This window comes from Nocardioides agariphilus, assembly GCF_015352445.1.
Taxonomy (GTDB): domain Bacteria; phylum Actinomycetota; class Actinomycetes; order Propionibacteriales; family Nocardioidaceae; genus Nocardioides; species Nocardioides agariphilus.
Genome location: NZ_JADKPO010000006.1, coordinates 55827 through 112433, shown reverse-complemented (window position 1 = coordinate 112433; position 56607 = coordinate 55827). Strand labels below are relative to the sequence as shown.

Sequence of the window (56607 nt, the reverse complement as noted above, 5' to 3'; positions counted from 1 at the left end):
ACGCAGGTCCATGGCGGTCTTCTGGATCCATCGGAACGCGTCCGGCTCGCTCAGCCCCAGGTCACGCTGCAGCACGGCCTTGGCCCGCTCGACGGCCTTGCGGGTCTCGAGGCGCTCGTTGAGGTCGGCCACCTCGGACTCCAGCGCGGCGATCTCCGCGAAGCGACTGACCGCCATCTCGATCGCGGGGGTCAGGTCGGACTGCGAGAAGGGCTTGACCAGGTAGGCCATCGCGCCCGCGTCCCGGGCTCGCTCCACCAGGTCGCGCTGGGAGAACGCGGTCAGCATCACCACCGGGGCGATCCGCTGACCGGCGATCCGCTCAGCCGCTGCGATCCCGTCGAGCACCGGCATCTTCACGTCCAGGATCACCAGGTCGGGACGCAGCAGCTCGGCGAGCTCGACCGCCTGCTGGCCGTCGCCGGCCTGCCCGACCACGTCGTAGCCCTCGTCGGCCAGCATCTCGGCGAGGTCCATCCGGATCAGCGCCTCGTCCTCGGCGATCACGACCCTGCGCGGGGACTGGCCGGGCTGCTGGCTCACCCCGTCAGGCTATCGGGGCGGCGAGGTGAGGGTGACTCAGGCCGAGACCCGTGGACGCCGCGCCCGACGACGGTCCAAGACGTCCGCGACGTACAGCTCGACCTCGATGCGCTCGACCAGAGCCCGGCTACAGGCGACCGCGGCGACGCGGGCGTTCTCCACGGCGGTGAGGTTGCTGCTGCGCCCCCACCCAGCGGCCCAGCTCCACGGTGTCCACATGCGAAAACGGTAGTAAGTTACTCAACAATTGCCAAGACCGGAGTTGGGTGCGTCCTCCGCTAACGTTGGCGCGGTTCTGCCCCGGTATCCCAACCGGTAGAGGAAGCGGTCTCAAACACCGTCCAGTGTGGGTTCGAATCCCACCCGGGGCACCATCCGAGCCTCCCGGGCACCACTGCCGTCGGGGACGTCATACGTTCTGGTCGCCATAGCAGCCACTTCGTATGACGTCCGCGCGTCAGCTGCGCTTGTACGCCGGGGCGACCTCGTTGATCGCGTCGCCCATCTGGTGGATGCGCAGGGCGTTGGTGGAGCCGGGGATGCCAGGTGGGCTGCCGGCGATGATGACCACGGTGTCGCCCTCGACGACGCGACCGGTCTGTAGGAGCTGGTCGTCGACCTGGCGCACCATCTCGTCGGTGTGCTCGACCCCGACGGTCTTGAAGGTCTCGATCCCCCACGACATCGCCAGCTGGGACCGCGTGGCGTCGAGCGGGGTGAAGGCGATCACGGGGATGGGCTGGCGCATCAGGGCCAGCCGGCGCGCGGAGTCGCCGCTATGGGTGAACGCCACGATGAACCTGGCCCCGGAGCGGGTCGCCACGTCGACGGCGGCCTTGGCGATGATGCCGCCGCGGGTCTCGGGGCTCCAGTCGACGGCGGCCATGTGGGCCAGGCCGTGGTCCTCGGTCGACTCGATGATGCGGGCCATCGTCTCGACGGCCTCGATCGGGTAGGCACCCACGCTCGTCTCGCCCGACAGCATCACCGCGTCGGCGCCGTCGAGCACCGCGTTGGCGACGTCGGAGGCCTCGGCGCGGGTGGGGGCGGGGTTCTCGATCATCGACTCGAGCATCTGGGTGGCCACGATGACCGGCTTGGCGCGCCGCCGGGCCTTGTCGATGATCAGCTTCTGGTGGACGGGGACGTCCTCGAGGGGGCACTCGACGCCCAGGTCGCCGCGGGCGACCATGATGCCGTCGAAGGACTCGACGATCCCGTCGATGGCCTCCAGCGCCTGCGGCTTCTCGATCTTGGCGATGACCGGGATCCGGCGGCCCTCCTCGTCCATCACCTTGTGCACGTCGTCGACATCGTCAGCGCTGCGCACGAAGCTCAGCGCGATGAAGTCGACGCCGATCCGTAGCGCCCAACGCAGGTCCTCGATGTCCTTCTCGGACAGCGCCGGCACGGACACCGCCACCCCTGGCAGGTTGATGCCCTTGTGGTCGCTGACCTTGCCCCCTACGACCACGGTGGTGTGCACGTCGTCGCCGTCGACGGAGTCGACGATCAACCTCACCTTGCCGTCGTCGATGAGGATCGGGTCCCCCTCGGCGACGTCGCCGGGCAGCCCCTTGTACGTCGTCCCGCACTCGGTGTCGTCACCCGGCACGTCGCGCGTGGTGATGGTCCACTGCTGGCCCTTCTTGAGCTTCACCGGCCCCTCGGCGAAGCCCTCGAGGCGGATCTTGGGGCCTTGCAGGTCCGCGAAGATGCCGACGCCGTGACCACTCTCGTCGGAGGCCTGGCGCACCATGCGGTAGTTGCGCTCGTGGTCCTCGTAGCTGCCGTGGCTCATGTTCATCCGGGCGACGTCCATGCCGGCGTCGACCAGCTCACGGATCTTCTCGAGGGTGCCGACCGCGGGGCCGAGGGTGCAGACGATCTTGGCTCTACGCACAGTCCCTCACCCTACCGAACCTTGGATCGATCCAAGTCGGTGATCTCGACGAGCCTGGCCAGGATGCGCCGCAGGTCGGCGAAGTCCGCGTCGCCGAGGTGCTCGCGCCAGGTCTCCACGACCTCGGCCAGCACGGGCGCGGCCGACTCGATCGCGGCCCTCCCCCGGTCCGCAACGGCGACCAGTCGCGCCCGGGCGTCGTCCGGATCAGGGACCCGGCGCACGTAGCCGGCCAGCTCCAGCTGGTCGACGATCGAGCCGACGGTCTGCTTGGGCACCTGGGCGGCTTCCGCAAGCTCCGAGAGTCGCGAGCCCTCGGCGTCGATGCGCTGGAAGACCCGCGCCTGGCTGATCGACATCTCGTACCCGGCTCCGCGGGCGGCGGCGAGCACGGACTCCTCGAGGTGCCGGTACGGGATGAAGAGCAGGAGGCCGAAATTCGGCTCGGGGTCGGCCACGGCGACAGTCTTGCAGACGTCCGAAATTCGGACTATCTTCCGTCCGATCTTCGTATCACCCGGAGGTGCCGTGAACGCCGTTACTCAGGTCGCCGCCCTCGTCGGAGCGCTTGCCTACCTGGGCGCCGCCCCGGTCGAGATGTTCTTCTTCGACCGCCCGTGGGCGCGCAGGTTCCTGCACGTCGAGCTGGCTCGCCCCGAGAGCCTCGATGACGTGCGGATGTGGTCGTTCTGCATCGGCGCGCGCAACGCGATCGCCGGGGCGGGCACCATCGCCGGTCTCCTGCTGTACTGGAACGGGCGGCAGACCGTGGGCGAGGCTGTGGTGCTCACCAGCTGCGTGTACCTGCTGCTCGCCAGCCTGGCGATGGGCGTCGCCGACGCACGTGGCCTGTGGCGGCCCCGAGGCGGCAGTGCGATGGGCACGGTGGCCTCCAGCGTGCCGCCGCTGGTTGCCCTGGCGGCAGCGGTCCTCTGACCTCAGACCGCCAGCGGTCGCGCCGTCGGCGGGATCGGCGCGGGCAGCGCCGTCGAGCCCGTCAGGTACGCATCCACGCCAGCAGCCGCCGCCCGTCCCTCGGCGATCGCCCACACGATCAGGGACTGACCGCGCCCACAGTCTCCGGCCACGAAGACACCGTCGACCGAGGAGGCGTACGTCGAGTCGCGGCGTACGTTGCCACGCTCGTCGAGCTCGCACCCGAGCTGCTCGACGAGGCCGGTGGTCTGCGGGCCGGTGAAGCCCATTGCCAGCAACACGAGGTCGGCCGGGATCTCGCGCTCGGTGCCCGGCACCTCGACGGGGCGGCCCCCTTCGAAGACCACGTCGACCAACCGCAGGGCCCGCACCTGGCCGTCCTCGTTGCCGAGGAACTCCTGGGTGGACACGGCGTACACCCGCTCCCCCGCCTCCTCATGAGCCGAGGAGACCCGGAAGATCATCGGGTACGTGGGCCACGGCTGGCCCGCGGGCCGCTCACCCGGGGGCTCGGGCATGATCTCCAGTTGCGTGATCGAGGCCGCGCCCTGGCGGGTGGCGGTGCCGAGGCAGTCGGCGCCGGTGTCACCGCCTCCGATGATCACCACGTGCTTGCCGGTGGCGATGATCTGGTCCTCGACGTCCGCACCGAGCGAAGCCCTGTTGGACTGCGGGAGGTACTCCATCGCCTGGTGGATGCCATCGAGCTCGCGACCGGTCGCCCCCAGGTCACGCGGCAGCGTGGCCCCGACAGCGAGCACGATCGCGTCGTAGCGGTCCTGGAGCTGCTCAGCGGTGAGGTCCTCCCCCACGTTGATCCCGGCACGAAACACCGTGCCCTCCCGGCGCATCTGGTCGAGCCGCTTGTCGAGGACGGCCTTCTCCATCTTGAACTCGGGGATGCCGTAGCGCAGGAGTCCCCCGATCTTGTCCGCGCGCTCGTAGACCGCAACGGTGTGGCCGGCCCGCGTCAGCTGCTGGGCTGCGGCGAGTCCCGCGGGTCCGGAGCCGATCACCGCCACGGTCTTGCCCGAGAGCCACTCGGGCGGCTGGGGCCGCACGTACCCGGACTCCCAGGCGCGGTCGACGATGGCGACCTCGACGTTCTTGATCGTGACGGGTCCACCGTAAGTGTCTCCAGGGATGCCGAGCACGCACGCGGTCTCGCAGGGCGCTGGGCACAGCCGCCCGGTGAACTCCGGGAAGTTGTTGGTGGCGTGCAGCCGGTCCATCGCGCCGTCCCAGTCGCCGCGCCAGACCAGGTCGTTCCACTCGGGGATGATGTTGCCGAGCGGGCAGCCCTGATGGCAGAAGGGGATGCCGCAGTCCATGCAGCGTCCGGCCTGTGTCTTGATGATCGGCAGCAGCGCACGCCCGGGACCGCCCGGGTAGACCTCGTGCCAGTCCTGCACCCGCTCCTCGACCGGACGTCGCTCGGCGACCTCGCGGCCGTGGTTCAAGAAGCCCTTGGGGTCAGCCATTGGTAGACAGAGCCTCCTCCGTGATGCGCCTGACGGCGACGTCTCGACTGCGGTCGGCAAGCCGCGAGCGCTCATCCATGCAGCACCTCCATGATGCGGGCCTCGGCCTCGTGGTCGTCGAGTCCGTCCTCGATCGCCTCGGCCTTCGCCTCCAGCACTCGCTTGTAGTCGCTCGGCATCACCTCGGTGAACCTGGCCAGCGCTGCCGGCCAGTCGGCCAGCAGCGCCTCGGCGACCGCAGAGTCCGTCTCCTCGTGGTGACGACGCACGAGGTCGTGCAACTCCTCGGCGGCCCGGCCGGAGACAGCACCCAGCTCGACGAGCTCGGGGTTGACCCGTCCGGGGTCGAGGTCCAGCACGAACGCGTAGCCACCGGACATGCCTGCCGCGAAGTTGCGGCCCGTGGGACCCAGGACGACGGCGCGACCGCCCGTCATGTACTCGCAACCGTGGTCGCCCACGCCCTCCACGACCGCGGTCACGCCCGAGTTGCGGACGCAGAACCTCTCCCCCACGCCGCCGCGGATGAAGATCTCGCCGGCCGTGGCGCCGTACGCGATCACGTTCCCCGCGATGATCTGCTCTTCGGCCTTGAACGTGGCCGCGCGGTCGGGCCGCAGGGTGATGCGACCGCCCGAGAGCCCCTTGCCGAGGTAGTCGTTGGCGTCGCCCTCGAGCCGCAGGGTGATGCCACGCGGCACGAAGGCACCGAACGACTGGCCCGCCGAGCCGGTCATCGTGAGGTCGATGGTGTCGTCGGGCAGGCCCGCGCCGGAGTAGCGCTTGGTCACCTCGTGGCCGAGCATGGTGCCGACCGTGCGGTTGACGTTGCGCACCGCCAGCCTGGCCCGGACGGGCTCGCCGCGTTGCAGTGCGTCGTCGGCGAGCGCGATCAGCTCGTTGTCGAGAGCCTTCTCGAGGCCGTGGTCCTGCGGCTTGGTGCACCGCGGGGACTGGTCGGGGAAGACCTCTTCGTACGCCGGGCGGTGCAGGATCGCGGTCAGGTCCAGGCCCGCGGCCTTCCAGTGGTCGACCGCCTCGGCGACGTCGAGCGCGTCGACCCGACCGATCGCCTCCTCCAGCGTCCTGAAGCCCAGCTGGGCGAGCAGCTCGCGGACCTCCTGGGCGATGTAGTGGAAGAACGTCACCACGAACTCCGGCTTGCCGCTGAAGCGCTCGCGGAGCACGGGGTTCTGCGTGGCCACGCCGACCGGACAGGTGTCGAGGTGGCACACGCGCATCATGATGCAACCGCTCACCACCAGCGGGGCGGTCGCGAAGCCGAACTCCTCGGCCCCCAGCAGCGCCGCGATCACCACGTCGCGGCCGGTCTTGAGCTGGCCGTCGGTCTGCACGACGATGCGGTCGCGCAGGCCGTTGAGGAGCAGCGTCTGCTGGGTCTCGGCGAGTCCGAGCTCCCAGGGGCCACCCGCGTGCTTGAGCGAGGTCAGCGGCGAGGCTCCGGTGCCGCCGTCGTGACCAGAGATCAGCACCACGTCGGCATGGGCCTTCGAGACGCCTGCCGCGACGGTGCCGACCCCGACCTCGGCGACCAGCTTCACGTGCACACGCGCGGCCGGGTTGGCGTTCTTGAGGTCGTGGATGAGCTGCTTGAGGTCCTCGATCGAGTAGATGTCGTGGTGCGGCGGTGGGCTGATGAGCCCGACGCCGGGGGTCGAGTACCGAGTGCGGGCCACCCACGGGTAGACCTTGTGACCGGGCAGCTGGCCGCCCTCGCCGGGCTTGGCGCCCTGGGCCATCTTGATCTGGAGGTCGTCGGCGTTGGTGAGGTACTCGGAGGTGACCCCGAACCGGCCTGAGGCGACCTGCTTGATCGAGCTGCGGCGAGCCGGGTCGTGCAGACGGTCGGCGTCCTCGCCGCCCTCGCCCGTGTTGGACTTGGCGCCGATGGAGTTCATCGCGATCGCCAGCGTCTCGTGGGCCTCCTGGCTGATCGAGCCGTAGGACATCGCCCCGGTCGAGAAGCGCTTCACGATCGACTCGACGGGCTCCACTTCGTCGATGTCGATCGGCTGCCTCTCCCGGAACCGGAACAGCCCGCGCAGCGTCATCAGACGCTCCGACTGCTCGTCGACGCGGGAGGTGTACTGCTTGAAGATGTCGTAGCGCCCGGTCCGCGTGGCGTGCTGCAGACGGAAGACCGTCTCGGGGTCGAACAGGTGCGGCTCGCCCTCGCGGCGCCATTGGTACTCGCCGCCGATCTCGAGCTCGCGGTGACCTGACGCGTGCGCAGCGGTGATGCCACCACGCGGATAGGCCACCGCGTGGCGCAGCGCGACCTCCTGGGCGATCACGTCGAGCCCGATGCCACCCAGCTTGGAGGTGGTGCCGGTGAAGTAGCGGGCCACCACTTCCTGCGAAAGCCCGACCGCCTCGAAGATCTGGGCACCCGTGTAGGACGCGACCGTCGAGACGCCCATCTTGGACATCACCTTCAACACGCCCTTGCCGAGCGCCTTGATCAGGTGCTTGACGGCGACCTCGGGCTCGACCTTGACGTAGAAGCCGTCGCGGGCCAGGTCCTCGACCGACTCCATGGCGAGGTACGGGTTGACTGCGGCGGCGCCGTAGCCGATGAGCAGCGCGACGTGGTGTACCTCGCGCACGTCACCGGCCTCGACGAGCAGTCCGACCTGGGTGCGGGACTTCTCGCGCACCAGGTGGTGGTGGACGGCACCGGTGAGCAGCAGCGACGGGATCGGCGCCAGCTCAGCGGTGGAGTGCCGGTCGGAGAGCACGATGATCCGGGCGCCGGCAGCGATGGCCGCCGAGATCTCGGCGCAGATCTCCTCGAGCCGCTGGGCCATCGCGGCGCCACCGCCCTCGACGGGGTAGAGCCCGCGCGAGACGTGGGTGGCGAAGCCGGGCATGTCGCCGTCGCGGTTGATGTGACGGATCTTGGCCAGGTCGTCGTTGGAGAACACCGGGAAGGGCAGCACCACCTGGCGGCACGACGCAGGTGTCGGGTCGAGCAGGTTGGCCTCCGGACCGATGCTGCCCGAGAGCGAGGTGACCAGCTCTTCGCGGATCGCGTCGAGGGGCGGGTTGGTGACCTGCGCGAACAGCTGGCTGAAGTAGTCGAACAGCAGCCGCGGCTTGGCGCTCAGGGCCGCGATGGGCGAGTCCGTGCCCATCGAGCCCAGCGCCTCGGCACCGGTGTTGGCCATCGGAGTCAGGAGGATGCGCAGCTCCTCCTCGGTGTACCCGAAGATCTGCTGGCGGCGGGTGACCGATGCGTGGGTGTGCACGATGTGCTCGCGCTCGGGCACGTCGGCCAGGTTGATCAAGCCGGCGTGCAGCCACTCGTCGTAGGGGTGCTCGGCCGCCAGTTCGGCCTTGATCTCCTCGTCCTCGATGATCCGGTGCTCGTCGGTGTCGACCAGGAACATCCGGCCCGGTTGGAGACGGCCCTTGCGCACGATCGTGGCCGGGTCCAGGTCGAGCACGCCGACCTCGGAGGCCAGCACGACCAGGCCGTCGTCGGTGACCCAGTAGCGCGACGGACGCAGACCGTTGCGGTCGAGGACGGCACCGATCTGGGTGCCATCGCTGAAGACCACGCAAGCCGGGCCGTCCCACGGCTCCATCAGCGTCGAGTGGAACCGGTAGAAGGCGCGGCGCTTGGCGTCCATCTCGGCGTGGTTCTCCCACGCCTCCGGGATCATCATGAGCACCGCGTGGGGCAACGACCGGCCGCCGATGTGCAACAGCTCGAGAACCTCGTCGAACGATGCGGAGTCGGACGCCCCCGGAGTACAGATCGGGTAGAGCCGCTCGAGGTCGCCGGGGATGAGGTCGGAGGACAGCAGGGCCTCGCGGGCTCGCATCCAGTTGCGGTTGCCCATCACGGTGTTGATCTCGCCGTTGTGGGCGATGAACCGGAACGGGTGGGCCAGTGGCCAGCTCGGGAAGGTGTTGGTCGAGAAGCGCGAGTGCACCACGACCAGGGCGGAGGCCAGCCGCTCGTCGGTCAGGTCGGGGAAGAACTGGTCGAGCTGGTCGGTGGTCAGCATCCCCTTGTAGACCAGGGTCCGCGCGGACAGCGACGGGAAGTAGACATCGGCTTCCTTCTCCGCGCGCTTGCGCAGGCAGAACGCCTGCCGTTCCAGCGCCATGCCGGAGATGCGCGCGCCGGCGCCCGCCACGAACACCTGCACGAACGTCGGCATCGCGCTGCGCGCCGTCGACCCCAGCACGTCCGTCTGCACAGGGACCTCGCGCCAGCCGAGGACTGCCAGGCCCTCCTCGGCCGCGATCTCCTCGAGCCGGTGCTGGGACTTGGAGATGTCGTCGGCGTCACCGGTGAAGAAGCCGGTGCCGACGGCGTAGGAGTGCTGGGCCGGCAGGTCGAAGTCGACCACAGCACGCAAGAAGGCGTCGGGGACCTGGAACAGCATGCCCGCACCGTCGCCGGAGTTGGCCTCGGCGCCAGCGGCGCCGCGGTGGTCGAGGTTGCGAAGCGCCGTGAGGCCCTGGTCAACGATGGCGCGGCTGGGCACGCCGGTCAGGGTCGCCACGAACGCGACGCCGCAGGCGTCGTGCTCGAACCTCGGGTCGTAGAGGCCCTGGGCTGGCCACGACATGTTCTGGGTCGCGGGGATGCGCATGGCGGGAAGCTCCCGTCGTCGTCGCTGGTCACGGGGGGCACGTGAGTGTGACGGGGACGACGTTGGCCCCGAGGGAGCTCCAACCTAGCAACTCATCTCAGGTCGTGGATTCCACGCGCCCACGTGGCGGACAGCCCGAACGTGCTTGCCGCTGTCGGTCAACCGGCGTCACGCTGGGACGTCTGATCCGACGTGGAAGCACTGGGCCACCAGCTCGAGGTGGGCATCGTGGACGAACCTGAGCGTCTCGGGCCGACCTACGCGTTGTCGGACCTGTTCGTGGCCCACCACCGTCGACTGGTGGGACTGGCCAGCCTGCTCGTCGACGACCGCGAGACGGCTGAGGACGTCGTGCAGGAGGCCTTCGTCGGCCTCCACCGCAAGTGGCGGCTGCTGCGCGATCCTGGCGCGGCGGTCGCCTACCTCAACCGCACCGTGGTCAACGCCGGACGTGACCGCCTCCGTCACAAGCGCCGGGGCGTGACCAACCTCCCCCGGATGGTGCCGGTGCCCGAAGCGCGGTCCTCGGCCGAGCAGGACGCCGTGCGGCATGACGAGGCCGACCGTCTCTGGCGGGCGATCAAGGCGCTGCCCACCCGGCAGCGACAGGTGCTGGTCCTGCGCTACTACCTCCAGCAGAGCGAGGCCGAGATCGCCGACACCCTGGAGGTCTCGCGCGGCTCGGTGAAGGTGCACGCGAGCCGCGGGCTGGCCGCTCTCGCCAGGAGTCTGGAGGAGACGCCGTGAACACCGGAGAACTGGAACGCCGGCTCGGCGATGTTCTGCGACAGCGTGCGGAGGACGCGATGAACAGCACCGACACCCAGACGCGGCTCGAGACCCTTGAGCGTGACCTGCCACGCAACAGGCCCCGCGTCACGATCGGCCGGGTCGTTGCAGCGGTGGCCGTGGCAGCGACTGTCGCCGCACTCGTCCTGGTCAACGCCAGGGGGGACGACCGGACGGACACTCCTGCAGCCTCCGTGGACACCCAGGCGGCCATCGAGGTGGCATCGGAGTTCGTGGCTGCCGTCGCTGCCTACGATGCGGGCCGCGCAGCGTCGTACCTCGCGTTCGGGGCCGAGATCCGGCTCCGGACCGCCACCGAGGGGGCCGACTCGATGGCCGCCCAGCTGCGTTGGAACCGCGCGGTCGGTTGGCTCCTCCTCCCGGAGCGTTGTGAGCACGCGACGGTCTCAGCCCCCGCCCCGGCCGTGACCGTCGCCTGCACGTATGCCGTCCACGGGCTCGGGTCGCAACGACTGGGCAGGGGGCCGTTCAGGGGCAATGTCCTCCAGCTGACCGTCGTGGACGGCAAGATCGTGAGCGGGGTGGAGCACGCGGTCCCCGGGTTCGAGGCCACCATGTGGGAGCCGTTCACCGCGTGGTTGCTGACCAAGCATGCGGACCAAGCGGCCTTCATGTACACCGACTGGCCGGGCGCCACGCGGCCCGCGTTGACCCGACGCTCCGCAAGGCTGTGGGAGCAGAACGTCGACGCCTACGTCGCGGCGGTCAGGCGCGGGGACGCCTCCTAGCAGGCCACGCGCCTCCGATCCGTCAGCGATCAGCTCGCTGCGACCACCCGTCAGACCGCCGACGAATCGGAGGTCTCGCCGGCGTCGTCAGCGAGCGGGGGCTTGTGGTATACCGACTCCTCGCGGCCGAGCCCCTTGCGCCCGGCCCAGAAGAAGTACGCCGAGGCCAGCGCGAACAGCACGATCGAGGTCCACACGTTCAGGCGCAGGCCCAGCACGTCGTTCAGTTGCACGTTGTCGATGCGCAAGGTCTCGATCCAGCCGCGGCCGAGCGTGTAGGCCATCACGTAGAGCGCCAGCACCCGGCCGTGTCCGAGGCGGAGGCGGCGGTCGATCCAGATCACCACGAAGAAGGCCAGCACGCACCAGAGGAACTCGTAGAGGAACGTGGGATGGAACGTCGCGTAGTCCTCATAGCCGTCGGGCCGGTACTGAGGGTCGATCTTCAGTGCCCACGGCAGGTCGGTCGGCTTGCCGAACAGCTCCTGGTTGAACCAGTTGCCCCAGCGGCCCAGAGCGTGGGCGATCAGCACGCCGGGCGCACACGCGTCGAGCATCGGCAACAGCTTGATGCCGCGCAGCCGCGAGCCGATGATCATGCCCACCGCGCCCAGGGCGATGGCACCCCAGATGCCGAGGCCGCCACGCCAGATGTACAACGCCTCGATCGGGTGTCCGTTGGCGCCGAAGTACAGGTGGTTGTCGGTGATCACGTGATAGATCCGCCCGCCGACCACGCCGAACGGCACCGCCCAGACCGCCACGTCGGACACCTCACCGGACTTGCCGCCACGGGCGACCCAGCGCCGCTCACCGATCCAGATCGCGGCGATGATCCCGGCGATGATGCAGAGCGCGTAGCCGCGTATCGGGAGGGGTCCCAGGTGCCAGACCCCCTGTGAGGGGCTGGGGATGAACTGGACGAGCAGATCCGGTGTCACGGGCACGAGCATCTCCCAGGCGGTCAAGTCAGTGGTCCAGCAGGTGGTGCACATCGGAGGCGAACTGGGTCGCGCTGGTGCCCTGCGTCCACACGATCGAGACCTTGTCGTCGCTGTCGATGCCGAGGACTGCGGTGCCGTGCGCGACGTCGTAGCCGCCGCTCGGCAGCCTCTCACCCTGCTCGATGGCGACGGCGAGGGGCTTCCCGACGTCGATGATCGTCGGCAGCGGACCGGTGAGCCCGATGAACGTGGGGTCGAAGCGGTCGAGGTAGTCGCGCAGCGCCTTCGCGTCGTCGCGCGCGGGGTCGGTGGTCACGAACACGACGTCGACCTGCTTGCGGTCGGCGTCGTCGAGCCGTGTCATCGCCGAGGCCAGCGTGGACATCACCACCTGGCAGATGTCGGGGCAGTGGGTGTAGCCGAAGAAGACCAGCGTCAGCCGCTTGTCGGTGTTGTCGGCCAGTGAGTACGACGACCCGCCGGTGTCGGTCAGCGACACCGATGGCACGACGTAGGGCTCGGTGAGGACCGCGCCCGTGATGGCGTCATCACCTCCGCCGCACGCCGTGAGCAGCACCGCGGTAGTCGCCAGGATCGCCGCCAGCGGCCTACGCACGCCTGACGCCGTCGGCCAGGTCGGCGGTCAGCGCGGCGAGCGCACGCAGCCCGGCGACGCGGTCGTCGGCATGGTCGAGGAGGGCGCGGACGAACGCGCTGCCGACGATGACGCCGTCGGCATAGGACGCGACCTCGGCAGCCTGGCCGCCGTTGCTGACCCCGAGGCCCACTGCGACCGGCAGGTCGGTGACCGCCTTGGTGCGCTTGACCAGAGGCCCCGCGAGCTCGCTCGTGGTGGCTCGTGCACCGGTCACCCCCATCACCGCCGTCGCATAGACGAATCCGCGGCAGGCCTGCGTCGTCATCGCGATGCGCGCATCCGTCGACGACGGCGCGACGAGGAAGACCTTGTCGAGATCGTGGGCGTCGGCAGCGACGGGCCACTCGGTGCGGCTGTCGGGCGTGATGTCGGGCGTGATCAGCCCCGCTCCCCCGGCGGCATCGAGGTCGGCGGCGAACCGGGCGACGCCGTATCGCTCGATAGGGTTCCAGTAGGTCATCACGACAGTGGGCGTGCCGGTCGCTGCCACCGCCTCGACCGTGCGGAGCACGTCACTGACGCGAACGCCACGGTCGAGCGCCTGCTGGGCCGCCGCCTGGATGGTCGGTCCGTCCATCACCGGGTCGCTGTAGGGCAAGCCCACCTCGATCACGTCGCAGCCCGCGTCGACCAGGACCTTGATCGCCTCGATGCCGCCCTCGACGTCGGGGAAGCCTGCAGGCAGGTAGCCCACCAGGGCCGCCCGCTGCTCGTCTGCCGCCCGGGCGAAGGCCGCAGCCGTGCGCGCGCCTGGTCCGCTCACCGGCCCAACCCGAACCAGTCGATCGCAGTCTCCATGTCCTTGTCGCCGCGGCCCGAGAGGTTGACCAGGACGAGTCCGCCAGGGCCCAGGTCGCGGGCGACGTCGAAGGCTCCGGCCAGCGCGTGCGCCGACTCGATCGCGCAGATGATGCCCTCGGTGCGGGCCAGCAGGGCCAGCGCGTCCATGGCCTGGCGGTCGGTGACCGGGAGGTACTCGCCGCGGCCGGACTTGGCCAGGTGGGCGTGCTGGGGTCCCACGCCCGGGTAGTCGAGGCCGGCGGAGATCGAGTGGGACTCGATGGTCTGCCCGTCGTCGTCTTGGAGGATGAACGTGCGGGCGCCGTGGAGCACCCCGCTGTCGCCGCCCGCGATCGTCGCCGCGTGGCGCCCGGTCTCGACGCCGTCACCGCCCGCCTCGAAGCCCAGGATCCGCACGTCGAGGTCGTCGAGGAACGCGGTGAACATGCCGATCGCGTTGGAGCCGCCACCCACACAGGCCGCCACAACGTCCGGGAGGCGACCGGTCAGCTCGAGTACCTGGGCCCGCGCCTCGTCACCGATGCCACGGGTGAAGTCGCGGACCATGCTCGGGAAGGGGTGCGGCCCGGCCGCCGTACCGAACAGGTACGCCGTGTAGTCCACGCTCGCGACCCAGTCGCGCAGTGCCTCGTTGATGGCGTCCTTGAGCGTGGCGCTTCCGGAGTCGACCGGGACGACCTTGGCGCCAAGCAGCTCCATGCGGGCCACGTTGAGGGCCTGGCGCTTGGTGTCGACCGAGCCCATGTAGACGGTGCACTCCAGGCCGAAGTACGCCGCGGCGGTCGCGCTGGCCACGCCGTGCTGGCCGGCGCCGGTCTCGGCGATCACCCGCGTCTTGCCCATCCGGCGGGTCAGCAGAGCCTGCCCCAAGACGTTGCGGATCTTGTGGGCGCCGGTGTGGTTGAGGTCCTCGCGCTTGAGCAGGATCCGGGCGCCGCCGAGGTGCTCGGACAGGCGGACGGCGTCGTAGAGGAGTGAGGGCACCCCGGCGTACTCGCGCAGGATCGTGTCGAACTCGGCCCGGAACGCCTGGTCGGCCATCGCGCCCTGCCACGCGACGGTGAGCTCGTCGAGCGCGGCCACCAGGGCCTCGGGCATGAAACGGCCGCCGAACTCGCCGAACCAGCCCTGCTCGTCGGCGTTCCACACGCTGGCTGGTCCGCTCATGAGGTGACAGCCCGCATCGCGCGAACGCCGCCGGCCGGGTCGCCGTCCTTGACGAGGGCCTCTCCCACCAGCACGACACTCGCACCCTCGGCGGCGTAGCGAGCCACGTCGGCAGGTCCGGTGATGCCTGACTCGGCGACCAGCACGCGGTCCTCGGGGACCAGCGGAGCCAGCTTGCCGAACACCTCCGGGTCGACCTCGAGGGTCTTGAGGTTGCGCGCGTTGACGCCGATCAGCTCGGCACCCAGGGCCACCGCCCGCTCGGTCTCGGCCTCGTCGTGCACCTCGACCAGCACCGTGAGCCCGAGCTCGCGGGCCCGGTCGTGGAACCGTCGAAGCTCGTCGTCGCCGAGTGCGGCGACGATCAGCAGCGCCAGGTCGGCACCCGCGACGCGGCCCTCCAGCAGCTGGTAGTCGTCGACGATGAAGTCCTTGCGGAGCACCGGTGTCTCGACCGCCGCGCGCACCGCGCGCAGGTCGTCGAGGCTGCCACCGAAGCGACGCTCCTCGGTGAGCACGCTGATGGCGTGCGCTCCCCCCTGGGCGTAGGCCAGGGCCAGCGACGCCGGGTCGGGGATGTCGGCGAGGTCGCCCTTGCTCGGGCTGCGCCGCTTGACCTCGGCGATCACGCTGATCCCGGCCGAGCGGAACGCCGGCATGGGGTCGCGGGCGGGAGGTACGTCGGCCAGCGCGGCCAGCAGGTCGGCCTCGGGCGTGGCGGCGCGACGACGCGCCAGGTCCTCGCGGACACCGACGATGATTCCCTCGAGAACCGACATGCGGGCAAGCCTCTCACTCCCGACCAACGCGGCTGCCGGGACTCGTCTCGGAATATGGCCGAGGGCCCTAGTCGTTCATGCCCATCTTCGCCATCACGGCGAAGACGACGAGCGAGGCGACGCCCAGTGCGCATCCCACCCAGAACATCGCCATGCTCACCGGGTCCAGCATCAAGGCGATGCCACCGACGAGGAAACCGAGCATCGCGACCGTGACGGCGGTCCAGGCGGCGGGTGTGTTGCCGTGGTGGGCCATGGCTGCGGGCTCCTTCTGGCGGGCAGATCTGCTGGCAGATGACTGTGGCAGATGACTGTGGCAGACAACTTTGGGCGAGTCGGGCGACAGTCTAGGGGTCACCGGGCCGGTGCTCGATGAGGGTCGGGTCGTGCCCTTCGTCGAGTGCGCGCCAGAGGTCGAGGTCGGTCCGCTCGTGCGGGGGGGCCGCACCCGGAGCGTCGTACCGGGTGCCCATCTCGGGCCAGGCCGGCAGCCAGCGTACGGCGAGTGCCGTGCTCGCCACGGCCAGGACGGCGCCGGTGAGGTAGGCCCAGAACCACACGCCGACACTCGTCGACACCTTGTCGACGCCGAGCCTCGTGAGGTCGTCCCTGAGACCATCGCTGGCGGACCCGACGCCGAGCACGGCAGTGACCACCATGGCGGCGGACACGACCGCGGCCAGCCCGGCCACCGATCTGCGGACGCGACCGCGGGTGACGAGCACGACGCCCCAGCAGGCGAGCAGCACCAGCGCCAGCGCCCCGGCCAGCGGGACGGTGGCCGAGTCGTCGCCGGTCAGGCGCAGGACGGAGTAGTCGGAGTCGCTCGAGGCCGACAGCGTCACCCACGCGCGGTGGCCGGCCACGGCCGCCAGTCCTGCGGAGGCCAAGCCGAGCAGCGCGACGGGGGCGAAGGTCCTGCGTCGACCCGTGGTCGGCTCAGTCATCGGCCAGCAGTACGTCGGCGTCGAAGCACGTGCGTGTCCCGGTGTGGCAGGCCGGTCCCTCCTGGTCGACCTTCACCAACAAGGTGTCGCCGTCGCAGTCGAGGCGGACCTCCTTGACCCACTGGCGGTTGCCGGAGGTCTCGCCCTTGACCCAGTACTCCTGACGGCTACGGCTCCAGTAGGTCGCGCGATCCGACGTCAAGGTGCGCGCGAGGGCCTCGTCGTCCATCCAGCCCAGCATCAGCACCTCCCCGGTGTCGTGCTGCTGCACGATCGCGGCCACCAGGCCGTCGGGTGAACGCTTGAGGCGGGCAGCGATGCTGGGGTCGAGCGACGACGTCACCGGGTCAGTATGACCAGTCAGTCCTGGCGGGCCCTGACACAGCAGCGATCCGGCGCCGGGTCCAGCTCGGCCTCGACGCGGTCGCAGCCGAGGCCGTCGCACACCCCCGAGACGTACTCGAGGTTGAGACCACAGACCAGGGCCGTCTGCTCCTGCGCCACTCGATGGAACGGGCAGTTGCGCAGCTGCAAGGCTCGCCCGTCCAACCTCGGCTCGTAGCCGCCTGCGGAGAGTGCGTCGGCCAGGCGCTGCAGCTGCGAGCGCGACCGGGACCGGTACGCCTCTCCGAACCTGGCCCCCTCCTCGCGCGCGACCTCCGCGGCCACCTGGGCGGCCGGTGCTCCCGACGACGTCGCCGACGCGATCGCGTTGGCCAGGATCCTGCTGAGCAGGTCGTACTGGCGAGACGGCACCGACGCGGAGAGCTCACGGTCGGCGCGACGGTAGAGCTTCGCCGGGCGGCCCGATCCTGGTCCGGTCCGCCCGGTGAGGCGCCGGTACTCGACCTCCAGCAGCCCTTCGTCGACCAGCTTGTCGAGGTGGAACTTCGCCGAGTGTCCTGGGACGCCGACCTGTTGTGCCGCCTGCTCGCGGCTCACCGCATCATCCGCGCGCGCCACGACGTCGTACAGCCGCCGACGCAAGGGCTCCGCCAGCGTCGCCAGGCCGTGAAGGTCGCGGTCAGGCTTCGGGTCCGACGTCATTTCTAAAGGATAGGCATCTTGACGTAAGACCGTCTAGAGGTGTTCCATCGGATATCTCATTATCCGAAAGAAGGAGAGTCCCATGACCACATCCGAACGTGCCGACGCGCTGCCTCGGGCCACCCGCCGCTCGGGCGCCGACGAGGCGTACCTGCTGCTGCGCACGGTCTTCACGATCGCTCCGATCGCGTTCGGCCTCGACAAGTTCGCCCAGGTCCTCTCGGACTGGGACTACTACCTCGCCCCGTGGATCAACGACCTGGTGCCGGGCTCGGCACACGACGCGATGATGATCGTGGGGGTCGTCGAGGTGATCGCGGGCGTGCTCGTCGCGCTGCGCCCGAGGGTGGGCGCCTACGTCGTGGCGCTGTGGCTGGGCGGCATCATCGTCGACCTGGTGACCCTCGGGGACTACTACGACGTCGCGCTGCGCGACTTCGGGCTGCTCGTGGGCGCGGTGGCACTGGCGCGGCTTGCGACCGACCGAGTGCACCGATGACGGTGTCGTCGCTGGCAGATCGGCGCCGGGTCGGGCATCACGGCCGTGCGCGCGACCTCGACGCCGCCGAGCGCGCGGCGTCGGCCTTCCTACGTGCCCTGGGTGTGGAACCCGATGACCCCGCCCACCCCGAGCTGGCGCGCACGCCCCGCCGGCTCGCCGAGGCGTTCGCCGAGCTGCTCACCCCTGAGGAGTTCGACTTCACGACCTTCCCCAACACCGAGAGGTACGGCGAGTTGGTGCTGGTGCGCGACATCCCGCTCCAGTCGTTGTGCGCCCATCATCTGCTGCCGTTCGTCGGCCGGGCCCACGTGGCCTACCTGCCTGGCGAGAGGATCGTGGGGCTGTCCAAGCTCGCGCGGCTGGTGGACCACTTCGCCCGGCGACCGCAGACCCAAGAACGGCTGACCACCCAGGTCGCCGCCGCGCTCGAGGAGCGCCTGGAGCCGCGGGGTGTCGGCGTGGTGATGGAGGCCGAGCACCAGTGCATGACTCTGCGTGGCGCCAGGGCCCCTGGCACCACGACGACGACGTCGTCACTACGCGGCCACCTGCGCGAGGACCCGGCCGCACGTGCGGAGCTGATGGCGCTGGTCAACACCGGTCGGGGCTAACGACCTGGCCCCTGCTGCGCGACCCACGAGGCGTGCAGTCCGGCGTAGACGCCGTCTTGTCGCAGCAGGTCGGCATGAGCACCGCGCTGGACGACCCGGCCGCGGTCGACGACGACGACCTCGTCGGCGCTCTCAGCCGTGGAGAGCCGGTGGGCGATGGTCACCGACGTGCGTCCCCGCATCAGCCGCTCGAGGGCCTGGCCGATGCGCATCTCGAGAGCAGGGTCGACCGACGACGTCGCCTCGTCGAGGACCAGTAGGTCGGGATCGGCGAGCTGGGCGCGGACCAGGGCGACGAGCTGGCGCTCGCCGGCGGACAGGGACTCACCGCGCTGACCGACCTGGGTCTGCAGACCGCGCGGCAGGGTCTCCAGCCACTCGGTGAGGCCGAGCACGTCGATCGCGAACACCAACAGCTCGTCGGTCGCCTCGAGCTGGCCGTAGCGGAGGTTGGCGGCCAAGGTGTCGTCGAAGAGGAACCCCTCCTGCGGGACGAGGACCACGCTCTGCCGCAGGGACGCCTGGGAGACCTCACGCAGGTCCACGCCGTCGAGGCGGACAGTCCCTGAGGTCGGGTCCATCAGCCGGCTGAGCAGCTTGGCGAACGTCGACTTGCCGGAGCCGGTCTCGCCGACGATCGCCATGCGGGTGCCGGCGGCGATCTCGAGGTCGACGTCGCGCAGCACCAGCGGGCCGCCCGGATAGGCGAAGTCGACATGCTCGAACCTCACGTCGACCGGGCCGCGAGGCAGCACCCGGCCTCGCTCCCCCGGGTCGACCAGATCGGCGGGAGTCTCGAGGATCCCGATCACGCGCCGCCAGCCCGCGATGGCGTTCTGGGCATCGGTGAGGATCTGGGTGCCCATCTGCACGGGTCCGACGAACAGGGTCACCAAGAACGCGAACGCCAGCACCTCGCCCGAGGTCACGTCGCCCGCGAAGCCCAGCAGCACGCCGACCACGATCACCCCGGCATTGGCAAGGCCGGCCGAGACCCCACCCAGTGAGAACGAGAACGCCGTGAAGCCCTGGGCTCGCGTGGAGGCTGCCTTGTACTCGTCGATCGCGGCATCGATGCGGGCCTGGGTGCGGTCCTCGACGGCGTAGGAGCGCACCACGGCCGCGCCGACCACGGGCTCGGAGATCGCCGACAGCATGAGCCCGACCTGTCGGCGTACGGTGCCGTAGGCGGCCGACAGCTTGCGCTGGAAGTAGCGAAGCGACAAGAACAGCGGCGCGAAGGCGACCCACACGACCAGCGCCAGCTGCCAGGAGTAGACGACCATCACCACGGTGGCCACCAGGATCTGCCCGATGCTGACGATGAACAGCAGGCCGCCGAAGACCAGGAACTGGCTGACCTGGTCGACGTCGCTGGTCACGCGCGAGACGAGTGCTCCACGACGCTCGGTGTTCTGGGTCAGCAACGGCAGGTCGTGGACGTGGCGGAACGCCTTGATCCGCAAGGTGGCCAGCCCGCGCTCGGAGGAGGTGAACAGGCGCGTGGTCATCAGGAAGGACGCATAGCTGGTCACCGCGATCGCCAAGGCCGCCAAGATCGCCATCACCATCGTGAAGGGCACGTCGGGACCCCCGTCGGCGTGCAGGCCGCGGTCGAGGGTCTGCTGCACCGCGATGGGTACGACGACCTGGCCGACCGAGGCGATCACGGCGAGGAAGAGCGTGAAGCGGATGCCCTCCTTGAGCTCGGGCGAGTGGGCCATGCCTCGCCGGATCGTGTCGATCGCACCGATCTCCTCGCCGGTGTCGACGGTCGTCATGTGACGTCACCTGCCTCCACCGGCTCATGAGGAGCCTGCTCGTAGGCGTTGACCAACCGCGAGTAGGCCGGGTTGCGGGCCAGCAGGTCCCTGTGGGGACCGCGATCGGCCACTCGTCCGTCCGCGAGGTAGACGACCTCGTCGGCCAGGCCGATGGTGGCCTTGCGATAGGCCACCACCACCAGCGAGGCGCCTCCCGCCCGGCCACGGAGCGCACTGAGGATCCGCGCCTCCACCTCGGGGTCGACCGCCGAGGTCGCATCGTCGAGGATGAGCAACCGCGGTCGGCGCACCAGGGCCCGGGCCAAGCAGATGCGCTGACGCTGGCCCCCGGACAGGGAGGTGCCGCGCTCGCCGAGCCTGGTGTCGAGCCCTTCGGCCAGAGCGGCGACGAACCCGTCGGCCTGGGCCACTCGCAGTGCCTCCCAGACCTCGGCGTCGTCCACAGCGGCACCCAGGGTGACGTTGCCGCGCACGGTGTCGTCGAAGAGGAACGCGGCCTGGGGGACGATCGCCATGACCTCGGCGAGCTCGCCGTGTGCCAGGTCGCGCAGGTCGATGCCGTCGAGGAGGATGCGGCCCCGGTCGGGGTCGACCAGGCGGGTCAGCAAGGTGGTCAGCGTGCTCTTGCCCGCAGCCGTCGCGCCCACGACGGCAACGGTGCGCCCGGGCTCGACGGTGAAGCTCACGTCGCCGAGCACCGTCTGGTCGGGCTCGTAGGAGTAGCCGACGTGCCGGAGCTCGAGCCGCGCACCGACCGCCGCACCCGCGGGGCCGCCGGCGACCTGCTGGTCGCCGTAGGTCATCTCGCCCGTGGCGTCGAGCACCTGCGAGACCCGACGGAACCCGACCACGCTGCGCGGGAACTCCCCCAGCAGCCAACCGATCGAACGGATCGGGAAGGACACGATCGTCAGCAGGTAGGCGACGGTGACGACGTCACCGGCTACCGAGCGGCCGTCGAGCACGCGCGCGACACCGACGATGAGCACGAGCAGCACGCCGAGATTGGGCAGGGCGGCAAGTGCCGGGTCGAACGCCGCCCGGATGCGGCCGGCACGGATGTTGACATCGCGCAGCTCGTTGGCCTTGGTGGCGAACCTTCGGGTCTCCTCCGCCTCGCGACCCAGCGTCTTGACGACCATCGCTCCGTCGAACGACTCGTGGGCGATCTCGCTGACCTCGGCGCGCAGCTGCTGGGCGCGCGTCATCAGCGGCGAGGCGAGCCGCTGGTAGAGCACGTTGGCGGCGATGACGGCGGGGAACACCAACAGCCCGACGAGGGCGAGCACGAGGTCGGCGACGAGCATCTGGGCGACCGCGATCACCATCATCGCGACAGTGCCGACGGCCATCGGAAGCGGCGCGATGGGTCCCCACGCGGCCTCGACGTCGGAGTTGGCGTTGGAGAGCAGCTGGCCGGTCGGGTGGCGCTGGTGCCATTCCATCGGCAGGCGGAGGTACTGGCGGGTGACGTCGCGACGGTAGTGGGCCTGCATGCGGTATTGCATGATGCCGGCGCCCAGCCGCCGGGCCACGATGCCGACTGCGCGAAGGATCGCCACGCCGACGAACAGAGCCACGACGGTCAGCAGCAGACCGGAGCCGACCTCGCCGTTGCGGAAGGCGGGCAGCACGACGTGGTCGGTCGCCCAGCCGAGCACCCAGGCGTCGGCGACGGTGAGCGCTCCGAACAGCACGCTGCCGAGTGTCGAGAGCGCGAAGATGCCCTTCTCGCGCTTGATGGCGACCCACAAGACCGCGAAGCCCTCGCGGGTGGTCGCCCCCTCGCTCACGTGCGCTCCTTGCTCCTGCCCAGATGATGACCAGATGGTGGCCAGATGTGGCCGAATGCTGGCCGCAACCTGGCCGGATCCTGGCCAGACCGGGAACCGGCCCGGCTGGTCACGCTATTCCCCGGCGCCGACATGCTGGCAATCAGCACCGGTTGCCTATCCTCGCGGTCATGGTCACCCTCCCCCCGCTCAACGCGTCCTACGTCCGCCAGGAGCGCACGGCCCTCGTGGCCAGCGCCCTGCGAGCCGGGCCCGATGCTCCGACGCTGTGCGAGGGCTGGGACGTCAAGGACCTGGTCTGCCACCTGCTGCTGCGCGAGAACAGCCTGATGGCGGCGGCGGGCATCGCCGTGCCGGCGTTCGCCAGGCTCACCGACAAGGAGATGAAGCGCCTCAGGAAGCAGCCCTTCGAGCGGCTGGTCGAGCGGCTGCGCAGCCACCGGCTCACCTTCTTCTCGCTGCCGCCCGTCGACGCGGCCTTCAACACCTTGGAGTACTTCGTCCATCACGAGGACATCCGCCGTGCCCAGCCCGGTTGGCGCCGCCGGCCGTTGTCCGCCGAGGCCAACGACGTGTTGTGGAAGGCGCTCCGCTCGCAGGGCCCGACGTTGGTGCGCTCGACCGGCGTGCCGGTCGTGGTGCGTCGTACCGATACCGAGGAGCGGGCAACGCTGCTGCCGGGGCGCAGCCCTGTAGAGCTGAGCGGGCCGGTCAGCGAGGTGGTGATGTACCTCCACGGTCGCGACGAGGTGCGCGACATCGCCTTCGCCGGACCCGACCAGAAGGTGGCCAAGGTCAGACGCTCGAGCCTCGGCTCCTTCTGACGTCGCGTCAGCGTACGACGCAGCCGGCCGCCCCGAGCGAGGCCTTGACGTCCCCGATCGTCAGCGTGCCGAAGTGGAAGACGCTGGCTGCCAGCACCGCGTCGGCGCCCGCCTCGACGGCTGGCGGGAAGTGCTCGGCCGCACCCGCGCCTCCGCTCGCGATGATCGGGACGGTGACCTCTCGGCGTACGGCCCGGATCAGCTCCAGGTCGAAGCCCTCACGAGTGCCGTCGGCGTCCATCGCGTTGAGCAGGATCTCCCCGGCGCCGAGCTCGCACGCCCGCTTGGCCCAGGCCACCGCGTCGAGTCCTGCTGACGTGCGCCCGCCGTGTGTGGTGACCTCGAAGCCGGACGGACAGTCGATGGCCGAGCCGGTCGAGACCCGGCGGGCGTCGACCGACAGCACGAGTACCTGGTTGCCGAAGCGGTCGGCGATCTCGGCGACCAGCTCGGGTCGGCGGATGGCGGCCGTGTTGACGGCCACCTTGTCGGCACCGGCCCGCAACAGCGTGTCGACGTCGTCGGTGCTCGAGACTCCCCCACCGACGGTCAGCGGGATGAAGACCTGCTCGGCGGTGCGGCTGACGACCTCGAGGGTGGTCGCCCGACCCTCGTGGGAGGCCGAGATGTCGAGGAAGGTGAGCTCGTCGGCACCCTGGCGGTCGTAGAGCGCGGCCAGCTCGACCGGATCGCCGGCGTCGCGGAGATCTTGGAAGTTCACGCCCTTGACGACCCGGCCGCCATCGACGTCGAGACAGGGGATGACGCGTACGGCGAGACTCACGGCCGCTCACCCGGCCGGGTCAACGCGAGGGCGGCGGGGAGAGTGAAGCGGCCCTCGTAGAGGGCGGTGCCGATGATGGCCCCTTCGACACCCTCGCCGACCAGGCCCATCAGTGCTCGCAGGTCGTCCAGCTCGGTGATGCCGCCGCTCGCCACGACCGGGCGCTGCGTCACGGCGCAGACGTCGCGCAGCAGCTGGATGTTGGGACCTTGCAGCATGCCGTCCTTGGCGACGTCGGTGACGACGTATCGGGCGCAGCCCTCGTCGTCGAGTCGCGCCAGGACGTCGTAGAGGTCACCGCCTTCGCGCGTCCAGCCGCGAGCGGCGAGGGTGCGGCCGCGTACGTCGAGCCCGACCGCGACCCGGTCACCCCATTGGGCGATGGCCCTGGCGCACCACTCGGGCGTCTCGAGCGCGGCCGTGCCGATGTTGACCCGGCGACAGCCGGCAGCCATGGCGGCCGCCAGTGACTCGTCGTCTCGGATGCCTCCGCTCATCTCGACGTCGATGTCGAGGCGGCCGACGATCTCGGCCTGCAGCTCGCGGTTGTGGCCCCTCCCGAAGGCCGCATCGAGGTCGACCAGGTGGATCCACTCGGCCCCGGCCTCCTGCCACCGCAACGCGGCCGCCACCGGATCCCCGAACCTCTTCTCCGACCCGGCCACCCCCTGGACGAGCTGCACGGCCTGCCCATCGGCGATGTCGACGGCGGGCAGCAGCTCGAGGTACGTCTTCGCGTCCGCCACGCGCCCCACCCTAGAGATCCGCGCTTTCCGCAGCTCGCGGGGTCAGGTACGGCGGACGAAGAGGTGGAGGACAGGCGCGACGAGCAGGGAGACGGCCGCGGCGGCGAGGCGGGACTCCCAGTCGGGGCGGACGATCCACACCAGCAGGTTGAGGGCGACAAGGATCGCGATCGTCGCTGCCCGCTCCCGTCGCCGGCGGGCGGCGAGCTCGCCGGGCATCAACCGCGGACGTGGCAGCCAGGTCGTGAGGACCTTCTTGCGCGCGGCCGACCGGGAGCGGCGCGCGGCCTGGCGAGCCTGCGCCTGGGCCCTGGCCGCGGCCTGGCGCTCACGCTCTGCGCGGCGCCGGGCGCGCTCCTTGCTCACCAGGGCCTCACAGCGTCGCCACCCAGTTGCGCAGCAGCATCGCTCCCGCGTCGCCGGACTTCTCGGGGTGGAACTGGGTAGCGCTCAACGGCCCGTTCTCGACCGCGGCGACGAAGCGGTCTCCGCCGTGCTCGGACCAGGTCACCAGCGGCGCGCGGGTGCGGTCATGGGTCTCCAGCTCCCACGAGCGCACGGCGTAGGAGTGCACGAAGTAGAACCGCTCCGCTTCCACGCCGGCGAGCAAGGTAGTGCCCTCCGGGACCTCCACGGTGTTCCAGCCCATGTGGGGGACCACGGGTGCCTGGATCCGCTCGACGACCCCCGGCCACTCGTCGCAGCCATCGGTCTCGACGCCGTGCTCGACGCCACGGGCGAACAGGATCTGCATGCCCACGCAGATGCCGAGCACGGGTCGTCCGCCTGCCAGCCGGCGGCCGATCACCTCATGACCGCGTACGGCGCGCAGCCCGGCCATGCACGCCGCGAACGCTCCGACTCCCGGCACGACCAGGCCCTCGGCCTCCTGGGCCGCGGCACGGTCGGCGGTGAGAACGACCTCGGCGCCCACGCGTTCGAGCGCGCGCACAGCCGAGCGCACGTTGCCCGACCCGTAGTCGAGCACCACCACCTGCTTCACGGCATCGCCTCTAGAGGGCGCCCTTGGTCGACGGCACGCCGGTCTCGCGCGGGTCGATGGCCACCGCATCGCGCAACGCCCGGGCGAATGCCTTGAACTGCGCCTCGACCAGGTGGTGCGGGTCGCGCCCTGACAGCACCCGCACGTGGAGCGCGATCTGGGCGTGGAAGGCGATCGTCTCGAACACGTGACGGGTCAGCGAACCGAGATAGGCCTCACCGATCACGACGAACGCCTGGGCGTCGGGCTCCCCCGTGTGCACGCAGTAGGGGCGCCCAGAGACATCCACGACGGCCTGCACGAGTGCCTCGTCGAGGGGCACGGTGGCATCGCCGAAGCGGCGGATCCCGGACTTGTCACCGAGCGCCTCGCGCAGCGCCTGGCCCAAGACGATGGCGGTGTCCTCGACGGTGTGGTGGGCGTCGATGTGGGTGTCGCCCTCGGTCTGCACCGTCAGGTCGACCAGGGAGTGGCGCGCGAACGAGGCCAGCATGTGGTCGTAGAAGCCGACCCCGGTCGAGATGTCGGAGCGGCCGGTGCCGTCGATGTCGACCTCGACGTGGACCTTGGACTCCTTGGTCTGCCGGTCGACCGTGGCGGTGCGGCTCATCACTCCTCCTCCAGGCGCACGGGTGTCCCCAGCGCGGTCAGTGCGTGCCTGAATGCTCCCATCTCCTCGGCCGTGCCGATCGAGACCCGTAGCCAGCCGGACGGACCGACCTCGCGGATCAGCACCCCATGGTCGAGCAGGCCCTGCCAGACCGCGTGCCGGTCGGAGTACCTCCCGAAGAGCACGAAGTTGGCATCGCTCTGGGCCACCTCGAGGCCCTGGGCCGCCAGCCACGCGGCGGTCGCATCGCGCTCGGAGCGCAGCTCCTGCACTCTGGCCAGCAGCTCGTCAGCGTGTCGGAGCGCAGCCAGTGCGGCGGCCTGGGTCACGGCGCTGAGGTGATAGGGCAGCCGCACCACCCGGACGGCATCGCAGATCTCGGGTGCGGCGGCGAGGTAGCCCAGGCGCGCGCCGGCGAAGGCGAACGCCTTGCTCATGGTGCGCGACACCACCAGGTTGCGCGTTGAGGGCAGGAGCTCCAAGGCGCTGGGAGTGCCGGAGCGGCGGAACTCGGCGTACGCCTCGTCCACGACCACCAACCCGTCACCGGCTGCTTCGCACAGCGCCGAAACGGCGTCCAACGGCAGCGCCGTGCCCGTCGGGTTGTTGGGCGAGGGCAGGAGCACGACCGTCGGCCGCTCCCGCTCGACCAGCTCGCGCGCCCGGTCGAGGTCGAGGGAGAAGTCGCTCTCGCGCCGTCCCTCGACCCAGCGGGTGGTGGTGTCGCGGGCGTACTCGGGGTACATCGAGTACGTCGGAGCGAAGCTGACCGCCGTGCGGCCCGGGCCGCCGAAGGCCTGCAGCAGGTGCAGCATCACCTCGTTGGACCCGTTGGCGGCCCACACCTGACGCGGCGTGATGCCGACCCCGCCGTCGCGGTTGAGGTAGTCGGCCAGGGCAGCTCGCAGCTCACCGAACTCGCGGTCGGGGTAGCGGTTCAGGCTGCCCGCCACGGCTGCGACCGACGCCGCGATGTCGGCCACCACCTCCGGGGACGGCGGGTAGGGGTTCTCGTTGACGTTGAGCTGCACGGGTACGTCGAGCTGTGGCGCACCGTACGGCGCGAGGCCGACGAGGTCCTCGCGCAGGGGCGGAAACGTCATGACCCTGACTCGTGTGTCAGTCGGATCCTGACCGCAGCCCCGTGAGCCGGCAGGTCCTCGGCCTCGGCGAGGTCGACCACGTGGTCGGCCACCTCGGCCAGTGCGTCGCGGCCGTAGTCGACCACATGCATGGACTTGAGGAAGGCGCGCACCGACAGCCCCGAGGAGTAGCAGGCGCAGCCACCGGTCGGCAGGACGTGGTTGGAGCCGGCGCAGTAGTCACCCAACGACACCGGCGCGAACGACCCGACGAAGATCGCCCCGGCGTTGCGCACCCGGGCGGCCCAGGCCGCTGCATCGACGGTCTGGATCTCGAGGTGCTCCGCAGCGTAGGCGTCGACGACCGCAAGACCCTGCTCGAGGTCGTCGACGAGCACGATCGCCGACTGCCGCGCGGTCAGTGCGGTGCGGATGCGCTCGGAGTGGCGCGTGGCGAAGACCTGCTTCTCGAGCTCGGCATCGACGTCGTCGGCGAGTTGCTCGCTCGGCGTCACCAGGACACTCGCAGCCAGGACGTCGTGCTCGGCCTGGCTGATCAGGTCGGCGGCGACGAAGGCCGCCTCCGCGCTGTCGTCGGCGAGTATCGCGATCTCGGTCGGGCCCGCCTCCGAGTCGATGCCGACGATCCCCTTGAGCAGCCGCTTGGCAGCGACGGTGTGGATCGATCCTGGGCCGGTCACGAGGTCGACGGGGGCGCAGGGACCGGCGCCATAGGCGAACATCGCGATCGCCTGGGCGCCGCCGACGGCGTAGACCTCCTCGATGCCCAACAGCGCGCAGGCAGCCAGGATCGTCGGGTGCGGAAGTCCACCGTGGTCCTTCTGCGGCGAGGAGGTGAGCGCGATCGAGCCCACGCCCGCGACCTGGGCCGGCACGACGTTCATCACGACGCTGGATACGAGCGGCGCCACGCCGCCGGGGACGTAGAGGCCGACGCGTCCTACCGGCACGATGCGGTGGGTCACCGTCGCGGCGCCGTAGGTCGTGACGGTGTCGCTCTCGCGCTCAGCCTCACACGACGCCCTCAGCCGTCGGATGGACTCCTCAAGGCCCGCGCGGACCGCCGGGTCGAGAGTCTCCAGCGCCTTGGCCAGGGCGCTCGCAGGCACGCGGATGTTGTCCGGAGCGACGCCGTCGAAGCGCAGGCTGAGCTCCGAGATGGCCTCGACGCCTCGGGTTCTGACCGCCTCGCAGATCGGGCGGACGGCATGCAGCGCGGCCTCCACGTCGACCTCCGCGCGGGGGACGGCCGCGCGATAGTCGACAGCAGTGGAGGCTCCACGCAGGTCGATCCGCCGCATCATGGGCAGCAAGTCTAGGAGTCGGGCGCCCACCTCTCGGCGGTGGTGCCCAGCGGTGGGACTGCCGGGGGTTAAGGTCGAGGAGTGGCGACGACGCTGCCGATGTTCCCGCTCAACGCGGTGCTGTTCCCCGGTGTCAGCGTGCCGCTGACCGTCTTCGAGGACCGCTACCGGGCACTGGTGCACCACCTGCTCCGCGTCGAGCCCGAAGAGCGGTACTTCGGCTCGGTCGGCATCCGCGAGGGCTACGAGGTCGGCGAGCATGGCGCCCAGTCGCTGTTCAAGATCGGCTGTCGGGTCAAGATGACCGACGTCGAGTCCAATCCCGACGGCACCTTCAGCCTCGTGGCGGTCGGCATGGAGCGCATCTCGCTCGAACGGCTCGATGTCACTGGTGCCTATCCGGTCGGGCACGTCGTGGAGCGGCCCGAGGCCCCGAGCCACGTTGACGACGAGGTCGTCGAGCTCGCTCAAGCCACCTTCGTGGCCTATCGGACGCTGCTGGCCGCGTACCGCGAGGACCCCTATCCCTTCCCTCTGCCGCAGGACCCGGCGTACCTGTCGTGGACCCTGGCCGCGGTCGCACCGCTCCCCCTGCACGAGCGCCAGGCACTGCTGGAGGCCGAGGACGCCGGCGCCCGGCTGGCGATGGTCACCCAGCTGCTGCGCACCGAGCTGCGCGCGATGAACGTCATCCCCTCGTTGCCGGCCACCGAGGTCGCCCGCACGCGCTGGTCGCCCAACTGACGACGGCGACATGACCCCAGCTGTTGCCGCCCTGACACGGGCCGGCATCCCCTTCACGGTCCACGAGTACGACCACGACCCGCGGGCCACCTCGTTCGGTCTGGAGGCCGCCGAGGCGCTGGGAGTCGATCCCGACCAGGTGTTCAAGACCTTGTTGGCCGACCTCGACGGCTCGCTCGTCGTGGCAGTGCTGCCCGTGTCGGCCAAGCTGGACCTCAAGGCGCTGGCGCGCGCGCTGGGTGGGAGCAAGGCCGCGATGGCCGACCCCAAGGCGGCCGAGCGCGCGACCGGCTACGTCACCGGAGGCATCTCGCCCGTCGGGCAGAAGCGCACGCACCGCACGGTCCTCGACGAGACCTCGATGATGTGGGACGCGATCTACGTCTCCGGTGGACGCCGGGGCCTGGACCTGGCGATCGCCCCGGCGGACCTCGTCGAGGCGACCGGGGCGATCACCGCAGACGTCAGTCGGTGGTGATGCGCAGGACTCCGTGGGTCCAGTCGTCGTCTTGCCACGTGTCGATCCCGAACCCTGCCAGCGGCTTGAGGTTCTCGGCAATGGTCGGGTCGTCACCGGCTACCTTGACCAGCCAGTCGTCGCCCGCGTTGAAGTTGACGAACAGCACCGCACTCGCCTTGTCGGACTCGCGGATCACGTCCTGGTAGACCTCGGTCTTGCCCAGCTCACCGTTGCCCAGGATCGCCGTGCGCAGCTCGGTGCCGGGGCCGATCGCGAAGTAGCCGGCGTCGCTGTCGAGACCGAGGTACTTCGAGGCGTCCGGCTGCTGGGCCAGGATCTTCTCGAGCACGGCGATGGCGGCCTTGTCATCGCCCTTGACCTTCATCGCGATCGGGATGTCGCTGGGGCTGCCGGAGTTGAAGAACGCCTCGGGGTCGAAGTCGGAGCCGAACATCAGGGCTGCCGACTCGCCGAACAGCGCCTCGCCGTCCTGTGGCAGGTCGAGACCGGTGGCGGCCGACGCCTCCTCGAACAGGTCGTCGGCGGTCATCTCGCCACCGGAGAACGACGCGACCTGCTCGACGAGCTGCGTCAGCCAGCCCTTGTCGAAGCCCATCCCGAACGCCACTGCAGTGGCTGCTGGGAGGGTCTCGACCACGTCGCCGCCGCGACCAGTGCCCAGCGTCTTGGACATGTCGATGCCGCTGTCGCCCGCCCCTTCGATCTCGAGCGCGCCGTTGTCGAACCGCACGGTCGCGGCCATGCCCTTGAAGTTGGACAGCGGTGAGTTCCCCGTCGGTGCGGCGTCGCCCAGCTCGCCGAGGTTGTCGGTGCCGGTCAGCCCCTGCTCGAGATCTCCGGCGAGGCCGCTCAACTGGCCCATCGAGTCGCCGAAGTACTTGCCGGCCTCGGGCGCGGCGTACACCGTGGCGATGCCCGCGGACCCGGCGGCGGAGGTGAGCTCCTTGAACTCCGGGTCGTCGGCCAAGGTGGCCTTGTCGGCTGTGTCGACGACTGCCTGGGCCTGCTTGTCGCTCTCGGCAAGGATCGCCCAGTCGCCGTCGATCACCCACCCACCGGTGGGATCGGAGCCCTCCGACCCGCAGGCCCGGATCTTGGTCAGTCCCGCGTCGGCCGCGTCGGCGTCCTTGACCTGCAGCACACCGACCACGGCGGGGTCCGTGTCGCCGAGGTCGACGGCGGCCACGGCCAACCGCGACCCGAGCCAGGGCTCGATGTCCTCCTTGTAGAACAGCTGGCAGTCCTGGGGCACGTCGAGCTCATCGAAGATCGACTCGCGGATGTCGTCTCCGGCATCGAGGCCGAAGTGCTCCTTGAACGCCGGGAACTTGTTGAGCGTGCGGAGCGCCTCGATCTTCTGGGCACCGCTGGGATCCAGGTCGATGCTCGCGTAACCGATAGTGCTGGCCGGCAGCGCCTCGGCGGGCTGGGCGCCGGTGCTGAAGAACTGGGCGGCCGCCCAGGCGCCGACGCCGATCACGGCGAGAGCCGCGATGCCGCCTCCGATCAGCAGGCCTCGTCGACGACCGCCACCCGAGGCGGCAGGAGTCGGCGTCTCGGGGGACAGCGGAGACCCACTCCCCGCCTCGAGGTACTCAGGGGCCGCGGGCTGCTGACCCCCCTGCGGGTAGGGCGGCTCGGACGCGCTGGAGTAGGTGTCGGACACGGTCGTCCCCCGTCGGATCGGGCGGCGTGTCCCCGGGACAGTTGGGGCGGGCCGCGGTCGTGCTCTCGGACGAAGAGCCTACCCGCGAGGTTCCGCGGCGAAGGTCGCTTCGGGCGCCTTGCCGCTGAAGAGTGTGAAGATCGCACCGAGCGCGGCCAGCGACCCCAGGGCGAACGAGAGCTGGGGGGTCAGCCCGGACACGGTCAGCGCACTCGGGAGCCTCGTGCCGTCCTCGGCCCGCAGCGCAAGCTCGGCGGGATCCGCCGGCCCGAGGCGTTGGCCGAGCCGGGCCATCAGCCACCCGGCCAGCAGGGCTCCTGCCACGCACGTGAGCAGGGTCAGCATCGGCCGAACGCCGCCGACCAGGGCGAACACGACGCCGAGCACCAGGCCGATCCCGGCGGACACCAAGACATAGAGGGCCGTGCCGGAGAACTCCTCGCGCAGCGCGTTGCCGTCGGCGTACCACTGGTGGTCGACGACCACCCCAGCGGACGGCTGCCACAGCTCGTGCCACATCCAGCCACCGAACAGCCCGGCCAGGGCGTAGGCACCGAGCACGGCCATCGCGAACACCAACCCACGACGCTGGCTCATGGGATCAGACACCCCGGCCCGAGCAGCTGCTTGAGGTCGGCGAACAGGGCCGGGCTCGCGGTCACCCGGTGCGCCGGCAGCCGCAGCACCTGGGTGGAGTCGCGCGCGAGCAGCTGGAGGTGGACCTCGGTCATGCCGGGGTGGGTGCGCAGTACCTCGGTGAGCTTCTCGACGACCGGGGGGGTGCACCGGGTGGAGGGCAGCCGGATCACCACCGGGCCCGTCGGCCCCTCGGAGAGGTCGGGAACCGTGACCTCTTGGGCCCGGATCGCGGGGGTGTCCTTGTCGCGAGACAGGGAGCCACGCACGGTGATGATGGCGTCCTCGACGAGGTAGGTGCTGGCCAGCTGGTAGGTGCTGGGGAACATCAGCACCTCGATGCCACCGTCGAGGTCCTCGAGCTGCACGATGGCCCAGGAGTCGCCCTTCTTGGTGATCTTGCGTTGCACCGAGGTCACCAGACCGCTGATCGTGACGTAGCTGCCGTCGGGCCGGTCCTCGTCGAGGAGCAGCTGGCCGATGGTGCAGTCGGTGCCCTGCGACAACACGTGCTCCAGGCCGAGCAGCGGGTGGTCGGAGACGTAGAGCCCCAACATCTCCCGCTCGTGGCCCAGCAGCGTCATCTTGTCCCACTCGTCGAGGTCGGGCACGGTGACCGAGATGCCGAAGCTGCTGCCACCCCCTGCGCCGTCGAGTCCGTCCAAGCCGGCGAACAGCGAGTCCTGGCCGATCGCCTCGTTGCGCTTGATGTCGACGTACTGGTCGACGGCGGTCTCGTGGATGGCGACCAGCGCCCGCCGCTTGTGCTTCATGTCGTCGAACGCGCCGGCCTTGACCAGCGACTCCAGGACGCGCTTGTTGCAGACCAGGGCCGGCACCTTGTCCATGAAGTCGTTGAAGTCGGCGTAGCGGCCCTTCTGCTCGCGTGCCTCGACGATGCCGGAGACCACGTTGTGACCGACGTTGCGCACCGCGGTCAGACCGAAGCGGATGTCGCGGCCGACGGGGGTGAAGTTGGTCGCGGACTCGTTGACGTCAGGCGGGAGCACCTGGATCTTCATCCGCCGACACTCGTTGAGGTAGATCGCCATCTTGTCCTTGTCGTCCTTGACGGACGTCAGGAGCGCGGCCATGTACTCGGGGGGGTAGTTGGCCTTGAGATAGGCCGTCCAGTAGGAGACCAGTCCGTAGGCCGCTGAGTGGGCCTTGTTGAAGGCGTAGTCGGAGAACGGGACCAGCACCGCCCACAGTGCGTCGATCGCACCCTTGCTGAAGCCGTTTGCCACCATGCCCTCGGAGAAGGGGAGGTACTCGGCGTCGAGGATCTCCTTCTTCTTCTTGCCCATCGCCTTGCGCAGCAGGTCGGCCTGGCCCAGGGAGTAGCCGGCGACCTTCCGCACGATGGCCATCACCTGCTCCTGATAGACCAGCAGGCCGTAGGTCTCGTCGAGGATCTCGGCCAGTGGCTCGGCCAGTTCGGGATGGATGGCCACGACGGGCTCGCGGCCGGTCTTGCGGCGGGCGTACTTGTTGTGGGAGTCCATGCCCATCGGCCCCGGACGATAGAGCGCGCCGACAGCCGAGATGTCCTTGAACTCATCGGGTCGCATCGAACGCAGCAGAGCGCGCATCGGTCCGCCGTCGAGCTGGAAGACCCCGAGCGTGTCGCCCTTCTGGAGCAACTGGTAGGTCGCCGGGTCGTCGAGGGCGAGCTCCTCCAGCACCACGGTCTCGCCGCGGTTGGTCTCGATGTTCTTGACGCAGTCGTCGATCACGGTCAGGTTGCGCAGGCCCAGGAAGTCCATCTTGATCAGGCCCAGGGACTCGCACGTCGGGTAGTCGAACTGCGTGATCATCGCGCCGTCGGCCGGCCGCTTGAGCATCGGGATGATGTCGAGCAGCGGCTCGCTGGACATGATCACGCCGGCCGCGTGCACGCCCCACTGCCGCTTGAGGCCCTCGATGCCGATGGCGGTGTCGACCACCTTGCGCACGTCGGGGTCGGACTCGACCAGAGAGCGGAACTCCCCGCCCTCGGAGTAGCGCTTGTGCTCGGGGTTGAACAGCTCCTGGAGCGGGACGTCCTTGCCCATCACCGCCGGCGGCATCGCCTTGGTGACCCGGTCGCCCATGGCGAAGGGGTAGCCGAGGATGCGGGAGGAGTCCTTGATGGCCTGCTTGGACTTGATCGTGCCGTAGGTGACGATCATCGAGACGCGGTCGTCGCCGTACTTGTCGGTGACGTACTTGATGACCTCGCCACGACGGCGCTCGTCGAAGTCGATGTCGAAGTCAGGCATCGAGACGCGGTCCGGGTTGAGGAACCGCTCGAACAGCAAGCCGTGGACAAGCGGGTCGAGATCGGTGATGCGCAAGGCGTAGGCCACGATGGAGCCCGCGCCCGAGCCGCGGCCCGGACCGACCCGGATGCCGTTGTTCTTGGCCCAGTTGATGAAGTCGGCGACGACGAGGAAGTAGCCGCTGAAGCCCATCTGGGTGATCACGCCGAGCTCGAACTCCGCGCGCTGGCGGATCTCGTCGGTCGCGCCGTCCGGGTAGCGGAACCGCAGACCCGTCTCGACCTCCTTGAGCAGCCAGGAGGTCTCGTCCTCGCCGGGCGGGCAGGGGAAGCGAGGCATGAAGGTGCCGTTGCCCTCGGTGAAGGCGACATCGCAGCGCTCGGCGATCAGCAAGGTGTTGTCGCAGGCCTCGCGCAGACCGTGCTTGTCCACCCACAGTCCACGCATCTGCGCGGCACTCTTGACGTAGTAGCCGGTGCCGGAGAACGCGAACCGCTGTCCGGGTCCGTCACCCGCGGGGATGTCCATCGTCGATCCGGAGTTGATACAGAGCAGGTGCTCTTGCGACAGAGCGTCCTTCTCGTCGACGTAGTGGGAGTCGTTGGTGGCCAGCAGCGGGATGCGGAGGTCCTTGGACAACCGCAGCAGCCCGTCGCGCACGCGGTTCTCGAGCGGTAGGTCGTGGTCCATCAGCTCGAGGAAGTAGCTCTCGCGGCCGAAGATGTCCTGGTGGTCGGCGGCTGCCTGCCGGGCAGCCTCGTAGTTGCCGTAGCGCAGGTGGACCTGCACCTCTCCCGACGGGCAGCCGGTCGTGGCGATGATGCCCTTGCTGTGCTGGGCGAGCAGCTCCCGGTCGAGGCGGGGCTGCTTGAAGAAGCCGTCGCGCCAAGCCCCCGTCGAGAGCCGGAACAGGTTGTGCATGCCCTCGGTCGACTCCGACAGCAGGGTCATGTGGGTGTAGGCGCCGCGTGCGGATACGTCGTCGGAGCCGCCGTCGTAGAAGTTGACGCCCTTGCGCTCGAATCGGCTGATGTTGGGCGCGGCGTAGGCCTCCATGCCGATGATCGGCTTGACGCCCGCTGCCCGCGCCGCCTTGGAGAACTCGTAGGCCCCGAAGACGTTGCCGTGATCGGTCATCGCGACAGCCGGCATGCCGAGGTCGGCCACCCGTTGGGTCAACGGTCCCAGGCGCGCGGCGCCGTCGAGCATGGAGTACTCGGTGTGGACGTGCAGGTGGACGAAGGAGTCGTCTCGGCCCGTCGTCATGAGGTGTCGCGACTCCTTCTCACTCGCTCGTGGGCGCGGGCGCGCCGAACCAGCCGCGGCCGGGCGCCGGGCGACCATGAGGGGAAGGTCGCCAGCGTAACCGGGCCGGGATCAGATGGTGCCACCACGCGCCGACAGTCCCATGTTCCCCCGCTCCGACCCCCGGCACCGGCCGCGCCGACCCTCACCTCGACCCGTCTTCTCCGGCTACCTCGAGGCTCTCGGTGATGAGCGTCTGCACGATCCGAAGCAGCCGGTCGGCTCCCAGCTCGGGCGCGATCCCTGCGAGCCGCTCGGCGATCTCGCGCTCACGCGCATGGTCGCGGTCCGTGGAGGGCTTGACGGCCTGCACCGCCCTGGTCAGGGCGACCCGACGCGACAAGAGCTCACCGAGCGAGTCGTCCACCTCGTCGATCAGCCCTCGGTAGAAGGCCATCGGATCGAGGCCCGGCCAGGCCATCCGTACGTCGGGTGCGTGCTCCTCGTTGCCCGAGCCGTCGGTCCGCTCGAGCTCGACCAGCCCGCGCCGACGGTAGAACTCCCTGGCCGGCGCGTTGACCTCGAAGACCCACAGGCAGAAGCCGCCCGGTCGCACGCCCTTGACGGTGTCCAGGAGCACACCACCGACGCCGCGTCCCTGGGCCTGCGGGTCCACGAAGAGGTGGTCGAGCCAGGTGCGGGTCGCCATGGCATAGCCCAACAACGGACCGTCGCGCTCGGCCACCCACAGCTCGTGCTCGCCGTCGCGCAGTCGTGCAGCGAACCAGGCCCGGTCCTCCTCGGCCGTGTGGACGCCCGGCGGCATCCGGGCCGCAGCGCGGGAGCGTCCGTAGAGCTCCGCAAGAGGGGCGGACTCGTCGGCCTCCGCCGGGCGCACGCGCAGGTCCTCGCTCACCGAGCCAGGGTGCCAGACCTGGCCAGGTGCGGCACCAGCGCACCAGCGCATCCGGCAGTGACGCGGCCGGAGGGTCAGTCCAGCCCGCGCACGACCTCGAGAGCGGCAGACAGATCCTCAGGGTAGGTCGCGCTGTACTCGACGTACTCACCCGAGTCCGGGTGGTCGAAGCCGAGACGGGTCGCGTGCAGCCACTGCCGCTCGAGCCCGAGGCGCTGGGCCAGGGTCGGATCGGCGCCGTAGGTCAGGTCACCGACGCACGGGTGCTTGAGCGCGCTCATGTGCACGCGGATCTGGTGGGTGCGGCCGGTCTCGAGATGGACCTCGAGCAACGAGGCGAATCGGTGCGCCTCGAGCGTCTCGTAGTGCGTCACGCTGTGACGGCCGTCGGCCATCACGGCGTACTTGTAGTCGGCCTTCGGGTGTCGCCCGATCGGTGCGTCGATGGTGCCCTCGAGCGGGTCCGGGTGGCCTTGCACCAGGGCGTGGTAGACCTTGTCGACCGTGCGATGGCGGAAGGCGTTCTTGAGCACCGAGTAGGCGCGCTCGCCCTTGCAGATCACCATCACCCCCGACGTGCCGACGTCGAGCCGTTGGACGATCCCTTGTCGTTCGGAGGCACCGCTGGTGGCGATCCTGAAGCCGGCGGCGGTGAGGTGGCCTACGACCGTCGGACCCGTCCACCCGGGCGAGGGGTGCACCGCGACGCCCACGGGCTTGTCGATCACCACGATCGAGTCGTCGTCGTGGAGGATCTTGATCCCTTCGACGATCTCGGGGACCACCTCCAAAGGATCTGCCTGTGAGGGGATCGCAACCTCGAGCATGCTCCCTGGCACCAGGCGCTCGCTCTTGGCCGCGGCGGCCCCGTCGATCGTGACGTGGCCCGCGCTGATGAGGTCGGCGGCGCGAGTGCGCGAGAGGCCGAACAACCGCGCCATGGCGGCGTCGAGCCGCTCGCCCGCGAGCCCCTCGGGCACGGCGAGCACCCGGTGGTCCACCGCGGTCACTGGTGCTTGCCCGTCTCGGCCGTGCGGCCGTCGAGCCGGACATTGCGGAAGGCCTGCAGCAGGATCAGGCCGGCGGCGATGTCGATGCAGACGTCGGCCACGTTGAAGACCGGCCAGTGCGGCACCGAGAAGAGGTCGACCACGTGCCCGCGCAACGGACCGGGATCACGCAGCAGCCGGTCGGTCAGGTTGCCGCTGATGCCGGCGAGCAGGAGGCCGAGCGCGACCGCCCAGACCCGGTTGCCGAGCCTGCGGCTGAACCACAGCACCACGCAGACTGCCGCGATCGCCACCAGGCTGAACACGACGGTGAAGCTCTCGCCCGTGCTGAACGCCGCACCGGGGTTGCGCACCAGGTGCAGCCGGAACCAGTCGCCCAGCACCTCGATGTCGCCGTCATCGAGCCGCTGCACGGCCCAGATCTTCGCCAGCACGTCGACGGAGTACGCCGTCACAGCGACGACGACGAAGATCGTGCGCGAAGTGCGGCGGCGGTCGCTATGGTCAGATGACCGGGCGTCGCTGTGTGTCAGCGACGCTCCTCGCGCTGCTTGCATGTCATGCACAGTGTGGCACGGGGGAAGGCCATGGCCCGCATCTTGCCGATGGGGTTGCCGCAGGACTCGCAGATGCCGTAGGTGCCGTCGGCGATGCGAGCCAACGCCCTGTCGATCTGGGCCAGCTTCTCGCGTTCGTTGTGGACCACGATGATCTCCTGGTCACGCTCGAAGCTGGTCGCGCCCATGTCTGCCTGATCGTGTCCCGCGCCGTCACCGGCATCGCGCATCAGCTTGTCGAGCTCGGCCTCTTGACCCGAGAGCGTGCGGACGACGCGATCACGGTCCGCGTGCAGCTCGGAGAGGACCTCCTTGATCTCGGCCTTCGTCCAGGCGCCCTCCCCCTCCTTGACCACCAAGGCGCTGACAGCCTTGCGCGCGGCCGCGGCCCGAGAGCTCGACTGCGTCGGGCGGGTGGCCACCGCGGTGCCAGCGTCACGGGCAGGAGTGGTCCTCTTCGCGGTCGTCGCCTTCTTGGCGGGAGCCTTCTTGGCGGGAGCCTTCTTGGCGGGAGCCTTCTTGGCGGGAGCCTTCTTGGCGACCGCAGCCGTGGCGCGCTTGACCGGTGCCTTCTTCGCCGGGGCCTTCTTCGCCGGGGCGGCCTTCTTGACCGGGGCGGCCTTCTTGGCCGGAGCCGCCTTCTTGGCCGGAGCCGCCTTCTTCGCCGCAGCCGCCTTCTTGGCCGGAGCCGCCTTCTTCGCCGCAGCCGCCTTCTTGGCCGGAGCCGTCTTCTTGGCCGGAGCCGTCTTCTTGGCCGGAGCCGTCTTCTTGGCCGGAGCCGTCTTCTTGGCCGGAGCCGTCTTCTTCGCCGGAGCCTTCTTGGCCGGAGCGGCCTTCTTGACAGGTGCCGCCTTCTTCGCCGCAGACGCCTTCTTCGCGGTAGCGGAAGCGGTCTTCTTGGCTGGTGCGGCCGTCGTCTTCCGGGTGGAGGTACGAGCCATCGGGTGCCGGCCTTCCCTGGGGCCTGGGGTGACGTCCGAGGGCTCCGGCTTGGAGCACAGCCGCCACGCGTCGTGGCACGGAGGGTAACGCCCCCGATGGGAGGCTTCAAACAGGCTCGCCACGCACGACAGCGGCCGACCCCAGGGGGTCGGCCGCTGTCTAGTCCCTAGGGGTGAGGCAAGGGACCGGGTGTCTTGCTAGCGCTCAGCCGTCGTCCTCGCCGAGGATCGACCGGAGTCGCTTCGGCTGGGGCTGCTCCTCGCCACTGGGCGCGCTGGTCTCGCCGTTGTTGAGCAGTTCCAGCTGCTGGCTGAAGTAGCTGCGCAGGCGCGAACGGTACTCGCGCTCGAACTGCCGCAGGTTCTCGACCTCGCTGTTGAGCTTCTCCTGCTCCTTCTCCAGGTCGCCGAACATGATCTGGCGCTTCTGGGCGGTCTCGGAGTCGAGCATCTGCGCGCGGCTGCGGGCGTCGGCCTCGAGACGATCGGCGTTGCTCTTGGCCTCGGACTCGAGGCGCTCGGCCTTGGTGCGGGCCTCGCCGATGATCCTGTCGGCCTGGTTCTTGGCGTCATCGACGAGCTCGTCGGCGTTGCGGGTCGCGAGCTCGAGCAGCCGGGCTGCCGCGTTGGATGCCTCGGGCACCGTCTCGACGCGGATCGTCTCGACCGGCGTCTCGGCGACCGGAGCGCGGTAGGGCTCCGGCTCAGGCTGGGGCTCCGGCTCAGGCTCGGGCGTCGCAGCGACGTACGGCTCGGGCTCGGGCTCTGCCCTCGCGAACGATGCGCCGTCGCCTTGCTGCGCCGCAGAGAGCTTGGTCCTCAGCTCGTCGTTCTCCTTGGTCAGGCGAGCGAGCTCGGCCTCGACCTCGTCGAGGAACTGGTCGACCTCCCCCATGTCGTAGCCCTCGCGCAGGCGGACTGGCGTAAAACGCTTGTTGCTCACGTCCTCTGGCGTCAGCGGCATGACCTCACCCAATTCATGTCAGGAGCTTTCTTGATGTCGGTGGAAACCATAGCGCCACACGCCGGGGACTGCCGCCACGCACCCTCGGCGCCGATCAGGGTCGAGACGCTCGGGCTCAGAAGAAGATGGCCCGGTTGACGCGGAGCAGGACGTAGGCGCCGATGAACACCAGCAGCATGCTCAGGTCGAGTGCGAAGTTGCCGATGCGCAGCGGTGGGATCACCCGTCGTAGTGCCTTGATCGGCGGGTCGGTCACGGAGTAGACGACCTCGAGGGCGACCAGCAGCACGCCCCGCGGAGACCACGAGCGGGCGAAGACCTGCACCCACTCGGTCACGAAGCGGACCCACATGAAGGCGATGAAGAACCACAGCAGGCCCTCGATGACCTGACCGGCGAGTTGCAACGGGACCCCAGGAGTTGATCAGCGTGAGATCGGACGCGAGCGCTAGCTCTGGTTGAAGAAACCGTTCTCGGCGATCCGCTCCTTGTCCTCGGCTGCGACCGTGACGTTGGGCGGCGAGAGCAGGAACACCTTGTTGGTGACGCGCTCGATCGTGCCACGCGTGGCAAACACCAGGCCGGCTGCGAAGTCCACCAGCCGCTTGGCATCGGAGTCGTCCATCTCCGAGAGGTTCATGATCACCGGCACCCCGTCGCGGAAGTTCTCGCCGATGGTGCGCGCCTCGTTGTAGGTCCGTGGGTGCAACGTGGTGATCCGGGACAGCTCGGCGACCGTCCCTCGTGAGGGCACCGCAGTGGGGCGGCGTCGCTCGGAGAGGTCGGCCACGGTGCCCGACCTACTGTCTCGGAGCACCGGCGCCGACTGCCCGACGGCGGTGCGTTCGTAGAGGTCCTCGTCGAGCTCCTCGTCGTAGCGGCCGGTGTCCTCGAGCAGGCCGAGGTACTCGCCGATCTTGCGCATCGCGCCGCTCATGGTGTCTTCCTCCGGTTGGCTGACCCGGGCCCGCGGAGGCGGGCGCCAGTGATCTTGACATTACAAGTTGCGCGGCCTCGTACCGAGGACCGCCGTGCCCAAGCGCACGTGTGTCGCGCCGGCTTCGATGGCTGACTCGAGGTCGCCGCTCATGCCGGCGGATAGCCACGTGGCCCCGGCACGGGTCGAGAGGAAGCGTGCGCGTATCGCCGCGAGCCGGGAGTACGCCGGCCCCGGCTCCGCGCCGAGCGGCGCCACGGCCATCAACCCGCGCAGACGCAGCATCGCGGCCTGCTCGATCGCAGCCGCGATCGCGTCCACATCGCCCGGGTCGGCGCCGGACCTGCCGGTGGCACCCGGCGGGTCCAGGCTGACCTGGATGAGGACCTCGACCGGGTGTGAGCGCTGGTGAGCCCCACGGTCGAGCGGATCGACGAGCTTGACGCGGTCCACCGACTCCACGACGTCGGCGTAGCCGGCGACGGCGGCAGCCTTGTTGCTCTGCAGCCCGCCGATGAAGTGCCACCTGAGGCCGAGGTCCGCGCACTCGGCGGCCTTCGCCTGCGCCTCCTGGTGGCGGTTCTCCCCCACATCGGTGACCCCGAGCTCCGCAAGGAGCCTGACGTCGGATGCGGGAAAGTACTTGGTGACGGCCACGAGCGTGATCTCATCGGGGTGGCGACCGGAACGCTCGGCGGCGTTCGCGATGCGTCGGCGTACGGAGTCGAGGTTGGTGGCGAGCTCGTCTCGGCGGGTGCTCATGACGGACTCATCTGGGTGCCATCCGGATCACGCCTGCTTGTCTCCCCGACTCGAGGTGGTCGCGGCGGTAGGAGTAGAGGTCGGGCGACTCGAGGGTGCAGCGCGAGAGGTCGACGCACTCGACGCCAGCCGCGCAGAGCTGGGCCCTGATGCCGGCACCGAGGTCGACCGAGGGGGTCCCCCACGAGGTGGTGGCCCTGCTGGCGGGTACGACGGCGGCCACGTCCTCGCGCATCTGCTCCGGAACCTCATAGCAGCGGCCGCACACATGAGGTCCCAGCCAGGCCGTGATGTCGCCGGCACCGAGCTCGCGCATCTTGTCGATGGTGGCTGGCACGACACCTGCCACCAGGCCCGGCCGGCCACAGTGGCAGCCGCCGATCACGCCCGCACTGGCGTCGGCGAACAGCACCATCGCGCAGTCGGCCCCACGCACCATCAGCGTCATGCCGGGCTGGTCTGTCACCACCCCGTCGGCGGTGGCGTGGAGGTGACCGTGGAGGTCGCTGCGCGGTCCTTCGGGTCCGACGTAGGCGACGTCCTTGCCGTGCACCTGGCTGAGCACGGCGACCGGGTCGTCGGGGGCGAAGTCAGCTGACAACCGGCGGTGGTTCTCGGCCAGCGCCTCGGGGTCATCGCCCGCCCAGGCCAGGTTGAGCGAGTCGAAGGGCGCGCGCGAGACCCCGCCGTGCCGGTCGGTGAAGGCCAGCTCGACGGGGCCGTGCGTGAGTCGCGAGGAGTACAGGGGCGACCTACTTCAAGAAGTCTGGAATGTCGAGGTCGTCGTCGTCGAACTGCATCGGCCGCGGCTCGCGGGCAGGCTTGGCCGCCGACTGCGAGTGGGCAGGCTCCTGACGCGGCACGGGGGCTCCGACCGGCTCGGGGCGCCGCGACTCTGAGGGACTGCTCGCGGCCTTGGCCTTCTCGGCGGCCAGCGCCTCGGCTGCACGGCGCGTCTCTTCCTGGCTCTGCTGAGGGCGACCCTGCGGCCGGCGCAGCGTGGCGTCGTGGTTCTTGTGCTTGGGCTGGCCCCCGTCGAACCCCGCCGCGATGACCGTGACGCGGACCTCGTCGCCGAGCGCGTCGTCGATGGTCGCCCCGAAGATGATGTTGGCCTCGGGGTGTGCGGCCTGCGAGACGAGTGCGGCCGCCTCGTTGATCTCGAACAACCCGAGGTCGGAGCCACCGGCGATCGAGAGCAGCACCCCGTGGGCGCCGTCGATGCTGGCCTCGAGCAGCGGGCTGGACACGGCCATCTCGGCGGCCGCGACGGAGCGGTCCTCGCCTCGCGCCGAGCCGATGCCCATCAGGGCCGAGCCGGCGTTGGCCATCACCGACTTCACGTCGGCGAAGTCGAGGTTGATCAGGCCCGGCGTCGTGATCAGGTCGGTGATGCCAGAGACGCCCTGGAACAGCACCTGGTCGGCCTGCTTGAAGGCGTCGAGGACCGACACGCTGCGGTCGGAGATCGACAGGAGCCGGTCGTTGGGGATCACGATGAGGGTGTCGACCTCCTCGCGGAGACGGGCGATGCCCTCCTCGGCGGAGTTGGCGCGGCGGCGTCCCTCGAAGGCGAACGGCCGCGTCACGACACCGATGGTCAAAGCGCCCAGGCTGCGCGCGATCCGCGCGACCACCGGCGCACCGCCGGTGCCGGTGCCACCGCCCTCGCCCGCGGTCACGAACACCATGTCGGCGCCCTTGATGACCTCTTCGATCTCGTCGCTGTGGTCCTCGGCGGCCTGCTGGCCGACGTCGGGGTTGGCGCCGGCGCCGAGCCCACGGGTCAGCTCGCGCCCGATGTCGAGCTTGACGTCGGCGTCGCTCATCAGGAGGGCCTGGGCGTCGGTGTTGATCGCGATGAACTCCACGCCCTTGAGCCCGACCTCGATCATCCGGTTGACGGCGTTGACGCCGCCGCCGCCGATGCCGGCGACCTTGATGATGGCCAGGTAGTTCTGCGCTGCTGCCACGGCGGATGCGCCTCTCGCTCGTCTCGTGTGGTCGGCCACTGGGTGGTGCTGGCTGGGGAAGTCTCCGGCGGGTCCTGAACTGTCACCCTCAGCCTGAGGGTTATAGTTATGTCAACCTCGCGTTGGCTATGACAGTAGGCAGCGTCGTACGGGTGATGGTGCCGACACGCCGATGACTGTTTCGTCCGTGACGTATTCGCTGTCTCCAGTCGCTGGGGACAGCCAGACCGTCACTGACGGCGAGCGGACAGCGAGCGCCGACTCAGTCGCTCAGGCACGCCTCGGCGGTCGCCTCGGGGCAGGTGGTGGGCTGACCGGGAACGGAGACGTCGTAGACCTGCGCCTGCTGGCGCAACAGCTTGAGCAGCACCTCGGCCTTCGTGGCGGAGTCGTCGCTGCTCCCCCACAGCACGATGCGCTGGTCACGCAGGACCAAGGTGATCTGGTCGACGGTGAGCACCTCGATGTGGTCGACCATGGCCGAGAGCTCCTTGGGCAGCGCGGAGACGACGGTGGCCGCCTCGCGAAGGGCGTCGGGGTCCGTCTGCGAGGTCGAGCTGATCCGCGGAAGGCCGGGCGGCGCCTTCTTGTAGTGGTCGAACACCACGCCCTCGGCGTCGAGGCCGCGCAGCTGGCCGCCGATCTCGATGACGGCGACGGCAACCCGTTCGACGATCTCGATCTGGATGGCATCGGGCCACTTGCGAGACACCACGACCGATCGCACCTCGGCGCGAGCGCGCAGGCGGGCCGAGATCGCGTCGAGGTCCACCCGCGCCAGCTGTTCGCCCTGCGGCACGCGCGCCGCATCCACCACCTCGCTCCTGGTGAGGAGGCGGTTGCCGGAGATGTCGAGCCGCTTGACGGTCAGCACATCGGAGAAGAGGACCAGCCAGGTGCCGCCGACGACCAGCACCAGCACGAGGAAGGCGGCCAACAGGTATCGCCAGGCCAGCCAGCGGCGCCTCCACTGTCGCCGGGCGAAGCGCTTGCGGGACTTGGTGGCCGCACGCTCCTCCGGGTCGGCCACCGGCTGCCGACGCAAGGCCTTCATCCGTCGACCGCCAACAGCTCCAGGAGGCGAGGACCGACCTCGGTCACACTGCCGGCGCCGAGGGTGAGGACCAGGTCGCCAGTTCGAGCCCGGGCTGCCAGCTCGAGGGCCGCCTCGTCGACGCCGGGCACGAAGGCGACGCGATCGTCCGGGAGAGGTACGGCGTCGGCCACGAGCCGACCGGTGACGTCGGGATCCGCGGTCTCGCGCGCGACGTAGACGTCGAGCACGACGACCTCGTCGGCCACCCCGAGCGCCTGGCCCATCGCCGGGCCGAACAGGCGGGTCCGCGAGACCAGGTGCGGTTGGAAGGCAACGACCAAGCGGCCCTCCCCTGCGACGCCACGGGCAGCCTCCAGGTCGGCCGCGATCTCGGTCGGGTGGTGGGCGTAGCTGTCGTAGACGCGTACGCCGGCCGCCTCGCCCTTGGCCTCCATGCGGCGACCCGAGCCACCGAACGCCTCGAGCCCGGCACGCAGGCCCTCGAAGGAGTGGCCGAGCTCGAGCCCCGCGACCAGGGCGGCCAAGGCGTCGACGACGTAGTGGCGTCCGGGGATCAGCAGCCGGACCTCGCCGAGGACGTCTTGGCCCCGCTTGACGGTGAACCGCGACGAGGCGCCTTCGAAGGCCAGGTCGGTCGCGCGCACCTCGGCGTCGTCGGCAAGCCCGACGGTGACCACACGCAGCCCGCTGGCGCGGGCGTGCGCGGCGAGCGCCCGGGCACCGGGGTCGTCGATGCAGCAGACGAGGAAGCCGTCGCGGTCGACGGTGTCGGCGAAGTCGTCGAAGGCGCGGTGGTAGGCCTCCTCGGTTCCCCACACGTCGAGGTGGTCGGCGGCGACGTTGGTCACGACGGCGGCGTGCGGGTGGTAGACGAGGAACGCGCCGTCGCTCTCGTCGGCCTCGGCGACGAACAGGTCGCCGACTCCGACCTCGGCGTTGTGACCGGTGCCGGCCAGCACCCCTCCGACGGCATAGGTCGGGTCGGCCCCGGCGGCCACCAGCGCGCTGGTCAGCAGCGAGGTCGTCGTGGTCTTGCCGTGGGTGCCCGCGACGGCCGCGACCCGCAGACCGGCCATGACCGACCACAGGCCCGCCGACCGCGGCAGGATGCGCAGCCCGAGACGCCGCCCCTCGAGCACCTCGGGGTTGTCCTCGCGCGCGGCAGTCGTCACGACCAACGTGTCGGCGGCCCCGACGTGCGCGGCGTCGTAGCCGAGGTGGCAGGTAACGCCGAGCTCGCGCAGACCTGCCAGGAACGGTGTGTCGTTGTCGTCACTGCCTGTCACGGGCAGCTGGCGCATCGCCATGATCCGGGCGATCGCCGACAGTGCTGCCCCACCGATGCCGACGAAGTGCACCCTGCCGAGCTCGTCGGCGGGTAGCAGGACGTCGGGAACGGGAATCTTCACCTGGCCGCTCCGGCGACCTCGAGGACGATGCGGGCGAGCCGCTCGTCTGCGTCGCGCGGCACCAGCCCCGAAGCCGCCGCACTCATCGCGGCAAGCCGTGCCGGGTCGTTGGCGAGGGTCGGCACGTTGCTCGCCACCCAGGCCGAGGTGAGGTCGGCGTCGTCGAGCAGCACCCCTCCCCCGGCCTCGACGACCGGCCGGGCGTTGTGCGCCTGCTCGCCGTTGCCGTGCGGCAACGGTACGAAGATGCCGGGCAGCCCGACGGCCGCGGCCTCGATCACACTGTTGGCGCCGCCGCGTGACAGCACCAGGTCGGCGGCTGCGTAGGCCAGGTCCATGCGGTCGACGAACGGCACCACGACGTAGGGCACCTCGCTCGGAGCGGGGTCGGCCTCGCCCTGCGGGCCGACGACGTGGAGCACCTGGACCCCGGCACCCGCCAGGGCACCCGCTGCGCCGGACACCGCTTGGTTGAGGCTGCGCGCACCCTGGGAGCCGCCCGTCACCAGCAAGGTCGGACGGTCGGGGTCGAGGTCGAAGAAGCGACGAGCCTCCGCGCGCATCGCCGCCCGGTCGAGCCGCGCGATCATCGCGCGCAGCGGCAGGCCGACGTACTCGGCCCTCGGCAGCGGGGTGCCGGGGAAGCTGACCGCGACCCGACGGGCGAGCCGGGCGCCGGCCTTGTTGGCGAGGCCGGGTACGGCGTTCTGCTCGTGGAGGATGATCGGCACCCCGCGCCGCCGCGCTGCGAGGTAGGCGGGCATCGAGACGTAGCCGCCGAAGCCAAGCACGACCTCGGCTCGGGTCCGGTCGATGACTGCTGCTGCGTCGCGTACGGCGCCACGCAGCCGGACGGGCAGCTTGACGAGGTCGGCGTTGGGACGTCGGGGCATCGGCACGGGCGCGATCAGCTCGAGCGGGTAGCCCGCCTCCGGCACGACGCGGTTCTCGAGGCCTCGCGGCGTGCCCAGGCAGGTGATCTCGACGTCCGGCTCGAGCCGGCCCAGTGCATCAGCCGTGGCCAGCAGGGGCGAGGTGTGTCCGGCGGTGCCACCGCCGGCCAGGAGTACGCGCATATCGAGACGAGCCTAGAGACCGGGTGTCACAGGCCCTGGCCGGGGACTCGCCCGGCGGAGAGTCCCGCCGACCGGGACCGGCGGCGCTGCCGCAGAGCCGCTGCTGCCTCGGGCTCGCGCCGGGCGAACCCGACGAGCAGCCCGAGCGCGACCACGGACGGCACCAGCGCCGAGCCGCCGTAGGAGACCAGTGGCAGCGGGATCCCGATGACCGGCAGGAGCGCCAGCACCATGCCGACGTTGATGATCATCTGGCCGAGCAGCCAGACCACGATGCCGAAGCACATGTAGCGGACGAACGGCTCGGCCGTGCGGGTGGCGACCCGGATCGCGGCGTAGGCGATGGTCACGAACAACGCGATCACCAACAAGGTGCCCGCCAGCCCGAGCTCCTCGCCCAAGACAGCGAAGATGAAGTCGGTGTGGGCCTCCGGCAGCTGCCCCCACTTCTGCTGGCTGGCGCCGATGCCCTGCCCGAACAGGCCGCCGCTGGAGAGTGCGTACAGACCGTGGGCGGGCTGCCAGCCGGTGTCGTGGAAGTCCTTGAAGGGGTCGACAAAGGTGGTGATGCGCTCGAGGCGCTCCTTGTTGGTCGTGGCGAGGTAGAGGGCCAAGACGCTGACCACCGAGATGCTGAAGGCGAAGAAGCGCGCCGGCGCACCCACGACCCACAGCATGCCGAGCAGGATCGCGAACAGCACCAGGCCGGTGCCGAGGTCCTTGCCGAGGACCACCAGTCCCGTGGCCAGGAGGAGCCCCGGGACCACCGGGATCATGATCTGGTGCGTGCTGCCCAGGCGCCGGTCCTTGTTGGCGTAGACGTGGGCGGCCCACAGGATCAAGGACAGCTTGGCGATCTCGGAGGGCTGGATCACGATCGGTCCCAGCGCCAGCCAGTTGGTGTTGCCGTTGCGCTCCACGCCGAGGAACGCGGTCAGGAGCAGCAGTGTCAGCGACACGACGTAGGCGGGGTAGGCGAGGCGGCGGATCCAGCGCAGCGGCAGCCTGCTGGCGATCCACGCACACGGCACCGCGATCGCCACCCACAGCAGCTGCTTCTCGACGATCGCGTAGGAGTTGTCGTAGACCCGGAACGAGTAGACGCTCGACGCACTCAGCACCATGATCAGGCCGATCGTCAGCAGCAGCGCCGACGCACCCAGCAGCAGGTAGTAGGACGTGAGCGGGCGGTCGATCGCGTGATGGAGCGCGGCGCTCCAGGTGCGCAGGCCGCGCATCCTGCGAAAGCGCCACCTGGCCGAGGTCGCAGGGGTGGAGGTGGCAGGAGGCGAGGTCGGCGTCGTGGTGGCCAAGCCCCGCTCCCTTCTAGGTGTCCGCGCCCGCGATGTGTCGTCGTACGGCCTCGGCGAACGCGTCGCCACGCTCGCCGTAGTTGCGGAACTGGTCCTGGGAGGCGCAGCCGGGAGCCAGCAGAACCGTGTCGCCTGGCCGAGCCAGTCGGGCGGCTGCCTCCACGACCCGCTCCATCGGGCCCGATCCACTTTGCTGTCCGGAGCCAGTCTCGTCGCCGCCCGTGTCGATGACGGGCACATCGGGGGCGTGTCGCGAAAGGGCCTCGGCGATGACCGCACGGTCGCGGCCGAGCAGCACCACGCCGCGCAGGCGGGAGCGTACGGCGGCGACCAGGTCGTCGAAGCGCGCGCCCTTGGCGAGACCACCGGCCACCCAGACGACCGGGTCGTAGGCCTGCAGGGATGACTGGGCGGCATGCGGGTTGGTCGCCTTGGAGTCGTCGACCCAGGTCACCGCCCGGTGGGTCGCGACCGTGGCGATGCGGTGCCCGTCGATGCGGAAGCCGCGCAAGCCGTCACGCACCGCGACCTGAGGCACTCCGTGGGCACGGGCCAACGCCGCTGCCGCCAACGCGTTGGCCACCACGTGAGGTGCGGGTGAGGGCAGGTCGGCAAGGGCGCACAGCTCGGCCGCACTCGTCTGCCGCTCGGGGATGAAGGCTCGGTCGACCAGCAGGTCCTCGACCACACCGACCATGCCGACGGCGGGCGTGCCGAGCGTGAAGCCCACCGCCCGCGCGCCTTCGATCACGTCGGCCTCACGGACCAGCCGCTCGGTCTCCGGGTCGGCGACGTTGTAGATGCAGGCCTTCTGGACCCGGTCGTAGACGATCCCCTTGTCGGCGGCGTAGTCGGCCATCGCGGACGGGCCGGTGTACCAGTCGAGGTGGTCCTCGGCGAGGTTGAGGACCACCGCTGCCTCGGCACTGAGCGAGGAGCTGTAGTGGAGCTGGAAGCTCGACAGCTCCACGGCCAGCACATCGTACGGCGTCGGGTCCATCACCGCCTCCGTGACCGGGCGCCCGACGTTTCCGACCGCTGCGCTGCGCAGTCCCGCGGCACCGAGGATCGCATCGAGCATCTGGACCGTCGTGGTCTTCCCGTTGGTGCCGGTGACGCACAGCCACGGGGCCGGGTTGTCGAGGTCGCGCAGCCGCCAGGCGAGCTCGACCTCGCCCCACACGGGGATGCCTCGCTCGTGGGCCTGGACGACGAGTGGGGCCGACGGCTTCCAGCCGGGCGATACCACCAGGAGGTCGGCGTCCGCGGGCAGGGTCGAGGTCGCTCCGGGGTGCAGCTTCACGGTGGCACCCAGCACCTCGAGCAAGGTGGCCCCTTCGAGCTTGCCGTCGGCCACGTCGTCCAGCGCCGTGACCTTGGCACCCAGGTGGGTCAGGTTGTCGGCCGCGGCGAAGCCGGAGACGCCGAAGCCCGCGACGACCGCCCGGACCCCGGACCAGTCGTCGCGGCGTCCGAGCGTGCCGGCATCGGTCATGTGCCGATGACCCACTGGGCGTAGAAGACGCCAAGACCCGCGGCCACGCACAGACCGGTGATGATCCAGAAGCGGATCACGATCGTGACCTGCTCCCAGCCGAGCATCTCGAAGTGGTGCTGGAGCGGGGTCATCCGGAACACCCGGTGTTGCGGGCCGACCCTGAAGACCTTGCGCACCAGGGCGAACCGCCGCGACGCCTTGAAGAAGCTGACCTGGATCATCACCGACAAGGTGATGACGACGAAGAGGCCGCCGATGATGAGCAGCAGCAGCTCGGTGCGGGTCAGGATCGCCAACCCGGCCAGCGCTCCGCCCAATCCCAGCGAGCCGGTATCGCCCATGATGATCGCCGCGGGCGAGGCGTTCCACCACAGGAAGCCGAAGCAGGCGCCCATGATCGCCGCGGAGACCACAGCCAGGTCCAGCGGGTCACGCACCTCGTAGCAGTTGGCGCCGCCCACCGTCGCGCAGTTCTGGTTGTTCTGCCAGATGTTCACCAGCGTGTAGGCGCCGAACACCATGACGGACGCGCCGGTCGCCAGTCCGTCGAGGCCGTCGGCGAGGTTCACGGCGTTGCTGGTGCCGGTGATGATCACCCAGAACAGCACCATCGCGACCACCATCGGCAGGGCCAGCCACTGGATGTCGCGCAGGAAGGAGACGTGCGCGGACGCCGGGGTGTTGCCCCGGTAGTCCGCGAGCTCGTGCCACAGCGCCAGCACTCCGAAGACCAGTGAGACGACGGTCTGGCCGACCACCTTGGCGCGGCCACGCAGGCCGATGCTGTTTTGCTGGCTCACCTTGAGGTAGTCGTCCATGAACCCGACGAGACCGAGGCCGACGAACAAGAACAGCAGCAGCAGGGCGGAGGCCGACGGCGCGCTCTGGGTGATGATCTTGGCGGCGAAGTAGGCGATCACCACCGAGAAGATGACGACCAGGCCACCCATCGTGGGCGTGCCCCGCTTGGTGTGGTGGCTGGTCGGCCCATCGTCGCGGATCGGCTGGCCGGCGCCGATGCGGGTGAACCACGTAATGGCCACGCGGGTGCCGAGGAGAGAGATCAGCAGCGCGAGTCCGCCGCCGAACAGGATCGCTCTCATCGGCTCCCTTCCTCTTCATCGAGCAGGCCCTCTGCCACGGTCTCCAACGCCGCTCCCCGCGATGCCTTCACCAGCACCACCCACGAGCCGCCGCTGGCCGCGGCGCCCGCGACATTGTTCCGCACCCAGGCCAGTGCGTCGTCACGCCCCACCGGGGTGACCGCCGTGCCTTGCCACTGTGGTACTGAGCCGGCTCCGGCCGCGATGGCGGCTGCCTCGGCGCCGACAGCGAGAAGTACGTCGACTCCTTGCTCGGCGGCGTACGCGCCGACGAGTCGGTGGTCGGCCTCGCTGGACTCGCCCAGCTCGAGCATCTCTCCGAGAACGGCGACGGTGCTGGCCCCGCGTCGACGGCCGATGGCGACCAGCGCGTCGATGGCCGCCCGCATCGAGGCAGGGTTGGCGTTGTAGGCGTCGTTGACGACGACCAGGCCGTCTCGGCGCTCGTGCAGCTCCATGCGCCACCGAGATGCCGGCACTGCGGCCGTCAGCGACCGCGCGGCCATGTCCAGGCCGACACCGGCCGCGATCGCCATGGCCGCTGCCGCAGTGGCGTTGACGACCTGGTGAGCACCGGACTGCTGGAGGGACACGGGTCGCCACGCGCCCTCGTGCCCCAGCTCGAACGACGGGCGCCCGAGGTCGTCGAGCTCGACACCGCGCCAGGCGACGTCACCGTTGGCACCGAACGTGAGCACGCGTGCCGGCGTGCGCTCGCGCATCGCCAGCACCAGGTCGTCGTCTGCGTTGAGGACGGCGGTGCCCTCGGGGCCGAGCGCCTCGACGAGCTCGCCCTTGGCCTGGGCGATCGCCTCGCGCGAGCCGAACTCGCCCAGGTGGGCCGTGCCGACGTTGAGCACCGCGGCCACGTCGGGGGGTGCGATCCGGCAGAGCTCGGCGATGTGACCGATCCCGCGGGCTCCCATCTCGACGACGAGGTAGTCGGTCTCAGGGGTGCAGCGCAGCACGGTGAGAGGGACGCCCAGCTCGTTGTTGAGGTTTCCCGACGTCGCGACCGTCTCGCCCGCGTCGGCGAGCAGCTGGGCCAGGAAGTCCTTGGTGCCCGTCTTTCCCTGCGACCCCGTCAGGGCCAGCACCGTCGGCCGCACCACGTCCACCACGTGCCTGGCCAGGCGCCCGAGCGCGACGACGACGTCGTCCACCACGACGGTCGGCGCTGTCGTCGGTCGGGTCCCGACGACGGCGGCAGCCCCCGAAGCGAGGGCGGACTCCGCGAAGTCGTGGCCGTCGACGCGCTCCCCCGCGATGGCAACGAACAGGCCGTCCTCGACCGGCTCGCGGTTGTCGCGGAAGGCAGATCCCCTCACGATCACGCTCTCGTCGCCGGCCACAGATCCGCCCACGACAGCGGCGATCTCGGCCAGCGTCATCGCGATCACGACAGCGCCTCCAGCTCGGCGCGGACCACCTCGCGGTCATCGAAGGGGTGCACCTCGCCGGCGACCTCCTGCCCGGTCTCGTGACCCTTGCCTGCTACGAGGACCACGTCGCCGGCGGCAGCGCGGCCGACGGCCTCTCGAATCGCCGACCGCCGGTCGCCGACCTCGACCACGTCGGCTCGCCCTCCGTGTGCGCCGGAGAGGATCTCCGCGCGGATCGAGGCCGCTTCCTCACCCCTGGGGTTGTCGTCGGTGACGATCACGACATCAGCCATCCGCGCGGCGATCTCGCCCATGATCGGCCGCTTGCCGTGGTCGCGCTCGCCGCCGGCCCCGAGCACGACGATGAGCCGGCCCCGGGTGAGCGGGCGAAGCGCGGCAAGGGCTGCCGTGACGGCGTCCGGCTTGTGCGCGTAGTCGACGACCACCGTGAAGTCCTGGCCGGCGTCCACGCGCTCCAGGCGCCCGGGTACGCCCCCACCCTCGGCCATCGCCCGCGCCACCGGTTCGAGGTCGTGGCCGAGCAGTGCGCAGCCCACCAAGGCGGCCAGCGCGTTGGCGACGTTGAAGTCACCGGGCAGCGGACACGCGGCGTCGACGCGGATGCCGCCGGGTCCGGCGACCGTGAACCTCGAACCCGCGGCCGTCACCTCGACGTCCTCGGCGCGCCAGTCGGCCTTGCCTCCCGTGGCGGAGAACGACTGAAGAGGTACGTCGCGCGCAGCGGCCATCAACCGGCGCCCGTACTCGTCGTCGGCGTTGACCAGCCCCTGGACGCAGCGTTCGGGGGTGAACAGCGAGGCCTTCGCGCGGAAGTAGTCCTCGAGGTCGGTGTGGAAGTCGAGGTGGTCGCGGCCGAGGTTGGTGAAGACGGCGACGTCGAAGCGAACTCCGTCGACGCGTCCCAGCACCAGGGCGTGGCTCGAGACCTCCATGGCACACGTGTCGACCCCACGCTCCCTCATCATCGCGAACAGCGCATGCAGGTCAGGGGCCTCTGGCGTGGTGAGCGCCGTCTTGATCTCCTCACCGGCGACCCGCGTGCCGACAGTGCCGACCACGGCCGAGGCGACACCTGCGCGCTGCAGCGCGCTCTCCGCCAGACGGGTCGTGGTCGTCTTGCCCTGGGTGCCGGTGACGCCGAGCATGCGCAGCGACCGCGCGGGCTCGCCGTACAGATGTGCCGCGAAGCGGCCCAGCACCGCGCGCGGCGACTCGACCCGCAGGACGGGTAGGTCGCGCGGAGCGTGCGCCAGTCCGTGCGCATCGGTCAGCAGCGCAACCGCGCCCGCGTCGACCGCGTCGGCGGCGTACTCGATCCCGTGAGCCCGGCTGCCCGGCACGGCGGCGTAGATGTCGCCGCCCTGCACCCGCTGGGAGGCCAGCGCGATGCCGGTCACCGCGACGTCGAGCGGGCCACGGACCGAGGTCGTGGGGTCGACCGAGGTGAGCCAGTCGGCCAGCTCGGTCAGGGGACGCCGCGGCGGATGCAGGGGACGGCCGGTCGGTGGCGCCGGTGAGGTGCCCGGGGGTGGGTCGGTCATCACCGCGAGGCTACTTGCCCGGGCCTCCACGTCGTCGGCAGCTGCGAGGGGGCAGAGCCGGTCGGCGGAACGCCATAGCGGCGCAGCGCGTAGCTCATGATCTTGGCGAAGGCCGGGCCTGCGACCGAGCCGCCGCCCCCGCCGTTGCGCGGGTTCTGCACCACGACATAGACGGTGAACCGCGGCTTGTCGGCAGGCGCGAAGCCCGCGAACGACACGGTGAAGGTGCCGTTGTAGCAACCGCAGAAAGGGCCGACGCGCTGCGCCGTTCCCGTCTTGCCGGCCACGCGGTAGCCCGCGATCTGCGCCGCGGGCGCGACACCGGCGTCCGGGTCGACCACCCGCTCCATCATCCGCGACATCTGCTTGGCCGCTGCACTGCTGACAACGCGAGTGGTCGTTGCGGTGTCGGTGCCGACCACCAGCCCGTCGTCGGTGACGGCGGTACCGCGGATCAGGCTCGGCGAGACACGTACGCCGCCGTTGGCGATGGTGTTGACGGCCGCAGCCATCTGGAGCGCGTTGACCGACAGCGACTGACCGAAGGCGATGCGGTCTTGGGTCATCGAGGTCCAGATGCTGGGGTCGGGCAGGATGCCCTGGGTCTCGCCCGCGACGCCCACGTTGGTCTTCTGACCGAGACCGAACTTGACCAGGTAGTCGCGCAGCTGCCCGCTGTCGAAGTTGCGGGTGGCGAGCACGGTGCCGATGTTGGAGGACTGCGCCAGCACACCGGCCAGCGTCAGGTAGAGCGTGCCGTGGTCGAACCAGTCATGGATCACCCGGTCGCCGCTCGGCAGCTCGGGCGGCACGGTGACGCGGGTGTGCGCGGTCGCTTTGCCGGCGTCGATCAGGGCGCTGAGGGTCAGCACCTTCTCGACCGATCCCGGCTCGTAGACGTCGGTCATCGCTCGCGTGACGCGGTCCTTGCGGGGAGCGGCCTGGGGGTTGCGCGCGTCGAAGGTCGGATCGTCGGCCAGCGCGAGAACCTCACCGGTCTTGCTGTCCATGACCACCGCGAAGCCCGAGTCGGCACTCGCGTCCTCGACGGTCTGGCGCAGGACGCGCTGGGTGTACCACTGCAGGTCAAGGTCGATGGTGGTCTGGAGGTCCTGCCCGTCGACCGGGAGCTTGGTCGTCGCATCACCGAGCGGGATGCGGTTGCCGCGTCCCACGGCATACCGCTCGGATCCGTCGGTGCCGGCGAGCAGCTCGTCGAAGTTGCTCTCGAAGCCGGCGAGCGCCTCGTCCGTGCCGACGAAGCCGACCAGGTTGGCGGCCACGTCGCCGGCTGGGTAGTCGCGGATCGGGTCATGCCTGGTGTCGAGGCCCTTGAAGCCCGCGGCCTTCGCCTCCGCCACGACATCAGCCGCCTTGCTGGCCGGCACACGCCTCGCGATGTAGGCGAACTTGCGGTCCTTCTGCCGCAACGCCTTGAGCGTCACGAAGTAGTCGATGTCGAGGCGGTGGGCCAAGAACCTGGCCAGCTCGGGCGCCTTGTCCCTGGTGACCGAGGGGTCGGCCACCACCATGGAGCCATCGATGTCGTCGGCCAGCGGCTTGCCGTTGCGATCGAGGATGTCCCCGCGATGAGCCGGCAGGTCCAGGGTGACCGTGCCCTCGGCAGCGGCCATCGCGGCGTAGGCATGGGGGTCGACGCCCTGCAGCTGGACGAGCCGGGCACCGAAGACCGAGAGCACCATCGCGATCGCGATGAACCCGAGCCTCAGCCGGAGATGGGGCGAGCCACGCAGAGCCCCCCGGGGGACGACCCGGCCGCGGCGCGGGTACCGCGAGACCGTACGACGCATCAGTCAGGTCTCCTCAACGGTTGCCGCTGGACTGGTTGCCAGAGCGATCACTGGCCTTGTTCTTATCGCGAGCGGCCCCGTGTGCAGTGCCCGCCGCGCCGTTCTCGGCCCTGACCTTGACGACGTTGGGCGCGGGGTCGAGCACGGCCGGCTTCTTGGGCGGACGAGGCAGCAGCCGAACGCCGTCCTCGCGCGTCGCCGCCGCCGGCGTGCCCAGGACCTTGCCGTCGCTGAGCCGCAGGAACGCCGGCGAGGACGGGATGACCATGCCGAGCTGCTGCGCCTTGAGGGCGACGCGCTGGGGGTCGCGGAGCACGTCGAGCTCCATGCGCAGCGTCTGCTCGCGCGCGTTGAGCGTGGCCGCCTGCTGCTCCATGGACGTGGCCGCGAAGGCCGCCTGCTGCATGGAGGTGTTGAACATCAGCAGCCCGATCACCCCGGCCAGCAGCAGGAACGACACCAGCGTCACGAAGGGCAACGGACTGGTCCGCGTGCGCAGCCGGGGGACGACGGTGAGCCTGGCCCGCAGGGCGCTCTGGACCCCTGGGGCGGCGGCTCGGATGCGGCCTGACCTGATCTGGAAGGCGGGACTGCTCATCGGCTGGTCATCTCTTTGCGACTCCTGTGCTCGGGGAAGTGGTGAGTCGTTCGAGGGCCCGCAGGCGGACGCTCGCGGCCCGCGGGTTGTGGTCGGTCTCGGAGGCGTCGGCGCGCTCCGCGCCGCGGGTGACGAGCCGGAACGCCGGCTCGTGGCCCGCCGGGACGAAGGGCAGGTCCTCCGGGACGTCGGTGCGGACGGCATCGGCGAAGGCCCTCTTGACCAGTCGGTCCTCGAGGGAGTGGTAGGACTCGACGACGACGCGGCCA

Annotated in this window: 56 protein-coding genes and 1 tRNA gene (2 of these 57 running past the window's edge); 9 read left to right on the top strand and 48 right to left on the bottom strand. The window is 70.1% G+C overall.

All coding sequences use genetic code 11. From position 1 onward, the window contains the following. Together ISU10_RS06315 and ISU10_RS06310 are read right to left on the bottom strand one after the other, a co-directional pair. A protein-coding gene (locus tag ISU10_RS06315) for an ANTAR domain-containing response regulator (RefSeq protein WP_194695523.1) crosses the window boundary here: on the bottom strand, positions 1 to 543 show its 5' portion. Its footprint begins 69 nt before the window's first position; the window shows 543 of its 612 coding nt (coding positions 1-543); its start codon is at positions 541 to 543; its stop codon lies beyond the left edge, outside the window. Positions 544 to 579: 36 nt separating this feature from the next. Continuing rightward, a complete protein-coding gene (locus ISU10_RS06310; RefSeq protein ID WP_194695522.1) occupies positions 580 to 762 on the bottom strand; it encodes a hypothetical protein in 183 nt (60 codons plus the stop codon). A gap of 78 nt (positions 763 to 840) precedes the next feature. Between ISU10_RS06310 and ISU10_RS06305 the strand changes: the two genes are divergently transcribed. Beyond that, positions 841 to 917: transfer RNA gene (locus ISU10_RS06305), tRNA-Leu, on the top strand. Positions 918 to 1000: 83 nt separating this feature from the next. On the opposite strand, the gene pyk is transcribed toward ISU10_RS06305, so the two are convergent. Next, positions 1001 to 2446, bottom strand: coding sequence for a pyruvate kinase (gene pyk / locus ISU10_RS06300; RefSeq protein ID WP_194695521.1), 1446 nt, complete (start codon positions 2444 to 2446; stop codon positions 1001 to 1003). An 11-nt stretch (positions 2447 to 2457) separates the two neighbouring features. Continuing rightward, positions 2458 to 2904 (bottom strand): MarR family winged helix-turn-helix transcriptional regulator, encoded by a 447-nt coding sequence (locus ISU10_RS06295; protein ID WP_370864843.1) that lies wholly within the window; start codon positions 2902 to 2904, stop codon positions 2458 to 2460. Between the two features lie 70 nt (positions 2905 to 2974). Between ISU10_RS06295 and ISU10_RS06290 the strand changes: the two genes are divergently transcribed. Beyond that, the gene (locus ISU10_RS06290; RefSeq protein WP_194695520.1) at positions 2975 to 3382 is read left to right on the top strand and encodes a DUF1304 family protein; all 408 of its coding nucleotides are present in this window, start codon (positions 2975 to 2977) and stop codon (positions 3380 to 3382) included. Between the two features lie 2 nt (positions 3383 to 3384). Here ISU10_RS06290 and ISU10_RS06285 read toward each other — a convergent pair whose 3' ends face one another. Both ISU10_RS06285 and gltB read right to left on the bottom strand, forming a co-directional pair. Then, entirely contained in the window at positions 3385 to 4863 is a 1479-nt protein-coding gene (locus ISU10_RS06285) for a glutamate synthase subunit beta (RefSeq protein ID WP_194695519.1), read from the bottom strand. A gap of 71 nt (positions 4864 to 4934) precedes the next feature. Beyond that, on the bottom strand, positions 4935 to 9491 hold the full coding sequence (gene gltB, locus ISU10_RS06280; RefSeq protein WP_194695518.1) for a glutamate synthase large subunit: 4557 nt from the start codon (positions 9489 to 9491) through the stop codon (positions 4935 to 4937). Between the two features lie 228 nt (positions 9492 to 9719). Here gltB and ISU10_RS06275 point away from each other — a divergent pair, with 228 nt between their 5' ends. Then, positions 9720 to 10238 carry an RNA polymerase sigma factor gene (locus ISU10_RS06275; RefSeq protein ID WP_370864840.1) on the top strand — a complete coding sequence of 173 codons (519 nt, stop codon included), beginning with the start codon at positions 9720 to 9722 and terminating at the stop codon, positions 10236 to 10238. Next, a complete protein-coding gene (locus ISU10_RS06270; RefSeq protein ID WP_194695517.1) occupies positions 10235 to 11029 on the top strand; it encodes a hypothetical protein in 795 nt (264 codons plus the stop codon). Before ISU10_RS06275 ends, ISU10_RS06270 begins: the two co-directional genes overlap by 4 nt. Positions 11030 to 11079: 50 nt before the next feature. Here ISU10_RS06270 and lgt read toward each other — a convergent pair whose 3' ends face one another. From lgt to ISU10_RS06225, 9 genes are all read right to left on the bottom strand, one after another. After that, entirely contained in the window at positions 11080 to 11982 is a 903-nt protein-coding gene (gene lgt, locus ISU10_RS06265) for a prolipoprotein diacylglyceryl transferase (RefSeq protein ID WP_194695579.1), read from the bottom strand. Positions 11983 to 11998: 16 nt separating this feature from the next. Beyond that, on the bottom strand, positions 11999 to 12589 hold the full coding sequence (locus ISU10_RS06260; protein ID WP_194695516.1) for an SCO family protein: 591 nt from the start codon (positions 12587 to 12589) through the stop codon (positions 11999 to 12001). Beyond that, positions 12582 to 13394 (bottom strand): tryptophan synthase subunit alpha, encoded by an 813-nt coding sequence (trpA, locus tag ISU10_RS06255; protein WP_194695515.1) that lies wholly within the window; start codon positions 13392 to 13394, stop codon positions 12582 to 12584. Before trpA ends, ISU10_RS06260 begins: the two co-directional genes overlap by 8 nt. Then, positions 13391 to 14599 carry a tryptophan synthase subunit beta gene (gene trpB / locus ISU10_RS06250; protein ID WP_194695514.1) on the bottom strand — a complete coding sequence of 403 codons (1209 nt, stop codon included), beginning with the start codon at positions 14597 to 14599 and terminating at the stop codon, positions 13391 to 13393. Before trpB ends, trpA begins: the two co-directional genes overlap by 4 nt. Then, entirely contained in the window at positions 14596 to 15378 is a 783-nt protein-coding gene (trpC, locus tag ISU10_RS06245; RefSeq protein WP_194695513.1) for an indole-3-glycerol phosphate synthase TrpC, read from the bottom strand. Before trpC ends, trpB begins: the two co-directional genes overlap by 4 nt. Positions 15379 to 15445: 67 nt before the next feature. Beyond that, entirely contained in the window at positions 15446 to 15634 is a 189-nt protein-coding gene (locus ISU10_RS06240; RefSeq protein WP_194695512.1) for an HGxxPAAW family protein, read from the bottom strand. 91 nt (positions 15635 to 15725) lie between these two features. Continuing rightward, positions 15726 to 16325, bottom strand: coding sequence for a Trp biosynthesis-associated membrane protein (locus tag ISU10_RS06235; protein ID WP_194695511.1), 600 nt, complete (start codon positions 16323 to 16325; stop codon positions 15726 to 15728). Then, positions 16318 to 16668, bottom strand: a complete 351-nt coding sequence (hisI, locus tag ISU10_RS06230; protein WP_370864836.1) for a phosphoribosyl-AMP cyclohydrolase — start codon at positions 16666 to 16668, stop codon at positions 16318 to 16320. The genes ISU10_RS06235 and hisI overlap by 8 nt, the downstream gene beginning before the upstream one ends. A 17-nt stretch (positions 16669 to 16685) precedes the next feature. After that, positions 16686 to 17372 carry a helix-turn-helix transcriptional regulator gene (locus ISU10_RS06225; RefSeq protein WP_194695510.1) on the bottom strand — a complete coding sequence of 229 codons (687 nt, stop codon included), beginning with the start codon at positions 17370 to 17372 and terminating at the stop codon, positions 16686 to 16688. Positions 17373 to 17454: 82 nt separating this feature from the next. On the opposite strand from ISU10_RS06225, the gene ISU10_RS06220 reads away from it, so the two are divergent. Next, the gene (locus tag ISU10_RS06220; protein WP_194695509.1) at positions 17455 to 17871 is read left to right on the top strand and encodes a hypothetical protein; all 417 of its coding nucleotides are present in this window, start codon (positions 17455 to 17457) and stop codon (positions 17869 to 17871) included. Further along, positions 17868 to 18485, top strand: coding sequence for a GTP cyclohydrolase I FolE (folE, locus tag ISU10_RS06215; RefSeq protein ID WP_194695508.1), 618 nt, complete (start codon positions 17868 to 17870; stop codon positions 18483 to 18485). The genes ISU10_RS06220 and folE overlap by 4 nt, the downstream gene beginning before the upstream one ends. Here the strand turns inward: folE and ISU10_RS06210 are convergent. Both ISU10_RS06210 and ISU10_RS06205 read right to left on the bottom strand, forming a co-directional pair. After that, positions 18482 to 20266, bottom strand: a complete 1785-nt coding sequence (locus ISU10_RS06210) for an ABC transporter ATP-binding protein (RefSeq protein ID WP_194695507.1) — start codon at positions 20264 to 20266, stop codon at positions 18482 to 18484. The genes folE and ISU10_RS06210 overlap by 4 nt on opposite strands. Continuing rightward, the gene (locus ISU10_RS06205) at positions 20263 to 22062 is read right to left on the bottom strand and encodes an ABC transporter ATP-binding protein (RefSeq protein WP_194695506.1); all 1800 of its coding nucleotides are present in this window, start codon (positions 22060 to 22062) and stop codon (positions 20263 to 20265) included. Before ISU10_RS06205 ends, ISU10_RS06210 begins: the two co-directional genes overlap by 4 nt. 170 nt (positions 22063 to 22232) lie before the next feature. Between ISU10_RS06205 and ISU10_RS06200 the strand changes: the two genes are divergently transcribed. Continuing rightward, the gene (locus tag ISU10_RS06200) at positions 22233 to 22886 is read left to right on the top strand and encodes a TIGR03085 family metal-binding protein (RefSeq protein WP_194695505.1); all 654 of its coding nucleotides are present in this window, start codon (positions 22233 to 22235) and stop codon (positions 22884 to 22886) included. Positions 22887 to 22893: 7 nt separating this feature from the next. Here the strand turns inward: ISU10_RS06200 and hisF are convergent, their stop codons facing one another. The 7 genes from hisF to hisD are packed head-to-tail and all read right to left on the bottom strand — an operon-like array spanning position 22894 to position 28436. Beyond that, complete coding sequence (hisF, locus tag ISU10_RS06195; protein ID WP_194695504.1) at positions 22894 to 23670, bottom strand: imidazole glycerol phosphate synthase subunit HisF; 777 nt, start codon at positions 23668 to 23670, stop codon at positions 22894 to 22896. Next, the gene (priA, locus tag ISU10_RS06190; RefSeq protein WP_194695503.1) at positions 23667 to 24416 is read right to left on the bottom strand and encodes a bifunctional 1-(5-phosphoribosyl)-5-((5-phosphoribosylamino)methylideneamino)imidazole-4-carboxamide isomerase/phosphoribosylanthranilate isomerase PriA; all 750 of its coding nucleotides are present in this window, start codon (positions 24414 to 24416) and stop codon (positions 23667 to 23669) included. Before priA ends, hisF begins: the two co-directional genes overlap by 4 nt. 42 nt (positions 24417 to 24458) lie before the next feature. Continuing rightward, a complete protein-coding gene (locus ISU10_RS06185) occupies positions 24459 to 24782 on the bottom strand; it encodes a hypothetical protein (protein WP_194695502.1) in 324 nt (107 codons plus the stop codon). A 7-nt stretch (positions 24783 to 24789) separates the two neighbouring features. Further along, positions 24790 to 25410, bottom strand: a complete 621-nt coding sequence (gene hisH / locus ISU10_RS06180) for an imidazole glycerol phosphate synthase subunit HisH (protein WP_370864862.1) — start codon at positions 25408 to 25410, stop codon at positions 24790 to 24792. Between the two features lie 19 nt (positions 25411 to 25429). Beyond that, positions 25430 to 26029: an imidazoleglycerol-phosphate dehydratase HisB gene (hisB, locus tag ISU10_RS06175; protein WP_194695500.1), complete on the bottom strand. Its 600-nt coding sequence runs from the start codon at positions 26027 to 26029 to the stop codon at positions 25430 to 25432. Beyond that, positions 26029 to 27132 (bottom strand): histidinol-phosphate transaminase, encoded by a 1104-nt coding sequence (locus ISU10_RS06170; RefSeq protein ID WP_194695499.1) that lies wholly within the window; start codon positions 27130 to 27132, stop codon positions 26029 to 26031. Before ISU10_RS06170 ends, hisB begins: the two co-directional genes overlap by 1 nt. After that, complete coding sequence (gene hisD, locus ISU10_RS06165; protein ID WP_194695498.1) at positions 27129 to 28436, bottom strand: histidinol dehydrogenase; 1308 nt, start codon at positions 28434 to 28436, stop codon at positions 27129 to 27131. Before hisD ends, ISU10_RS06170 begins: the two co-directional genes overlap by 4 nt. Positions 28437 to 28517: 81 nt before the next feature. Here hisD and ISU10_RS06160 point away from each other — a divergent pair, with 81 nt between their 5' ends. Both ISU10_RS06160 and ybaK read left to right on the top strand, forming a co-directional pair. After that, complete coding sequence (locus ISU10_RS06160; RefSeq protein ID WP_194695497.1) at positions 28518 to 29180, top strand: LON peptidase substrate-binding domain-containing protein; 663 nt, start codon at positions 28518 to 28520, stop codon at positions 29178 to 29180. Positions 29181 to 29190: 10 nt separating this feature from the next. Continuing rightward, positions 29191 to 29658: a Cys-tRNA(Pro) deacylase gene (gene ybaK, locus ISU10_RS06155; protein WP_194695496.1), complete on the top strand. Its 468-nt coding sequence runs from the start codon at positions 29191 to 29193 to the stop codon at positions 29656 to 29658. On the opposite strand, the gene ISU10_RS06150 is transcribed toward ybaK, so the two are convergent. The 24 genes from ISU10_RS06150 to rsmH all read right to left on the bottom strand — a co-directional run. Next, positions 29645 to 31327 carry a DUF3352 domain-containing protein gene (locus ISU10_RS06150; protein ID WP_194695495.1) on the bottom strand — a complete coding sequence of 561 codons (1683 nt, stop codon included), beginning with the start codon at positions 31325 to 31327 and terminating at the stop codon, positions 29645 to 29647. The two genes, ybaK and ISU10_RS06150, sit on opposite strands and share 14 nt — an antisense overlap. A 78-nt stretch (positions 31328 to 31405) precedes the next feature. Next, positions 31406 to 31924: a hypothetical protein gene (locus tag ISU10_RS06145; RefSeq protein ID WP_194695494.1), complete on the bottom strand. Its 519-nt coding sequence runs from the start codon at positions 31922 to 31924 to the stop codon at positions 31406 to 31408. Then, positions 31921 to 35490: a DNA polymerase III subunit alpha gene (gene dnaE, locus ISU10_RS06140; protein ID WP_194695493.1), complete on the bottom strand. Its 3570-nt coding sequence runs from the start codon at positions 35488 to 35490 to the stop codon at positions 31921 to 31923. The genes ISU10_RS06145 and dnaE overlap by 4 nt, the downstream gene beginning before the upstream one ends. Positions 35491 to 35674: 184 nt before the next feature. After that, complete coding sequence (locus ISU10_RS06135) at positions 35675 to 36385, bottom strand: GNAT family N-acetyltransferase (protein ID WP_370864831.1); 711 nt, start codon at positions 36383 to 36385, stop codon at positions 35675 to 35677. A gap of 74 nt (positions 36386 to 36459) precedes the next feature. After that, entirely contained in the window at positions 36460 to 37395 is a 936-nt protein-coding gene (locus ISU10_RS06130; protein ID WP_370864830.1) for an RluA family pseudouridine synthase, read from the bottom strand. Then, complete coding sequence (lspA, locus tag ISU10_RS06125; RefSeq protein ID WP_194695491.1) at positions 37392 to 37952, bottom strand: signal peptidase II; 561 nt, start codon at positions 37950 to 37952, stop codon at positions 37392 to 37394. Before lspA ends, ISU10_RS06130 begins: the two co-directional genes overlap by 4 nt. Beyond that, positions 37925 to 38893 carry a TraR/DksA family transcriptional regulator gene (locus ISU10_RS06120; RefSeq protein WP_194695490.1) on the bottom strand — a complete coding sequence of 323 codons (969 nt, stop codon included), beginning with the start codon at positions 38891 to 38893 and terminating at the stop codon, positions 37925 to 37927. The genes lspA and ISU10_RS06120 overlap by 28 nt, the downstream gene beginning before the upstream one ends. Before the next feature lie 205 nt (positions 38894 to 39098). After that, positions 39099 to 39857 carry a DivIVA domain-containing protein gene (locus tag ISU10_RS06115; protein WP_194695489.1) on the bottom strand — a complete coding sequence of 253 codons (759 nt, stop codon included), beginning with the start codon at positions 39855 to 39857 and terminating at the stop codon, positions 39099 to 39101. 115 nt (positions 39858 to 39972) lie between these two features. After that, complete coding sequence (locus tag ISU10_RS06110; protein WP_194695488.1) at positions 39973 to 40263, bottom strand: YggT family protein; 291 nt, start codon at positions 40261 to 40263, stop codon at positions 39973 to 39975. Positions 40264 to 40305: 42 nt separating this feature from the next. Beyond that, complete coding sequence (locus ISU10_RS06105; RefSeq protein ID WP_194695487.1) at positions 40306 to 40794, bottom strand: cell division protein SepF; 489 nt, start codon at positions 40792 to 40794, stop codon at positions 40306 to 40308. Between the two features lie 60 nt (positions 40795 to 40854). After that, positions 40855 to 41556 (bottom strand): YggS family pyridoxal phosphate-dependent enzyme, encoded by a 702-nt coding sequence (locus ISU10_RS06100; protein ID WP_194695486.1) that lies wholly within the window; start codon positions 41554 to 41556, stop codon positions 40855 to 40857. Between the two features lie 7 nt (positions 41557 to 41563). Next, entirely contained in the window at positions 41564 to 42265 is a 702-nt protein-coding gene (gene pgeF / locus ISU10_RS06095; protein WP_228499829.1) for a peptidoglycan editing factor PgeF, read from the bottom strand. A gap of 43 nt (positions 42266 to 42308) precedes the next feature. Beyond that, a complete protein-coding gene (gene ftsZ, locus ISU10_RS06090) occupies positions 42309 to 43529 on the bottom strand; it encodes a cell division protein FtsZ (RefSeq protein WP_194695485.1) in 1221 nt (406 codons plus the stop codon). Positions 43530 to 43791: 262 nt separating this feature from the next. Beyond that, complete coding sequence (locus tag ISU10_RS06085) at positions 43792 to 44583, bottom strand: cell division protein FtsQ/DivIB (RefSeq protein ID WP_194695484.1); 792 nt, start codon at positions 44581 to 44583, stop codon at positions 43792 to 43794. Beyond that, the gene (gene murC / locus ISU10_RS06080; protein ID WP_194695483.1) at positions 44580 to 45995 is read right to left on the bottom strand and encodes a UDP-N-acetylmuramate--L-alanine ligase; all 1416 of its coding nucleotides are present in this window, start codon (positions 45993 to 45995) and stop codon (positions 44580 to 44582) included. The genes ISU10_RS06085 and murC overlap by 4 nt, the downstream gene beginning before the upstream one ends. Beyond that, on the bottom strand, positions 45992 to 47071 hold the full coding sequence (gene murG, locus ISU10_RS06075) for an undecaprenyldiphospho-muramoylpentapeptide beta-N-acetylglucosaminyltransferase (RefSeq protein ID WP_194695482.1): 1080 nt from the start codon (positions 47069 to 47071) through the stop codon (positions 45992 to 45994). The genes murC and murG overlap by 4 nt, the downstream gene beginning before the upstream one ends. Before the next feature lie 26 nt (positions 47072 to 47097). Next, entirely contained in the window at positions 47098 to 48384 is a 1287-nt protein-coding gene (ftsW, locus tag ISU10_RS06070) for a putative lipid II flippase FtsW (protein WP_228499770.1), read from the bottom strand. Between the two features lie 13 nt (positions 48385 to 48397). After that, positions 48398 to 49879 carry a UDP-N-acetylmuramoyl-L-alanine--D-glutamate ligase gene (gene murD, locus ISU10_RS06065; protein WP_194695481.1) on the bottom strand — a complete coding sequence of 494 codons (1482 nt, stop codon included), beginning with the start codon at positions 49877 to 49879 and terminating at the stop codon, positions 48398 to 48400. Further along, the gene (gene mraY, locus ISU10_RS06060; protein ID WP_194695480.1) at positions 49876 to 50985 is read right to left on the bottom strand and encodes a phospho-N-acetylmuramoyl-pentapeptide-transferase; all 1110 of its coding nucleotides are present in this window, start codon (positions 50983 to 50985) and stop codon (positions 49876 to 49878) included. Before mraY ends, murD begins: the two co-directional genes overlap by 4 nt. Continuing rightward, a complete protein-coding gene (locus ISU10_RS06055) occupies positions 50982 to 52385 on the bottom strand; it encodes a UDP-N-acetylmuramoyl-tripeptide--D-alanyl-D-alanine ligase (RefSeq protein WP_194695479.1) in 1404 nt (467 codons plus the stop codon). The genes mraY and ISU10_RS06055 overlap by 4 nt, the downstream gene beginning before the upstream one ends. After that, positions 52382 to 53929 (bottom strand): UDP-N-acetylmuramoyl-L-alanyl-D-glutamate--2,6-diaminopimelate ligase, encoded by a 1548-nt coding sequence (locus tag ISU10_RS06050; protein WP_194695478.1) that lies wholly within the window; start codon positions 53927 to 53929, stop codon positions 52382 to 52384. Before ISU10_RS06050 ends, ISU10_RS06055 begins: the two co-directional genes overlap by 4 nt. Beyond that, a complete protein-coding gene (locus tag ISU10_RS06045; RefSeq protein WP_194695477.1) occupies positions 53929 to 55740 on the bottom strand; it encodes a peptidoglycan D,D-transpeptidase FtsI family protein in 1812 nt (603 codons plus the stop codon). Before ISU10_RS06045 ends, ISU10_RS06050 begins: the two co-directional genes overlap by 1 nt. Before the next feature lie 13 nt (positions 55741 to 55753). After that, complete coding sequence (ftsL, locus tag ISU10_RS06040; RefSeq protein ID WP_194695476.1) at positions 55754 to 56338, bottom strand: cell division protein FtsL; 585 nt, start codon at positions 56336 to 56338, stop codon at positions 55754 to 55756. A gap of 7 nt (positions 56339 to 56345) precedes the next feature. Continuing rightward, positions 56346 to 56607, bottom strand: the 3' end of a protein-coding gene (rsmH, locus tag ISU10_RS06035; RefSeq protein ID WP_194695475.1) for a 16S rRNA (cytosine(1402)-N(4))-methyltransferase RsmH. It continues 713 nt past the right edge of the window; only the last 262 of its 975 coding nucleotides appear in the window; its start codon lies beyond the right edge, outside the window; the stop codon is at positions 56346 to 56348.

Coding starts and splice junctions, on each gene's coding strand:
- ISU10_RS06120 (WP_194695490.1), bottom strand. CDS start 38,893: ATGGCTCGTACCTCCACCCGGAAGACGACGGCCGCACCAGCCAAGAAG.
- ISU10_RS06105 (WP_194695487.1), bottom strand. CDS start 40,794: ATGAGCGGCGCGATGCGCAAGATCGGCGAGTACCTCGGCCTGCTCGAG.
- gltB (WP_194695518.1), bottom strand. CDS start 9,491: ATGCGCATCCCCGCGACCCAGAACATGTCGTGGCCAGCCCAGGGCCTC.
- lspA (WP_194695491.1), bottom strand. CDS start 37,952: ATGCAAGCAGCGCGAGGAGCGTCGCTGACACACAGCGACGCCCGGTCA.
- ISU10_RS06210 (WP_194695507.1), bottom strand. CDS start 20,266: ATGACGACCGTCGACACCGGCGAGGAGATCGGTGCGATCGACACGATC.
- ISU10_RS06240 (WP_194695512.1), bottom strand. CDS start 15,634: ATGGCCCACCACGGCAACACACCCGCCGCCTGGACCGCCGTCACGGTC.
- ISU10_RS06085 (WP_194695484.1), bottom strand. CDS start 44,583: ATGAAGGCCTTGCGTCGGCAGCCGGTGGCCGACCCGGAGGAGCGTGCG.
- dnaE (WP_194695493.1), bottom strand. CDS start 35,490: ATGACGACGGGCCGAGACGACTCCTTCGTCCACCTGCACGTCCACACC.
- ISU10_RS06050 (WP_194695478.1), bottom strand. CDS start 53,929: ATGACCGACCCACCCCCGGGCACCTCACCGGCGCCACCGACCGGCCGT.
- ISU10_RS06200 (WP_194695505.1), top strand. CDS start 22,233: ATGGTCACCCTCCCCCCGCTCAACGCGTCCTACGTCCGCCAGGAGCGC.
- trpC (WP_194695513.1), bottom strand. CDS start 15,378: ATGTCGGTTCTCGAGGGAATCATCGTCGGTGTCCGCGAGGACCTGGCG.
- ISU10_RS06145 (WP_194695494.1), bottom strand. CDS start 31,924: ATGAGCCAGCGTCGTGGGTTGGTGTTCGCGATGGCCGTGCTCGGTGCC.
- ISU10_RS06235 (WP_194695511.1), bottom strand. CDS start 16,325: ATGACTGAGCCGACCACGGGTCGACGCAGGACCTTCGCCCCCGTCGCG.
- trpB (WP_194695514.1), bottom strand. CDS start 14,599: ATGAGCGGACCAGCCAGCGTGTGGAACGCCGACGAGCAGGGCTGGTTC.
- folE (WP_194695508.1), top strand. CDS start 17,868: ATGACGGTGTCGTCGCTGGCAGATCGGCGCCGGGTCGGGCATCACGGC.
- ISU10_RS06115 (WP_194695489.1), bottom strand. CDS start 39,857: ATGCCGCTGACGCCAGAGGACGTGAGCAACAAGCGTTTTACGCCAGTC.
- ISU10_RS06310 (WP_194695522.1), bottom strand. CDS start 762: ATGTGGACACCGTGGAGCTGGGCCGCTGGGTGGGGGCGCAGCAGCAAC.
- hisD (WP_194695498.1), bottom strand. CDS start 28,436: ATGATGCGGCGGATCGACCTGCGTGGAGCCTCCACTGCTGTCGACTAT.
- murG (WP_194695482.1), bottom strand. CDS start 47,071: ATGCGCGTACTCCTGGCCGGCGGTGGCACCGCCGGACACACCTCGCCC.
- ISU10_RS06100 (WP_194695486.1), bottom strand. CDS start 41,556: ATGAGCACCCGCCGAGACGAGCTCGCCACCAACCTCGACTCCGTACGC.
- ybaK (WP_194695496.1), top strand. CDS start 29,191: ATGACCCCAGCTGTTGCCGCCCTGACACGGGCCGGCATCCCCTTCACG.
- ISU10_RS06170 (WP_194695499.1), bottom strand. CDS start 27,132: ATGACGTTTCCGCCCCTGCGCGAGGACCTCGTCGGCCTCGCGCCGTAC.
- ISU10_RS06285 (WP_194695519.1), bottom strand. CDS start 4,863: ATGGCTGACCCCAAGGGCTTCTTGAACCACGGCCGCGAGGTCGCCGAG.
- mraY (WP_194695480.1), bottom strand. CDS start 50,985: ATGAGAGCGATCCTGTTCGGCGGCGGACTCGCGCTGCTGATCTCTCTC.
- hisB (WP_194695500.1), bottom strand. CDS start 26,029: ATGAGCCGCACCGCCACGGTCGACCGGCAGACCAAGGAGTCCAAGGTC.
- lgt (WP_194695579.1), bottom strand. CDS start 11,982: ATGCTCGTGCCCGTGACACCGGATCTGCTCGTCCAGTTCATCCCCAGC.
- ftsL (WP_194695476.1), bottom strand. CDS start 56,338: ATGAGCAGTCCCGCCTTCCAGATCAGGTCAGGCCGCATCCGAGCCGCC.
- ISU10_RS06045 (WP_194695477.1), bottom strand. CDS start 55,740: ATGCGTCGTACGGTCTCGCGGTACCCGCGCCGCGGCCGGGTCGTCCCC.
- murD (WP_194695481.1), bottom strand. CDS start 49,879: ATGACCGATGCCGGCACGCTCGGACGCCGCGACGACTGGTCCGGGGTC.
- ISU10_RS06220 (WP_194695509.1), top strand. CDS start 17,455: ATGACCACATCCGAACGTGCCGACGCGCTGCCTCGGGCCACCCGCCGC.
- ISU10_RS06225 (WP_194695510.1), bottom strand. CDS start 17,372: ATGACGTCGGACCCGAAGCCTGACCGCGACCTTCACGGCCTGGCGACG.